38 protein-coding genes, 2 tRNA genes and 1 pseudogene (1 of these 41 only partly in view) are annotated in these 57671 nt (G+C 61.0%); 18 read left to right on the top strand and 23 right to left on the bottom strand.

The annotated features are described in order from the left end of the window. Positions 1-336, bottom strand: the 5' portion of a protein-coding gene (locus tag JN279_RS05015; protein ID WP_202352180.1) for a response regulator transcription factor. It extends 357 nt beyond the left edge of the window; only the first 336 of its 693 coding nucleotides appear in the window; it begins with the start codon at positions 334-336; its stop codon lies off the left edge, out of view. Positions 337-339: 3 nt separating this feature from the next. After that, a complete protein-coding gene (locus tag JN279_RS05010) occupies positions 340-1887 on the bottom strand; it encodes a DUF4153 domain-containing protein (protein ID WP_202352179.1) in 1548 nt (515 codons plus the stop codon). Between the two features lie 615 nt (positions 1888-2502). Between JN279_RS05010 and JN279_RS05005 the strand changes: the two genes are divergently transcribed. Further along, positions 2503-3396, top strand: a complete 894-nt coding sequence (locus JN279_RS05005) for an HpcH/HpaI aldolase/citrate lyase family protein (protein WP_202352178.1) — start codon at positions 2503-2505, stop codon at positions 3394-3396. A gap of 91 nt (positions 3397-3487) precedes the next feature. Continuing rightward, positions 3488-3694 (top strand): DUF1737 domain-containing protein, encoded by a 207-nt coding sequence (locus JN279_RS05000; protein WP_096451837.1) that lies wholly within the window; start codon positions 3488-3490, stop codon positions 3692-3694. A gap of 165 nt (positions 3695-3859) precedes the next feature. Here JN279_RS05000 and JN279_RS04995 read toward each other — a convergent pair whose 3' ends face one another. Beyond that, complete coding sequence (locus tag JN279_RS04995; RefSeq protein WP_096451839.1) at positions 3860-4129, bottom strand: DUF6916 family protein; 270 nt, start codon at positions 4127-4129, stop codon at positions 3860-3862. Between the two features lie 377 nt (positions 4130-4506). Here JN279_RS04995 and JN279_RS04990 point away from each other — a divergent pair, with 377 nt between their 5' ends. Then, entirely contained in the window at positions 4507-5295 is a 789-nt protein-coding gene (locus tag JN279_RS04990) for a SapC family protein (protein ID WP_202352177.1), read from the top strand. Positions 5296-5334: 39 nt separating this feature from the next. Here JN279_RS04990 and JN279_RS04985 read toward each other — a convergent pair whose 3' ends face one another. Continuing rightward, entirely contained in the window at positions 5335-5865 is a 531-nt protein-coding gene (locus JN279_RS04985; protein ID WP_202352176.1) for a hypothetical protein, read from the bottom strand. Positions 5866-6135: 270 nt separating this feature from the next. Next, a tRNA-Gly gene (locus JN279_RS04980) sits at positions 6136-6211 on the bottom strand. A gap of 166 nt (positions 6212-6377) precedes the next feature. On the opposite strand from JN279_RS04980, the gene JN279_RS04975 reads away from it, so the two are divergent. Continuing rightward, positions 6378-7793 carry a tyrosine-type recombinase/integrase gene (locus JN279_RS04975; RefSeq protein WP_202352175.1) on the top strand — a complete coding sequence of 472 codons (1416 nt, stop codon included), beginning with the start codon at positions 6378-6380 and terminating at the stop codon, positions 7791-7793. 88 nt (positions 7794-7881) lie between these two features. Here the strand turns inward: JN279_RS04975 and JN279_RS04970 are convergent, their stop codons facing one another. The 3 genes from JN279_RS04970 to JN279_RS04960 all read right to left on the bottom strand — a co-directional run bounded on the left by JN279_RS04970 (position 7882) and on the right by JN279_RS04960 (position 13129). After that, positions 7882-8316, bottom strand: a complete 435-nt coding sequence (locus JN279_RS04970; RefSeq protein WP_202353647.1) for a MucR family transcriptional regulator — start codon at positions 8314-8316, stop codon at positions 7882-7884. A gap of 204 nt (positions 8317-8520) precedes the next feature. Continuing rightward, positions 8521-11283 (bottom strand): UvrD-helicase domain-containing protein, encoded by a 2763-nt coding sequence (locus JN279_RS04965; RefSeq protein ID WP_244734414.1) that lies wholly within the window; start codon positions 11281-11283, stop codon positions 8521-8523. 196 nt (positions 11284-11479) lie between these two features. Next, positions 11480-13129: a hypothetical protein gene (locus JN279_RS04960; protein ID WP_202352174.1), complete on the bottom strand. Its 1650-nt coding sequence runs from the start codon at positions 13127-13129 to the stop codon at positions 11480-11482. 456 nt (positions 13130-13585) lie between these two features. On the opposite strand from JN279_RS04960, the gene JN279_RS04955 reads away from it, so the two are divergent. The 3 genes from JN279_RS04955 to JN279_RS04945 all read left to right on the top strand — a co-directional run bounded on the left by JN279_RS04955 (position 13586) and on the right by JN279_RS04945 (position 18157). Continuing rightward, entirely contained in the window at positions 13586-14629 is a 1044-nt protein-coding gene (locus JN279_RS04955; RefSeq protein ID WP_202352173.1) for an SIR2 family protein, read from the top strand. Next, entirely contained in the window at positions 14619-16457 is a 1839-nt protein-coding gene (locus JN279_RS04950; protein ID WP_202352172.1) for an ATP-binding protein, read from the top strand. The genes JN279_RS04955 and JN279_RS04950 overlap by 11 nt, the downstream gene beginning before the upstream one ends. 398 nt (positions 16458-16855) lie before the next feature. Next, a complete protein-coding gene (locus JN279_RS04945; protein WP_202352171.1) occupies positions 16856-18157 on the top strand; it encodes a DNA cytosine methyltransferase in 1302 nt (433 codons plus the stop codon). Here the strand turns inward: JN279_RS04945 and JN279_RS04940 are convergent. Next, entirely contained in the window at positions 18149-19186 is a 1038-nt protein-coding gene (locus JN279_RS04940) for a hypothetical protein (RefSeq protein ID WP_202352170.1), read from the bottom strand. The two genes, JN279_RS04945 and JN279_RS04940, sit on opposite strands and share 9 nt — an antisense overlap. Further along, positions 19149-19589, bottom strand: coding sequence for a very short patch repair endonuclease (locus tag JN279_RS04935; protein WP_202352169.1), 441 nt, complete (start codon positions 19587-19589; stop codon positions 19149-19151). The genes JN279_RS04940 and JN279_RS04935 overlap by 38 nt, the downstream gene beginning before the upstream one ends. Before the next feature lie 107 nt (positions 19590-19696). Here JN279_RS04935 and JN279_RS04930 point away from each other — a divergent pair. The 3 genes and pseudogenes from JN279_RS04930 to JN279_RS04920 form a co-directional block, all read left to right on the top strand. Next, positions 19697-20563, top strand: a pseudogene (locus tag JN279_RS04930) (IS110 family transposase); the annotation flags it as partial. A 525-nt stretch (positions 20564-21088) separates the two neighbouring features. Further along, a complete protein-coding gene (locus JN279_RS04925) occupies positions 21089-22177 on the top strand; it encodes an IS110 family transposase (protein ID WP_202352168.1) in 1089 nt (362 codons plus the stop codon). Between the two features lie 886 nt (positions 22178-23063). Then, positions 23064-24377, top strand: a complete 1314-nt coding sequence (locus JN279_RS04920; protein ID WP_202352167.1) for a hypothetical protein — start codon at positions 23064-23066, stop codon at positions 24375-24377. A gap of 169 nt (positions 24378-24546) precedes the next feature. Here the strand turns inward: JN279_RS04920 and JN279_RS04915 are convergent, their stop codons facing one another. Continuing rightward, on the bottom strand, positions 24547-26115 hold the full coding sequence (locus tag JN279_RS04915; protein ID WP_202352166.1) for an ATP-binding protein: 1569 nt from the start codon (positions 26113-26115) through the stop codon (positions 24547-24549). Between the two features lie 89 nt (positions 26116-26204). Here JN279_RS04915 and JN279_RS04910 point away from each other — a divergent pair, with 89 nt between their 5' ends. Both JN279_RS04910 and JN279_RS04905 read left to right on the top strand, forming a co-directional pair. Then, the gene (locus JN279_RS04910; protein ID WP_202352165.1) at positions 26205-28481 is read left to right on the top strand and encodes an AAA family ATPase; all 2277 of its coding nucleotides are present in this window, start codon (positions 26205-26207) and stop codon (positions 28479-28481) included. Further along, the gene (locus tag JN279_RS04905) at positions 28481-29488 is read left to right on the top strand and encodes a hypothetical protein (protein WP_202352164.1); all 1008 of its coding nucleotides are present in this window, start codon (positions 28481-28483) and stop codon (positions 29486-29488) included. Before JN279_RS04910 ends, JN279_RS04905 begins: the two co-directional genes overlap by 1 nt. Positions 29489-29714: 226 nt before the next feature. Here JN279_RS04905 and JN279_RS04900 read toward each other — a convergent pair whose 3' ends face one another. After that, positions 29715-29930 carry a helix-turn-helix domain-containing protein gene (locus JN279_RS04900; RefSeq protein WP_127303222.1) on the bottom strand — a complete coding sequence of 72 codons (216 nt, stop codon included), beginning with the start codon at positions 29928-29930 and terminating at the stop codon, positions 29715-29717. An 88-nt stretch (positions 29931-30018) separates the two neighbouring features. On the opposite strand from JN279_RS04900, the gene JN279_RS04895 reads away from it, so the two are divergent. Continuing rightward, entirely contained in the window at positions 30019-30615 is a 597-nt protein-coding gene (locus tag JN279_RS04895; RefSeq protein ID WP_244734413.1) for a hypothetical protein, read from the top strand. Positions 30616-30815: 200 nt separating this feature from the next. Here the strand turns inward: JN279_RS04895 and JN279_RS04890 are convergent. Then, a tRNA-Gly gene (locus tag JN279_RS04890) sits at positions 30816-30890 on the bottom strand. Positions 30891-31101: 211 nt separating this feature from the next. On the opposite strand from JN279_RS04890, the gene JN279_RS04885 reads away from it, so the two are divergent. From JN279_RS04885 to JN279_RS04870, 4 genes are all read left to right on the top strand, one after another. Further along, entirely contained in the window at positions 31102-31599 is a 498-nt protein-coding gene (locus JN279_RS04885; RefSeq protein WP_202352163.1) for a prolyl-tRNA synthetase associated domain-containing protein, read from the top strand. Between the two features lie 83 nt (positions 31600-31682). Next, positions 31683-32690 (top strand): thioredoxin, encoded by a 1008-nt coding sequence (trxA, locus tag JN279_RS04880; RefSeq protein ID WP_202352162.1) that lies wholly within the window; start codon positions 31683-31685, stop codon positions 32688-32690. A gap of 120 nt (positions 32691-32810) precedes the next feature. Continuing rightward, the gene (locus JN279_RS04875) at positions 32811-33482 is read left to right on the top strand and encodes an LON peptidase substrate-binding domain-containing protein (RefSeq protein WP_096451847.1); all 672 of its coding nucleotides are present in this window, start codon (positions 32811-32813) and stop codon (positions 33480-33482) included. 9 nt (positions 33483-33491) lie between these two features. Further along, positions 33492-33737 carry a Trm112 family protein gene (locus tag JN279_RS04870; RefSeq protein WP_202352161.1) on the top strand — a complete coding sequence of 82 codons (246 nt, stop codon included), beginning with the start codon at positions 33492-33494 and terminating at the stop codon, positions 33735-33737. Between the two features lie 315 nt (positions 33738-34052). Here the strand turns inward: JN279_RS04870 and JN279_RS04865 are convergent, their stop codons facing one another. The 4 genes from JN279_RS04865 to JN279_RS04855 form a co-directional block, all read right to left on the bottom strand. Beyond that, complete coding sequence (locus JN279_RS04865; protein ID WP_202352160.1) at positions 34053-37397, bottom strand: error-prone DNA polymerase; 3345 nt, start codon at positions 37395-37397, stop codon at positions 34053-34055. Then, positions 37394-38869, bottom strand: coding sequence for a DUF6504 family protein (locus JN279_RS04860; protein WP_244734412.1), 1476 nt, complete (start codon positions 38867-38869; stop codon positions 37394-37396). The genes JN279_RS04865 and JN279_RS04860 overlap by 4 nt, the downstream gene beginning before the upstream one ends. Next, positions 38811-39830 carry an ImuA family protein gene (locus JN279_RS38125; protein ID WP_244734411.1) on the bottom strand — a complete coding sequence of 340 codons (1020 nt, stop codon included), beginning with the start codon at positions 39828-39830 and terminating at the stop codon, positions 38811-38813. The genes JN279_RS04860 and JN279_RS38125 overlap by 59 nt, the downstream gene beginning before the upstream one ends. Before the next feature lie 203 nt (positions 39831-40033). Next, positions 40034-40909 carry a DUF3800 domain-containing protein gene (locus JN279_RS04855; RefSeq protein ID WP_202352158.1) on the bottom strand — a complete coding sequence of 292 codons (876 nt, stop codon included), beginning with the start codon at positions 40907-40909 and terminating at the stop codon, positions 40034-40036. A gap of 241 nt (positions 40910-41150) precedes the next feature. Between JN279_RS04855 and JN279_RS04850 the strand changes: the two genes are divergently transcribed. Continuing rightward, a complete protein-coding gene (locus tag JN279_RS04850) occupies positions 41151-41573 on the top strand; it encodes a metallopeptidase family protein (protein WP_095202623.1) in 423 nt (140 codons plus the stop codon). 107 nt (positions 41574-41680) lie between these two features. On the opposite strand, the gene JN279_RS04845 is transcribed toward JN279_RS04850, so the two are convergent. The 6 genes from JN279_RS04845 to JN279_RS04820 form a co-directional block, all read right to left on the bottom strand. Continuing rightward, the gene (locus JN279_RS04845; protein ID WP_202352157.1) at positions 41681-42217 is read right to left on the bottom strand and encodes a GNAT family N-acetyltransferase; all 537 of its coding nucleotides are present in this window, start codon (positions 42215-42217) and stop codon (positions 41681-41683) included. A gap of 12 nt (positions 42218-42229) precedes the next feature. Continuing rightward, the gene (locus JN279_RS04840; protein WP_202352156.1) at positions 42230-43516 is read right to left on the bottom strand and encodes a hypothetical protein; all 1287 of its coding nucleotides are present in this window, start codon (positions 43514-43516) and stop codon (positions 42230-42232) included. 30 nt (positions 43517-43546) lie between these two features. Beyond that, complete coding sequence (locus JN279_RS04835) at positions 43547-44074, bottom strand: phage tail protein (RefSeq protein ID WP_096451861.1); 528 nt, start codon at positions 44072-44074, stop codon at positions 43547-43549. A 12-nt stretch (positions 44075-44086) separates the two neighbouring features. Beyond that, positions 44087-44590: a phage tail protein gene (locus JN279_RS04830; protein ID WP_202352155.1), complete on the bottom strand. Its 504-nt coding sequence runs from the start codon at positions 44588-44590 to the stop codon at positions 44087-44089. 12 nt (positions 44591-44602) lie between these two features. Then, complete coding sequence (locus tag JN279_RS04825) at positions 44603-45115, bottom strand: phage tail protein (RefSeq protein ID WP_096451865.1); 513 nt, start codon at positions 45113-45115, stop codon at positions 44603-44605. A gap of 202 nt (positions 45116-45317) precedes the next feature. Then, positions 45318-57458 (bottom strand): S-layer family protein, encoded by a 12141-nt coding sequence (locus JN279_RS04820; protein ID WP_202352154.1) that lies wholly within the window; start codon positions 57456-57458, stop codon positions 45318-45320. Positions 57459-57671 lie beyond the last annotated feature (213 nt).

The following is a 57671-nucleotide window of genomic DNA, read 5'->3' as shown; positions in this document are numbered from 1 at the left end:
GCGGGCAACCAGCTCGCGCGGGGAAAACGGCTTGGTCACATAGTCGTCGCCGCCCATTTCAAGCCCGAGGATGCGGTCGATCTCTTCGTCGCGCGCGGACAGGAACAGCACCGGCACATCGGATGTGTGGCGCAGCCGCCGGCAGACCTCCAGCCCGTCCATCTCCGGCATGCCGATGTCGAGCACGACCAGATCCGGCGCCCGGCGCCCGATCTCCTGCAAGGCGGCGGCGCCGTCGGCCACTGCATGCGTTTTCATGCCGGCCTTTTCCAGCGCGAAGCAGATCACTTCGCGGATATGCGGGTCATCGTCGGCGACGAGGATGTGATGTGGCATCGGTCAGCGGCCCGGCAAGGAAGGTTGCGAAGGCTGAGGAAGCACGAGCGACCCCTTGCTGTCGAGATATCGAAGCAACCGCCAGTCGCGAAAGCTCCAGGCGCGCCAGTTCTGCTGGACGGTGCGATACCAGTCTTCGTCGCTGGCCCGCAATCCTTCCAGTTCGCGCATAGCGCCCGCAGCAGCCGTCTTGGCCTGATGGTCGAAGAAACGATCGAGCGCCGGAAACGCGCCCGGCCCGAGCGAACGCAGATACCAGGCGTCGAGGGGAATGCCCTGGCCGGTCATTTCGAGGGAATGGTCGACATTGTAGTTGGCGATGGTCGCTGCGAAGTTGATGAAGCAGCAGCCATAAAGCGTCAGCGATAACGTCAGAAGATTGGCGGAGGAGAGCCATTCGTTGGATTTTCCAAGCGCGATGCGGGCGATGATCAGCGCGAGCCCGGCCGCCACCAGCCCCATCCAGACGAAGGCGGCGATGCGCCAATAGGTCAGCGCATAGATGCCGATATAGAGATCGAGCCGCAGGATCGACGAGATGACCAGCACGATGTTCTGCGCCACCCAGGCATAGACCAGCCAGCGGATGACGGGATCCCCCGATGTTTCGCTTCCAGGCCTGAGCGCCGCCAGGACAAAACAGGCGGCAAGCAGCGCGGTGGCAACGAGTGGATAGGCCCCGCGATGCGCATAGGCGGCGTAGCTCAAGCCGTCGGGAAGCGAGACCCCACCCCAGAGATAGGTGGCGTCGAGCCCGGTCTGCAGCGCGAACAACACGTTGAAGACGATCAGCGCGCGCAGGATGGCGGCCTTGCCGAACACGATGTCCTCGACGACGTGCCTTTGCGCATTGATCGCCGGTTGAGCAGCGGCAAGAGGATTGTTCGGCCGGGAGACGCGCTTCGAAAAACGCGGCAGGCGTGGCCGCAAAAAGACCCAGACACCGGCGAGCACGAACAGCCAGAAGGCAATCCGCGCCAGCTGGATGAGATCGAGCAGCTTCATCAGATCGATCAGCGACAGCCAGTATTCGATGACCGGATTGGCGGCGCCGAACAGCGTCAGGAAGACGGCGCCCAGCGTCAGCGGCATCACCCAGACAGCGATCGCCGCCAGCCGCACGCGGCGCCGGCCGAAGCGCCGCGCCGTCTTGCGCCAGCGGATGAAATCTCTGATGAAGCGGAACGGCGCTGCCAGCCAAAACAGCGCGACCTGGCCGGCAATGCGGGCGATGCCGTGCCGCAGGCGTCCGCTCAGCGAAAGCGCGAAGACGACCAGCGCCGCCAGCGCGATTGAGACAGACAGGGTGCTGACATTTTCGGCGAGCGGCAGCAGTGCGACCAGCAGGGCTGCGGGCTTGAGCCAGACCTTGATGTCGCTGAAGGCTGTGGGGTGCACGGCCACGACCGCGGCGGCAATCAGGATGGCGAACAGGAAGACGGTGATGCCGGCAGGCTGGCCGTAGAACAGAAAATCCGCCAGCACGACCAGCAGCACGGCAACGCCGAAGCGGCTGCAATAGCTTGGTGCCGCTGTGAAAAATGATGTCATGACCTGACCTTCCTGATCGCGGCCGGTCGCCATGGCGGCGGGCTCTTGCGGACAAAGGGAATGAGGAGCGCCGAGGGATTCGCGCACGGCGGATCGACCAGCCACCAGCCTTCGCTGCGCAGACGCTGTGGCAGGGACCAACGGGGTTTTGCTCGCTTGTGCATGCCGCCTGTCTCGCAGGCGGGCGGGGAAACGGCAGGGCGGATCCGAGGAGCTTTTCCGCAGGCATGTGCAGTTTTCGTGCAGGGGCTCCTTTCCTCTCCCTCCGGAGGGGGGAGAGGTGGCTCGGCGAAGCCAAGACGGAGTGGGGGAACCACCTGGCAACCGCCGCGAACGGACATAGGCATTAGGCGCAAGCATTGCCTCGCCTTGCACCCAAGAGTCGACCCCCACTCCGTCGAGCTTCGCTCGACACCTCTCCCCCGATCGACGGGAGAGAGGAAAGGCGCCGAGCTTCTACCTCCCCCTTGTGGGGAGGTCGGACCGCAGGTCCGGGTGGGGGTCTGGCGCCGCACCCCCACCCCGCTGCTTCGCAGCGACCCTTCCCACAAGGGGGAGGGTGGGCGCACAGCCCCAACGCTTGCCTCGACCAGCCACACGCGGCATAGATCAGGCATGACCGAACCCTACCGCCCGCGCCGCTCGGTGCTCTATGTCCCGGCTTCCAACGACAAGGCGCTGGCCAAGATCGCGCAGCTGTCCTGCGACGCAATCATCATCGACCTCGAGGACGCCGTCGCGCCGGCCGACAAGATCGCCGCCCGCAAAAAGCTGCCCGCAATCTTCGCCAGCCGCCCGGTTGCCAACCATCTTGGCCATCGCTGCGAGATGGTGGTGCGCGTCAATGCGCTGGCCAGCGAATGGGGCGCCGACGACCTGTTGGCCGTGGCGAAGATCGAGCCCGACGGCATCCTTTTGTCCAAGGTCGCCACGCCGCGCGATATCCTCGAAGTCGGCGACGTGCTCGACGACAATTTTGCCCCCGACAGCGTGAAACTCTGGGCGATGATCGAGACGCCCAAGGCGCTGCTCAACATCGGCGCCATTGCCGAACTGGGCCGCGATCCGGCCTCACGGCTCAATTGTTTCGTAGCCGGAACGAATGACCTAGCCAAAGACACCGGTGTGCTGGTGACGCCGGACCGCCGCTACCTCGTGCCATGGCTGATGCAGATGGTGCTGGCCGCGCGCGCCGGCGGCCTCGACATGCTCGACGGCGTTGCCAACGATTTCCGCGACCTCGACGCCTTTGCCCGCGAATGCGCGGAGGCGGCCGCCATGGGCTTCGACGGCAAGACCCTCATCCATCCGGCCCAGCTCGACGCGGCGAACCGCGCCTTCGCGCCGTCGCCGGCAGCGCTGACCGAGGCGCGGCTGATAAAGGACGCCTTTTCACGTGCCGAGAATGCTGGCAAGGGCGTGATCGCGCTGAACGGCAAGATGGTCGAGCGGTTGCATCTGACGCAGGCCGAAAAACTGCTGGCGAAGGCGGCCGCCATCGGCGCATGATCCCGCCCAAAGCAATTCCAGGAAAAGTGCGTGGCGGTTTTCCGTCCGGAATTGCGTAAAAGAACGAGTTATTTGCGACAGGACTTGAGACATGAAACTCTACCGCTTTCTGACCGGCCCGGACGACGCCAGCTTCTGCCACAAGGTGACGGCGGCCTTGAACAAGGGCTGGCACCTGTTCGGCTCGCCGACCTACGCCTACGACAAGAAAGCCAAGACCATGCGCTGCGGCCAGGCGGTGGTGAAGGATATTGACGGCCAGGAATACGGACCGGACACCAAGCTCAGCGAGTGGTAGGGGAAGCCGCCGAGGCCCTTCTCCCTTCGTCATCCTCGGGTCTGCGCCGCGTCGCTACGCTCCTTGCTCCGCTTGTGGATGATGAAGAAACGGGCGTTTCCGCCAATCGCCAAGGCACGCGTCGGTCGACGCAAGCGTCGCTTCAAAAAGCCCGCTTCACGGGCCTTAATTGAACACCGCCTCGTAAAGCCGGCCGGCCGCGTCGGCGGCAACGGGCACGATGAAGATGTCGTGCACCCCGTTCTTGCCCGCGAAGCGATAGGTCGCCTGCGGCAGCGGCGTTTCGCGCGGCCCCCGGAACATCAGCGAAAACCCGCCGCCCGGACGCGGGCTGGCGGGAATAGGGGTGACCGCGCTCAGTTCCAGCGGGACCGGCCTGCCGCCGGCCTCGACGGTGAACTCTTGACCCTGTTCGAAATCCGTTACCGACGCCATGCCATTCAGCCTCAATCCGCTTGCTGGAGCGGTTCAGTGTTTGACGCCGACCCGCTCCGACCTTTCATTTCCCGCAATTGCAGGAAAACCGTTTCACGCTTTTCCTGCAATTGCCCGTGGCGGCAATCTCGCCGCTTCGCGGCAGGCTGTCCATAGGCCCGGCAGCCAGCCCCGAGCCTCAGGCGAGACAATTCGCCGGGGCAAACCGCAAAATACCGCGGCGGTCGTGCTTTTATGCGTGCCGCGGACACTGTAGTACTTTGTTCCAGCGCCGGAGTCTTGGCCCGACCAAGATCAGCGCAACAAGAGCCGATTCCAGTCTTGGGGTCTGACGCGCAGCAACCGGCCCAATCGGCTGGCGGAGAAAGGGACGGACCATGGCTGATAACGGGGCAAGGACGGAAGCGGCGCCGGCGGCCGAGGCGATGCCGCTGTTCTACTCCAAACCCGAAGCGCTCAATCCGGTGCGGCACGGCTCGCTGGGCCTGACCGCGCGCAGCGACTTTGCCTTCGCGCGCACCGCCCATGCCATCCCGGTGGTGGCGTCGGAAATGCCGGCGGCGATGCGCTCCTACCCGATCGTCTTCATCGGCCCGGCCAAATCACCCGTCATCATCACCGGCGTGCGCCAGGGCGAGAACCTGTTCGTCGATGCCGACGGCCGGTGGACCGCGCCGCACTACGTCCCCGCCTATGTCCGCCGCTATCCCTTCATCCTTGCCGAGGACCCGACCACGGCAGGCCGGCTGACGCTGTGCGTGGACCGGGCAAGCGAGCGCGTCATCGACCAGCTCATGGCACCCTTCCGCGAAGACAAGATCGCGCCGTTCTTCAGCGGCAACGAGCCGACCGAAGCGACCAAGCAGGCGCTCGCCTTCTGCAACCAGTTCCAGATCGACTTCAGGGCCACACGCGAAATGATCGACAAGATCGACGCGCACGGCCTGTTCGCACCGCGCCAGAGCAAGGTGACGCTGGAAGGCGGCGAGGTGCTCAACCTCACCGATTTCCAGGTGATCGACGAGCCGGCCTTCAACAAACTGAGCGACGAGGCCTTCCTCGACCTCAGAAAATCCGGCGCGCTCGGCCTGCTCTACTGCCACCTCGCCTCGACCAACAGCTGGACATCGCTGGTGCACCAGGCATCACTGCGCAAGGCGGGGTGAGGGCGAAATGAGGCCGATCGTCTCCAGGCCGGATGAGACTTAAATTATGGCTGTGACCTTACGAAGCTGGCCAAGAATCGACGCGAGTTTTTGCCCGTCATGTTTTAGGGCTGCCAATCTGGCTTCGGCCTCAGAGTGCTCTAACACCAGTATGGTGCGGTCAGGCTGACGCGAGCGGATCGACAGCGATCGAATGATTAAAGTCCATTGGCCGTTATGCTCAACCGTCACCTTGAACATTCCGTGACATAGCAGGGTGCGGAAGGTCTCATGCTTTTCGCGATACTTTGAAAGTTCGGTAAGGGCGCGCTGACCCGCCTCACCAAATGGACCGTCGGGGCTGATCGCCGCTGCCAAGTCTTCGAACCTTTGCCCGATCAGATGTCGCAGGCGCACTGCAATCCCGCCCTGTGCCGTGGCGCTCAACGCAAGCAGTGTTTCGGTCGCCGCTGCTTCGACCATTGAAAAATGGTGCATACAAGCACCACGCCAGGAATTCACTTCGGAAAAAATTGCATCCCAGTTAATTGGTTGCAGTGACGGTGTTGTTTCGTCGGGGGTAACGGCCATCTATTCCTTATAGCGTCATCACGTTAAGCATCAAATAAATAACGTTCACTGCTTTACCTTGGCTCTTTGATGACAAGACCGGCGCTTGCTCGGCTCTGCATGGAGGGCGCTGCACACCGGCTCGACGCTGCGATTTCAAACTGCGTCGAAGCCACGAACGGACTGCGCGGTAGCCCGTGCATTCAGGCAACCGCGATCTCAATCGCCCCTAACGCGAAAAAGCCGCGGCGGACCGCGGCTTTTCGATGCTTGATTTCCCCTGGAGGAAACTGGAGCGGGTGAAGCGATTCGAACGCTCGACCCCAACCTTGGCAAGGTTAGAGATGGGCTACTCCACGCTATCCGCCAATATCCAGGAGTACGATAACACATTGATAAGCCTTGACATTGTTTCCGACTGTTCGCTAGGGCAACCCAGTCTTTGCCTTCACGGTGTTGACCAGGTGTTGACCAGGTGTTGACCAGGTGTTGACCAGGTGTTGACCAATGAAGGCCTTTGAGGAGATGGATCAGTGGCAAAGCGTGTTGGTGTGGCCCTTACAAAACGGGTGGTTGACGCTGCCGAGAAGAGGGACCGGCGCTACTTCGTCTGGGACAGCGAATTGTCCGGCTTCGGTCTGCGCGTGGAAAAGAGCGGCGCCAAGACCTTCATCGTCCGGTATCGCGCCGAAGGTGGTGGCCGATCGGCCGCGCAGCGATTTGTGACCATCGGCAGGTTAGGCACACTTACTCCAGAGCAGGCGCGCAAGCAGGCGAGAACTGTCCTTGGAGGCGTCGCCAAGGGTGAAGATCCAGCGGATGAACGCCGCGCAAAGCGACGCGAGATGAAGATAACTGGCTTGATCGACCTCTATGAGGAAGAGGGCTGCGTCATCCAGCGCGGGAAGCGGCAAGGTCAGCCGATGAAGCCGTTGACCAAACAGTTGACGCTCGCGCGTCTTCGCAACCATGTCGTGCCACTGCTTGGGCACAAGCGCGTTAGCGAACTAAATGCAGGTGACATCGAACGGTTCGTCCGCGACGTCGCCGCCGGCAAGACTAATCGAGACGAGAAGTTAGGCCCACGCAGACGCGTAATCGTACGCGGTGGAGAGGGCGCGGCTCGCAAGGTCGTGCGAGACTTGTCTGCTGTTTTCAGCTTCGCGATCCGGAGCGAGATCCTTCAGAGGAATCCTTGCGAGACGGCGGCTGTCCGCAAGACCGACAATCAGCGAAAGCGCTTTCTCGCCCTTGACGAGGTCACGCGCCTTGGCTCAGCGCTGGATCAACTGGAGGCCGAAGGGGTTAACTCAAAGGCGGTCAATATTGCGCGGCTTTGGGCGCTGACTGGCTGCCGCCGCGAGGAGATTGCATCGCTCAAATGGTCCGAGGTAAATCTCGACGACGGCCTCTTGGAACTCGAAGATAGCAAGACGGGCAGGTCGATCCGTCCCCTGGGAGCGGCAGCAGTTACGCTGCTCGAAGGTCTCCCACGTGAGGTGGGCAGCGATTTCGTCTTCCCGGCTGAGCGTGGCGATAGCTATTTTCAGGGAACCAAGCGCATTTGGGCAAAGGCGGTCAAGAAGGCAAAACTCCCCGGAGTTACTCCCCATACACTTAGGCATACGATCGGCTCGACAGCGATTTCGACGGGTGAAGCGCTAGCACTCACGGGCGCGATCCTGGGCCATTCAAATCCGCGTTCCACGGCTATTTACGCGCATGTGCAAAACGATCCCTCTCGTCGAGCCGCGAATCGTGTGGCCAAGAAAATCGCTACGGCACTTGCTGGAGGTGTGTCGCCGGCTCGGACTGGGAAGGCGCGACCGATTGACCTCGAAACGTTGGTGGCAAGTCTAACGGATCGCCTCAAAGCTGAGGGCATCGATGGGGCACGCGTGCGGTTGATCGTCGCTGACGCAATGGGCGCCAAGAACGCAACCAGATAATTCCTCAGGCGCTCCCGCCCAATTTCTCAGGCGGGAGGGCGGGTTCATCCTGGTATTTGATAGCGACTAGCCGACCACCAAGCTGTCGCTAACCCCTAGGCTTGCGCTTGGCAGGAGCCTTTTTGGCCGGGGTAGATTGCGCTTTGCGTCCGAGCCCCGCCGCCTTCGCGAGCGTAGATCTTTGGGCCGCGTAATTCGGCGCAACCATCGGATAGTCTGGCTTCAATCCCCACTTCTCGCGGTATTCGTTTGGCGTGAGTCCGTAGTGAACCGCAAGATGACGTTTCAGCGATTTGAATTTCTTTCCGTCTTCCAGGCAGATGATGTAGTCCGGCGTTACCGACCTTTTCGGATTGACGGCGGGTTCCTGCTGAGACGCCTCGGGAACATTCGGCTGACCAAGGCCTGTAAGCGACGAATGGATCGACGCGATAAGGTCTGGCAACCCAGCGACGGGCAGCGGGTTTTGGCTGACATAGGCAGAGACAATGTCCGCCGTGAGCCCGACCAGATCAGCCGTCATGGCTTCGTTTTGATCACTCAAGTATCCGCTCCTGGTATGGGGTCAAATCCTCATCGCCCATTTTCCGTATATCGCAATTTTGGGCGATGCCGGGATAAATCTACCAGCCGCTTCTTTCCCCGTTAGGCCAAAGCTCAATTCAATGCTCGTTAGAGCGCGAGTTAGCAAAGGGTCCCAGTTCACCGTCACAATGAGTGCAGGCGGTTACCGTGTTCGCACTGCCCTTGCCGGTCCAGTGTGTTTGCAATCTGGAAACTGATTGCACCCACGAAACATTGAGCCGTCTTTGTTGCGACGCTCTACCAATTGGCCAACGAGGCACGCGGGGCATTGGTTTAGTTCGGCTCCCTCAATCGTTTCGAAACGGACTTCATCGCCGGCGATCTCGCAAAGCTCTTGGATATAGCGGGATGGCTGACGGCGATTGGTGAGCATGTAGACCCCGCGGCTCGCGCGCGTCAGCGCCACGTAGAACAGGCGCCGTTCTTCCGCGTAGGCGAAGGTCTCGGGTCGGGGAATGACCAAGTTCAGCAGCTCATCGTCTTCGATGCGGCTTGGTACGCCGTAGTTACCCTCGCTGACATCGAGCAGGACCGTATAGTCGGCCTCAAGGCCCTTTGCCCGGTGGAACGACAGCCCGGCCACCTCGATGTTGGCAAAGGACGGCGGCCGTCCTTCAAAAGGATCGAGGACGTTGTAGCGCCACAAAACCAGAACCTTGAGCTTGACGCGCTTTTCGTCGCGCCACCGGTTGGCTATGCCCCCTAGAGCGGCATCCAGCCGTTCGAGCAGGCGCTGACAGGCCTCCGTGAAGTCCGGCTTGTCGCGTTTGTCGTCGATGGGAATGACACGGATCGATCGCGAGATGGCCGGGCGCGTCGAGCGGACGGACTTCTTGATCTGTTCGGGATTGCGCTGGACGAACTTGGCTGCCGTTTCGGCAATGAGCTGGTTACAGCGGTACGTCTGCTCCAGGCGCCCCTGCCAACTGGTCCCGAAATTCGCTTCGAACCGTGTAAAGATCGTGATATCCGATCCCGCAAAGCGATAGATCGACTGCCAGTCGTCTCCGACCGCGAACACCTTGCTGAAGGCTTTCTGCTGCTTGAGCGCCTTGATGAGGTTGGCGCGCGGCTCGGAAATGTCCTGAAACTCATCCACGAGTATCAGAGAATAGGGGCTTCGATATCGGCCGGTCTCAACCAGCCGCACCGCATCCGCGATCATCGAATCAAAGTCGATCCGTTTCGTTTCCTCGAGCTTTCGGGAATATCCCTGGGTGATCGCCCAGACCACGCGAGCGAATAGCTTCGCACGCTCTTTGTCATGCAAGGTCTTGGCACGTTCGAGCAGCATGTCGAGCGTGAGGTGGCTGGCACGTATGTGCTTCAAGCAGGTGGATATCAGCTGATGATAGTGCTTGATAACGACCGGATCGAGCGCCTTGGTGATTTCGGCATAGCTCTTGCGCTCGAAGGGTATTGAGCGACGCGCCAGTTCGGATTCTAGCGTGCTAAGCAGCGTCTCGTCGCTGGCCTGAGCGGAAGTGGTCTCGAAGAAATCGATCTCATTGCGGCGATATGCCTTTCGCTTGTTCTCGGCGTGCTCGGCGTAGTCCGCAAAGGGTGAGCTTCCGTCCGCATCGAGCGCGAAATGCTCATGCACAGTTTCGGTCTGCGGATAGTAGAAATCTGGATGCAGATGGCGGATGTTGCCACCGTCTTCCTCCACCGCAATTTGTCGCTCATATTCGAAGGCGACTGAATGCAGCCAAAGCCAGTTGGCGATCTTCTTTTCCTGCAACGACTTTACGATCACGGCGGACAAGGAACCGATCGTGGCGCTACCCTTTCTAAGGGTGTCCGATACGTAGCGCCGGTAGTCGGCCTCCCCGTCAAATACCTCTATCGGGATGTCGGCCTTGGGATGCACGACGAGAAGCTCGGCCCACATCCGAGCAAATTCCGGATCGCTCTCCACAAGGTTCTGGATTATCGCCTCGATGACCCTGGTTTCGCCAGCGGGATGATCCACCCAGTTGGCGAGCTGCGGTGGCCGACCCTCGACCTCCTCAATGATACCGCGCCCGAGCGCATGAAATGTAGTGACCCGACACCCCAGGGCGTCCTCCGCGACCTGTAACTGGGCGGCAATCCTTGTCCTGAGTTCATCGGCTGCGCTTCTGTTGAAGGCCAGGAGCAGAATCTCGTCGGGCCGATAGAGTTGCTTCTCCAGGACGTATGCGACCTTGCCAACCATCGTCGCGGATTTGCCCGACCCTGCCGAGGCCACCAGCAGGTTGTTATCCTCTAGGCGGATACAGGCCTCGCGCTGCTGGTTGGAAAACGAGCGCCGGTCGAGATCGTCGAAGAACGACTGGAACTTGATAAATTCCGAGCGGACGAAAGCCTCGTTGTATGCATGACGGACGCCTTGGTCGGTTATCATCGCGAACGAGGCCGGAAGGGAGGACTTGAGTCCTGCCGGCATCATGCCTGGGTTTAGAAGTGGGTGAGATAGCGCCGCCGCGGCGGCGCCAGGGACTCCGGCAACAGCCCTGCCCAAATCGGCCTGTGCAAGATACTGTCTGTTGCCTTCGGTGAGCTCGCGAAGCCTTTCGTCGACATCGAGCAGGCGATCCTTCTCGGCGGCGATCAGCTCAAAGAGATGAGTGTTGATGAAGGCATGAAGGTCTGCAGCCAGTTGTGTGGCCGCGTCACCCGACAATGCCGAAAGGGTGTCCGTTCTGCCGCGAGCTCGTATCTCGACGGTGTGCCATAGAAGCGCCTTGCTGGTCGAAATCGATACGATATCAAGGCAGTTAAGCTGCACTTCGCCTTCTTGAGCGAGCCGAAGGTATCCTGAGCTTTTCGGGTCTAGGGTCAGCTTCCATTTCCCCGCTAGAAACAACCGGGCAAAGAAGCCGGGGCGGTAGGTCCGGGAGCGGCCAGATAGCAATTTGGTCAAGGCCACATTCAATACGCCCGCTAAACAAGAGGTCTTGGAGGGCGAATATCAGCAACAGATTGAAATGTTCCAAATCATAGGCCGTCATCCTAAAGTCTGTCCGGTCGGCCGTCGAATGGGACGCGACAAGGCCGGCATAGCCACCTTAAGATCGAAGCGGACACTGACCCTGACTGGCCGGACGCTCCTCCATGGGCTACAGCGCTTCGTCGTAGTCTTCCATGTCACCGAGCGCTTCTAAATCCAGGTCTTCCAAAGCCGTATAGGCGATGTCGTCAAAGCCCAGATTTGTGCTGGCCAAGATTGCATCGACGCTCGCAGTCGCATCGTATTTTCGATTGAAACGGCTTATTGGATGGTTGAAGTAATGCTCGTCGAGCATTTTCGTCAGACCGGAAACTTGCAACTTGGCAACGTATGATCTTACGCCCGGGCCTGCCAAATAGCCAATTGTGTAACGACGAGTCCGCTTAGAGGCTTCGTCGAGCAACGCAACGGCCTCGGCCGTAAAACTGCCCGTTGTCCAGAATTCAAAATGGATCGCTTTGCTGGCATGCCCATCATGGCTACGTAACGCGGCATAGACACCGGGCACCTTCTTTTCTAGCCATTCCTTCACTTCGCCTGCGCCTATCATATGATCGGGCTGGTATCCCTTGCACTCGTAGACCCAGCTTTCATGGGATTTTACCCTTAGCACGTCGATCTCGGCCTTGAACCCATCAGAACTGGCGAAGCGCCGACCAATATCGATTGAACCTCCGTCGGTTGCATGGGTCGAATGTCCGACGAGCATTTCAAAGAGCGCACCTCTCAGATTGCCTGCGGCGCCTTCGATCTGCCCCAATCGATCAAAGAGCTCGATCATGACCTCCGGTTTTGCGACCGCTATTGCAGCTGCCTTGCTCAGCGTCTGAAGGAGTGTTGCAAGGCCAATGGCTACGTCTTTGCCAAACAATGTGTAGGGCGTAGCCATGATAATTCCGCGTGACTTTCCGAGGCGGAACGCTTCGCGCGTGAATCTGTCGGCGATTAAAAGTGGCATCAACGGCGGAAGGTTTCGCATTACGGCAGACAGCCTGCACTTGCGAATAAACGCCGCGATCGCAGCCTCATCAACAATCTCGCCAACTACGGCATCACAGACAAGAAAGCCCGGCTGAAGTTTGCGCGCTTTGTCATAGCGGACCATTGGCGACAAATAAGTCGGGCCACAAAGATCCCAGTTGAAGGTGCCAAAACGCGGCAGCGCTCCATCATTCCGCAGCGTGATCTTATCGTAACTGGCCATGCCGAGGCGGCGTGCCCAGTCTCGCACTGCCAGGAGCAGAATCTTCTCGGTCAGAAGTCGTGCCGGCAATCCTGCGATGTCAGCGCCCCCGAGAAATCCCTTCGCCCCGAGCGCAACGCATTCGCCGACCCCTTCCACATCGAGGATGCGCACGAGTTTAACTGCTTCAAGACGCTCAAGCACCGTGTTGCTGGCCACCTGCCCGCGCTGCAGTATCGGCGATCCGCTGACAATCGAGAAATGTTGGCGCGGAATGATTCCGCCTCGTGCTCGCAGCGCGGCCAGGACCGGACCATACGCCGGACTGGCGGCGCTGACGGCGTGTGCCAACGCAGTCCAATACCGTTCGCCGTTGTAGTCGGATTCGTGGTAGAAAAATCGCACGCCCTTTGGAAACACGAGCCCAGCAAGCCGGTGTACGCCGCCAGTGCCACGAGAAATCCTTTTACGTGCGGCCTCGGGTGTCAAACCCTGGGCTTCGAGCTTGCGCGCAAGCTCGGTCGACAGGCAGGGTCCGTCCCGCTTTACAATGCTCTCGACTAGGTTTCCAGACATGGCGCTCGCGGATGTCACACAGCGCTATTTATAACAATACTTCTACCAGTCGGGATGCAATTTTTTCGTCTTCGATAAAATCGAGTAATTTCAAATGGTTACGGTGCATTTTTTTGGGTGGCGCAAGCCATTTTGTCACGATAGGGATATAGGCAAGCTCAAAATTGCGGTCGGCGCGTCTAATTTTGCTCCGATCGTCAGTGCATATCAAAGAGCGCGATCTGGTGTGATTGCCACCAGGTTCCCTCAATAGCGAATGAACAGGGTTCCGGGCCTCGGGGACAAATAGGCCCCGGTGTGAAAAGCGGTAGGGCTCCCTCATCCGCGCTCCCGTGCCAGCTCGACCCGGTGCCTCCGGCCGATTCTGCCACTATGAAAAAAACATAGCTTCGCCGACGACGGACAAATCAGATACATTGCCTTTCCGAAAAAAGATGAAATATCCTTGGGGCGTAAATGGCCGACATCGTAGAAGTTACGGCGGATGGTGAGACTACGGCAAAATTTCTGCAGTCCTATATCCAATCGGGAAGTATGAACTTTCTGATTGGTTCGGGCGCATCGTTCCCGGCCATCCCAACAGCAGGCAATATCGAGCAAGAAATTAACGCGTTGCTCACCGGAGGGGACGAGGAAGGGGCAAGCCGCAGATGCCTCGCATTTATCGAACAGATCGACAGCATTCACGCCCAGATAGCTGTTGCCGACGAAGCCAACCCAATTCATGGCGTGGCTCAAAACTACAAATCGTTTCTCGCGACAATCGATCGCATTTTGTTCGCGCGTAAGAACATTCTGCTGCCCCGGCAGGCGACGGTGTTTACAACAAACTACGACATGTTCCTGGAACACGCGTCGAGCCTCGTACCGTCAGTTATCCTGAACGACGGGTTCGAGCGATCATCCAGCTTGAGCCCTGAATTTAGCTTCACGCCTGAGCGCTATTTCGACCGAACGTACCGGTCGGGACCGGTTTACGGACATCAGATCGAGATTCCGACGATCAATCTCGTAAAGCTCCATGGTTCATTGTCATGGCGCCGCAAGGCGGATTCTATTGTCTTCGATCCAAGTCCCGTTCCCAAACTGACGGAGGACCAAAGGGCCGTCATCGGTAAGGTGAACGGCTACCTGCAGAAGCACTTTCTCATTCTGCCCAACTTCCGGAAATTTCATGAGACCCTGATGGAGAGGGTGTACTACGATCTCCTTCGTTTGTTCTCAAAGGCGATGGACAAAGAGAACGCTGTGCTCATCGCCTTCGGCTTCTCTTTCGCGGACGAGCACATTCTCGACCTAACGCGGCGGGCGCTACGCAATCCCACAACCCAGCTCATCATCATTTCCTTCGATCACGCCTCAGCTTCGGGCTACGCGACGAAATTTTCGAAACAGCGCAACGTGAGTGTTCTTTCGCCAACAGCGGGCGTCCTTATCGACTTCAAACGCTTCAACGATCTGCTGGCGTCGATCCTGCCGGGTATGACCGATGGTATCTGAGCCCGACCGTCTTGCACGAGAAGCCGCGCTGAGGGTTGGCGAGGTATCGGCCGTAACCGGCCGCAAGGTCTTTATTTCCGTCGATACCGACAAGAATCTATCCGAGCTCTTTTTCGATGGCGACGTATTGCGCAACATAGCAGTCGGCAGCTACGTCGAAGTCCGCAAGGGCTTCCTATCCCTCATCGGAAAGGTAGAGGGGGAGAACGCGCAGGCGGAAGATCGCAAACCCAGTGCGCTCGCTTATCTGAATGGCAAGCGCATTCTCACAGTCACACTCGTAGGGTTCCTAGACCACAAAGGCATGTTTTTTGGCGGCACTAAAGAGCTGCCGCTGGTTGGGAACGAGGCGTTCCTGCTGACAAAGGCGAAAGTACATCAGGTTCATAACCTGGTTGTAAAGAACGGCGTCGCCCTCGACGTTGCGCAGTCGGAATACGAGGGGTACGACATCGCACTTCCGGTCGACGGGCTGATGAACAGCCATATAGCTATTTTCGGCAACACGGGCAGCGGCAAGTCGAACACGCTGGCAATGATCTACCAGGAGTTCATCGCCAAGATGCGCTCCCGCAATGTGGCGGCGTTCGAAGCGAACTCCCGCATCCTTTTGTTCGATTTCAACAATGAGTATGTCGGCGCGAATTGTCTGACGCCGCACAAGACGGTTTTGGAGCTGTCTACGCGCAACGACACTGGCGACAAAATACCACTAGGTGCTGCCGGTTTCGCTGACATCGAGATCGTTAGCATCCTCGCCGATGCGACAGAGAAAACGCAAAAGCCGTTTCTGAAGCGAGCGCTGGCGCTTCAGCAGAAGGTTACGGATAGCGAAGACCCGCTGGCATATATGCGCAACATTTTGCGCATGCAGGTCATGCAGATACTCCAGATGTCGGACAAAATACGGGTGGACCAGTTGATGGACTACCTGCGGCAGATTCTGCCTGAGGTCGATGCGGAAGGGGAGCGTGTCGAGCTCGCCGCCGATCTTGATTGGTACAACACCCAAAACGAATTCAAACTGAGGGGCACGAATTTTTTCTTGAAATCCACCCCCGACCAGATCCCTCACACGGTCGTTTATGGTCACGTCGAAAACTTCGAATTCGCAAACGACACCGTGACCGACCTGGTCACATTCACCTATGTGCAACTCATTTGGGATGTGCTTTCCAACCGGGCTCAGAACGAGCATATCGCTCCGGCTATCAACAAGCTCAGAAGCAAGCAGGCTGATATCCGCAAAATCTTTAGCGCCGATCCGGCAGCCAATCTGTTTGAGTCGAACGTCATCGTCATCGCGCTTGGCGACGTGAACCTGGAGATGAAAAAGACAGTACCTCTACTTGTCGCGAAAAAGGTCTACGAAGACCACAAGCGGCTTGGCCCGAACCGATCGCTCAATATGGTGATCGATGAGGCACACAACATCCTCTCGCGCGAGTCGTTTCGAGAGTCGGAAAGTTGGAAGGACTACCGCCTCGAGACGTTTGAAGAGATTATCAAGGAGGGAAGGAAGTTTGGCGTTTTCGTAACGATCTCCAGCCAGCGTCCAAACGACATCTCGTCAACGATCACTTCGCAGGCACATAACTATTTCATCCATCGGCTCATCAATCAGAAGGATCTGCAATCGATAGCGAGTGCGGTGTCCTATATCGACAAGCTGACCGAGGAATCGATCCCGACATTGCCCACCGGAACATGCATTTTCAGTGGGATTGCGGGGCAGATGCCGTTGAAGCTAGCCATCCGCCCGCTTGAGGAACAACTCCAGCCAAGAAGCGCGACCGTTCGATTCCAGGACATCGTTCCGACTGCTTGAACTGCCTTGTTGCTCCCGCCACCTGGGCAAAAGCAGGGAAAATAATGCTCTCACGTCGGCGGACCGGGCGTTTGGAGCCTTTCGGCGACATGCATGCGAACATCTATGCAGGCCAGCCAGGCAGGAATCGGTTTGAAAGATTTCGGCGGGAGTATCTTGACCGGTGACTCACATTGCAGCATGGTGCTGCAAAACCGGAACATTCAAAGAACGTGATTGCCGATTCTGACCAAGTTGTGCGGATCACTGCGACCGTCTCGCGAGAGCAAGAACGGGTGCTTAAGGCGCTAGCTCACGAGCACAAGGTCTCTTTGGCATGGATGGTGAGACACGCGATAGACAAGCTGGTGGCCGAACAGTCCACAGCGCCCGATTCCCGAAACGGAGCGCGATGAAAAATGCCCTCTACCGCCCGGCCCGTTGTGCTCGATCTATTTTCGGGGGCAGGGGGTTTTTCTGAAGGCTTTCGGCAGGCGGGATTTCACTCGCTTGCGGCAACGGACATCGATCCTTCCGCCGGTGCAACGTACGCTCTGAACCATTCAAAGCATGGAACCGAGTTCATACTCGGTGATATTGCCGATCCGGCAATCAAAGAACGGATATATGCGGCCGTCGGCAAGCGGGAGCTCGACGCTGTGATCGGCGGGCCTCCTTGCCAAGGATTTTCACAAGTCCGCAACCATGCGCGTCTGATCGACGATCCGCGGAATGTCCTTTACCGGCACTACGTTTCGATTATCCGGGAATTGCAGCCGCGCACGTTTGTCATGGAAAACGTGCCCGGCCTTGAAAACATTGGCGGCGGCTCTGTCCGGAAGCAAATCCTGGAGGACCTGCAGCAGGACGGGGCCTACCGTGTTGAGAGCCGTGTTGTGGACGCCGCTGCGTTTGGTGTTCCGCAGAGCCGGCTGCGCATCTTGTTTATAGGTGTCCGGAGCGATCTCAACGTTGAGCCAGAATTTCCGGAAAGCCCAGTTTCCGGCGGACTTCCCGTGCTGGAACGACGGCCGCTCAAAAAAGGGTGGTCCTATCGTCATCGAGAGTCACCCGAGACCGTGCGGCCACTCGCGACACTACTCGACCCGGAAGCGGACAAGCTAGTGACGGTCGAACAGGCAATCGGTGACCTCGAATGGCTGCGCCCAAGCCAACGATTGGTCAGGAAGCCCTCAAATGAGGCGGTCGAATACCAAGATGGCCCATCGAGCGCATACCAGAGCGCGCGGCGGATGGGATCGACTGCGCTATACAACGCCGATGTCCCTTCGATCCGCGAGGACACGGTCGTGCGCTTGGCCGGCATACCCCAGGGAGGCAACTTTCGGGATTTGAGCGCGGCCTTGTCTGCTCGTTATCTAACTGGAAAAAAGTGGGGTCCCGAGCTCGGTCGAGCTAGCCTGAGCCGGAAATACTTCTTTGCGTATAGGCGGCTGCATCCGCAAATGGTGAGCTGGACCCTTAATACGAAGGCGGATTGCGTTTTTCACTACGACGGCACGCGGGCTCTGACAGTTCGCGAATTCGCAAGACTGCATTCGTTCGACGACAGCTATCACTTTCTGGCTGGCGATAGACACAGCCGGTACAGACAGGTCGGAAACGCTGTGCCGCCGTTGCTTGCGCGGGCGATCGGGCGGACAATTGCGAAGATACTCGCGGCAGCAAAGCAACCGGTAGGGTCTGCCGTCTCAGGGTGAAGTTGCGCCAAACCGGTGCTGCATTTCCCTCAGCCAATCGCCAAGCGACTGTATCTTGCCCGTCCCAATCCAGTGTGCGACTGAGCCTATGCGGTCACCCTGAGCTACCTTCAGTAGATCCGGATTTATGTGATAGATGGTGTGGAAGATGTATCCACCCATCCCTGTCGGCGACGCCCTTGCCACATTGTCAAGGCGCGCGACGTCGAACTCATTCGTAACGAGTGCAAACCCAAGTTCGGTCGATTGAACCTTGTTTCGCTGATACGAGGAGAATTCTGACTGGAACTGCGTTTCACGGTCCTGCCGCATGCTCCATTTGGCGGTCACAATCAGGTGTGTGATCGAACTCTCTATCAACGCAATATCGGGACGAGGCTCGCGCTCCTGACGTGTACCGGGGCGGCGAGGCATTGCGCGGCGAAATCCGGGAAGTTGCGAGACTGGCATGCGCAGGGCCATGCTTTCCGACGGCACGTTCGCTACCCGCTGCAGCAGCAACCAGAGCAAATCTTCAAATCCCTCGCCGAGGGCATTTTTGCGCTTATTTCCGACCGTGAAGAAGTCTCTGCTCAACGTTTCGATGCGCCGGGCCACAAGGGCGCCCCGGTCAGCGGGCACTCCTTCCTCGCGCAATATCTTAGCAATTGAGGACGTCAACTCGCTTTCAAGCTCTGCGTCAGGCCGCGCCGGGCTTGTGGCGCGCCAAGCCAAGACGCAGCCTTTGAACAGCCGGTCGATAAGATGCGGAAGAGCACTCCGGTCGATTTGCCAGGCCGCACACAGCGCATCAGTAAAACGAACGGCCCGGCCATGGAAATTCCCGCCTGGCTGCATGTGATTGGAATCGTAGATGTGAGCGAGACCGGCGGCCTCGTTCATCCACAGGAGACATTTATAGACGTGCTCCCAGGCGTTGTTGGCCGTGACTGCCCCGGCGTCTGCAAAATATTCACCAAGAACCCGCAGCCGGGTTTCTTTCCCGAAAGGGTTAGCTTGTTTGGTCTGAGTCGTATCCTGATCTGCCACGCCGAATCAGTGCCTCAAGGTTTTCTAATCGCGATATATCCCGAACCTCGCATTCCCAAATCGTCAAGACCCGCCAGCCTTCGGCTTCGAGCTTTGCAGCATTGAGGATGTCGCGCTGGCGATTACTTTTGACCTTTTCGCTCCAATACCCTTCGTTGGATTTGACCCGACGTGTCCCGTCGATGCAGTTGGGGCAGCCGTGCCAAAAGCAACCATGCACAAATAGGCAGATGCGGTAGCGCGGAAATACGAGGTCTGGCTTTCCAGGCAAATCACGGCGGTAGAGCCGGTATCGCAGGCCGGCATGAAAAAGGTGACGTCGCACGGCCAGTTCGGGCGCCGTATTCGAGGCCCGTATTCGGGACATGTTGGCCGATCTTTCGGCGCGGCTTAGTTTGTCCATGTCGTGCTGGACCTTGCACCGTCCACGTGTTCAAGCGGAACCATCTCTCAAGGAGCATTCTCCCAAGTGCAACACAAAATGTTAAACGAGCAGCCCGCGAAGTGTGGCCCCAGCTGAAGAAGTGTAGCCTTCGTGCCGGCTGCCTGGAGACGCAGCACGTGCGCGCCGCGATGTCGGCGCATCGCAACAAGACCGACAAGGCCGATGCGCTCGGCATCGCCCACACCATGCGCACCGGCTGGTTCCGGCAGGTTCATATCAAGTCGGAAAGCTGCTACCGGACGAAGCTTCTGCTCACGCTCCGGCGCAACCTGAAGGTCAAATTCCTCGATCCGGAGAACGCCATCCGCCACTCGCTGAAGGCATTTGGCATCCGACTGGGCAAGGTCGGGCGAGGGGCTTTCGAGAGAGCGGTGCGCACCGCGGTGGCGGAGGATCCGCTGTCGTGAGAGTTGATGGACGCCATGCTGTCAGCGCGCGCAGCGCTGTGGACGCAGTACTGCCGGCTCCACGATCTGGTCGTCAGAAATGGTGGCGCGTGGCGAGCTGTGCCGGCGGTTCATGGCCATCCCCGGCGTCGGCCCCATCACAGCACTTTCGTTCATGACTGCGATCGACGATCCGTCGCGCTTTCGCCGCTCACGCGACGTTGCGGCCTACTTCGACCTGACCTCGCGGCGCTGGCAGTTGGGCACCTCGATCGACGTCCAGGGTCGCATATCGAAAGCTGGCGATGCTGATCTGCGACGCGCTTTACGAGGCCGTGTCGGGGCTTATGACGCGCTTCAAGGGCACGGACAAAACGATCATGCCACCGCAAGGCCTGTGTCGCCGTGGCGCGCAAGCTGGCGGTGATCATGCACACGATCTGGACCGAGGGAACGTTCTATGTCGGCGATTCCGCAGCGAGCCGAAACGATGCCGCCCGGCGCGTTCATACCAAGGTTCGCAGGCCTCTGGGAGCGCATCGATGAACGGTGCGACGGAAGTTGAAGCGCATGGCGCCGGCACCCTGACGGGCGCCACCCTTACGCAAGAGATCCGCTCCGGCGGATGAGGACTGATGCAGACCAGGAACGACGGAACGCACGTTATCTTGCCTGCGGCCGCGCCGAGCGCGAGACGGCCGGGCCGCACTCGATTGCTTGTGACGCTGCTCCATCGGCCCGTTGGAAAGTGCGCCACGACGGTTCCAGTGCTGCAGATCAGCAGCGCGACTACCCAGTCGCAGAACGCGGAAGACTGCACGGCGCATCGGAACTCGACGCCAGAATGCCGAACCGTGTTATAGCGTACAGAATGGTGTATTATCGTAGCTTGGACGAAGAATGACGATCTTACGGACGTTCTGCAAAGCACAACCGATTGAGATTGCCACCCGTAATCGGTGCGAGCGCCTGGCCAAGCAGCAAAACTGTGCGTCGACCGCGGGTCAACTGGCGATCGCCGGCGACTCGGCGGCAAAATCTGCGCCTGTGAAACAACGCAGGAGGCGAACGATGGAATTCTTTTGCGGACTAGACGTAGCGATGGATGAGACAGCGGTGTGCGTCGTCGACGATCATGGCGTGGTGCATCTTGAGACGACGGCGCTGACAGATCCCGACGCGCTGTTTGCAGTGCTGAAGCCGTTTCTACCGCGCCTGCGCCGCGTCGGTCACGAGGCGGGATCACTGTCGCCTTGGCTTCATCCAGAGCTCAAGAAACTCGGCCTGCCGACCGTCTGCCTGGAGACGCAGCATGTGCGCGCCGCACTCTCAGCGCAGCGCAATAAGACCGACAAGGCCGATGCGCTCGGCATCGCCCACATCATGCGCACCGGCTGGTTCCGGCAGGCCCATATCAAGTCGGAAAGCTGCTACCGGACGAAGCTTCTGCTGACGCATCGGCGCAATCTGAAGGCCAAGTTCCTCGATCTGGAAAACGCCATCCGCCATTCGCTGAAGGCATTCGGCATCCGACTGGGCAAGGTCGGGCGAGGGGCTTTCGACCAGGCTGTGCGCACCGCGGTGGCGGAGGATCCGCTGTCGTCCGAGCTGATGGACGCCATGCTGTCGGCGCGCGCAGCGCTATGGAGGCAGTATTGCCGGCTGCACGATCTCGTCGTCAAAATGGTGGCCCGCAGCGAGCTGTGCCGGCGCTTCATGGCCATCCCCGGCGTCGGCCCCGTCACGGCACTTTCGTTCATGACGGCGATTGACGATCCATCACGCTTCCGCCGCTCACGCGACGTCGCGGCCTACTTCGGGCTGACGTCGCGGCGCTGGCAGTCGGGCGCCTCGATCGACGTTCAGGGTCGTATATCGAAGGCCGGCGATGCCGATGTTCGACGCTCGCTCTACGAGGCGGCGTCGGGGCTGATGACGCGCTTCAAGGGCAGGGACAAGGTCAAGAGCTGGGGCCAGGCGATCGCCAAACGCTCTTGCCACCGTAAGGCCTGTGTCGCCGTTGCGCGCAAGCTGGCGGTGATCATGCACGCGATCTGGACCGACGGAACGTTCTATGTCGGCGATCCGGCGGCAAGCCAAGCGGATGCCGCGCGGCGTGCCCATGACAAGGATCGCCGGCTGCTGGGAGCGCATCGATGAGCAGCGCAGTGGAAGTTGAAACGCATGGCGTCGGCAGACTGACGGGCGCCATCTGAACACAAGGAATCCGCTCCGGCGGATGAGGACCGATGCAGACCAGGAACGACGGAACGCACGTTATCTTGCCTGCGGCCGCGCCGATCGCGAGACGGCCGGACCGCGCCGGATTGCCTGTGACGCTGCTCCGTCAGCCCGATGGAAAAGTGCGCCACGACGGTTCCCGTGCTGCAAATAAGCAGCGCAACTACCCCGTCGCAGAGCGCGGAAGACTGCACGGCGCATCGGCACTCAACGCAAGAGTACGGGATCGTGGTGTAGAGCATAGAATAGTGTATTATCGTAGTTTGGAAGAGGAACGACGATGGACAGAAAGTCTCTCAAAATACGACCGATTAAGACGGCAGGATAAAAGGGTGCACATTGCGCAGTCGGATGGCCTTTTGTTTCTCAATTAGTTAGCTGGCAATTCTGCAATGTGCGTTCAGAGACCGCACATTGCAGGAGTGATGATGTATCAATGTTTTCCGTCATTCCGGGCAATGTGCGCTCTTGCGGATAGGAATGTTTGGGCCGGAAGCGAGATACGGGCGCCTAGCGTGACCACTGCATGTGGGCGTTGGGTTAGGTCGCGAACTCTTCGACGCAGGCTGCGCGGGCAGCGTGCGAAAGAACATGCCGCACCCACAGCTTCTCGGCACCTATCAGCGGGCCGTAAACCAAAGCTGGCCGACGTCCCAGAATGCGCTGGCAAGAGAGCTCTCATTTCCGAACACCTACAGCAATGATTTTAGGTGCAGCCCGACGGGTGCGCCTAGTGATTATCAGTGTGTGCTGGCGCACGGCCGGCTGCCATGCCACTTAGTTGGGCTTCGCAGGACGTACACACATGGCTTGGACCTTCAGAAGCAAAAGGATCGAAACCAAATTAGTGCGGCCGCACATAGAGCTTCCGCATTCGTCGATCAGAGGGCGGTCGCCCCAAATTAGTACTATCAGCTTCTCGCCGCAGGAACTGTTTGGAGCGATGGCGAGAACGTCGCACCTTCATACTGTAGATCCAGGCGCCGTCACACCCGAAAGCGAGTGTTTTCGCCATCTCATCGCCCATCACGTTGATGAGGCACCTGAGGACTTCTCAATCTTGCCCTCGGCAAAGAGACTAAAGGACAATTCACGCAGTCATATGATCGGCGTGACGGGCTCTGGAATTGCCTATCTTCAGATGGTGCGGGATGGCTACGTCTGGTGCGACCACTTTGAAAACCTGTCCCTGACACGTAAACCGAAGACGAAGAAATCTCCGGACTTCGTTTTTTCCAAGCCCGGTGAGCGCGACGTTGCGATCGCAGAGTCGAAAGCCACCCAGGGAAGTTCGCGGACGCAGTTTCTGCGCACCGTCGAAACAGGATACGTTGAACAAATCCACCCTTATCTGGGCTTTGAGGTCGGAGGAGCTGTCGCGTCGCATGGTTATTCCATCGGATCGTGGATGACATCCCCGTCAAAAGCTGAACTCTTGATAGACCACACGGCCGTTGCCGAGCCCGCGAATGTGAACTCAAGCGGCGCACCAAGTGATCCCAGTTCGGTCAAGCGCGGCAACTATCTTACGGTGCTGTCGCTCTTGTTTGGCCCCGATCTTCCAGCTGCGCTTCGGGCCCGGCGACCAATCTCGCTTGAAGCGAGTTTTCCAATTGTGCGTTGGATCGGCCGTGAATGGCTGGCAGGCTATACGACGGTTCCTGGCACAGCTGGATATGACAAGGCGACACAAGCCATCGCTCACTCCCCATCTGTATATCTTCTCAATCGGTTCGCGCTTGAGCTTGATGTAGCAAGGGCTTTCTTCACGTCTATCTTCCGTCCAGCCGATGCAGCCGACCCATTGGAGACGGTAGGCAGGATGGATGACGAGCTAATCGCCCAGGCAAGGGCAGCAGGTGGTGCCGTATATCCGGACGGGTTTAGCATATTGGGCTCTGAAGGCGAGGTGATCGATACTTTGAATTGGGATCGGTTGCGCGGTGGGTTGGCCGACCGCACGGGTATCAACGCCCTGGATCAGGCGGCGGGACCCGCTCTCGCAGATTTGACGACGTTAGCGCTTTCGACGAACTTGGATTCGTTGATGAAGGGACGCCAGCCGCTATCAACGTTCGTACCCAGGCCTAACCTTCTGACCTACCGAGGGCCAAAATAGTGCGTAGAGGGCATCGTCGATGCTCAGCGAACTCGACCTCACAGAGCATGTTGGGGCCGTCCTCCTTTCTTCCATGTGGAAGGGATAGAGTGATTCGTGGGGGGCAGCGACAATTGTCTGGGGTCCGCCAATGGTGGGTTGGCCACGAGAAGGCTGACCTCAATATCGGTTAGGCAGAAGTCTCCACGGCAAATAGCTTCCTCAAAACACTGTCTACTAGCGAGTCGACCTGCTTTAGCTCTCGGTCGCCGATGCTCGGGGTTGCCCTCCCATAAAACAGATCCGCGCGACGCTTCCGGAACTGGGCGATTCGGATCCATATCTCCTCATCGAGAGGCACATGTGCGCGAAGTGAGGAGGCTCCAGTTTCCGACAATATGTTCTGAAGGTCGCCTTCACCGCCGTCGAATGCCGTTTCGTGAACCAGGTAGTCCTTCAGCGCTGTCACCAGCGTAAGCTCAAGGAGATTGAAGGCAAGCCAATTTGCCTGAACAAAGGGCTGCTTAGCGATCGTCTGCGCGGCTATCACACCCTCGTAGAGGCCTGCCGTCCATGGTTTGGCATCCACAAGGCGCTGATTGCGCTTGGCAACCCGTTCAGCCAATCGCGGTTTGGATTTGGGCGGGTCAGGCAGAAATGAGCGCCTGGCGGTCAGGAAGTCGGAGATGGGAGTGTCAACGATCTCACCCTTATCATGACGAAAGACCTTATCCGGCCAAAGTCCCTCCCAGGCCCGTGACACTGCGGCGTAGTCCTTGACGACTGTTACAAGCCAGTCGTGCAACGCCACAAATATGTGGTGCTTCGTGCTGATATCGGATTTGGAACTGTTCCAAGGCATCTGGCCCGCCTCACCATGGAGGCTTACGATTACCTTGGTCAGCGAGATCTTCGGATGCGGTTGCCCTGCCTGCCCCTTTGTGAAGCCGACTTCAAAGCTCTTCATTGCTGGAGCAACAAGCCGGTCATTGCAATAGAAATAGACACCGTATTCGCCAGTCGTAGGGCTTGATTCATTGCTTAACCCAGCCAGCACATCGACTTGTACCACACTCCCATTTGGGGCCCTGAGCGAACCGTGATAGTGGCGCGGGAGATACTCCGGAGGGAAGGACCAACTGTCGAAATAGCGTGGCACGATAGCTGTGCCATTCAAACGGAGTGTCACATGATCATTTTCAAGGAAGCGTGCATACGTAGCGCTTAGGTGGTTCCGCAGCATCCTCTCCTGTTCTTCGCCGATCGTTGGGACCCGAAGATTGCGGAGCTCGACGCGGGTCGTACCTGGTGCGAGCGCACCCACTTCGAACAGTGGTAGCATCCAATCCTCGTCGTTTAGCCAATCGTCGTCGAATTCAACCTGATAGGTAGGTCCGTCGCCATAGCGCGTAGCGATCCTCACCTCCTTGGCTAGTGCCACCACCGCACGCTTGGTGCCGACGCCGAAGATACCGATCGTCTGGTCAGCCTCCTCAGAACCCGACAAGCCTGGACCTACTACGTAGGCGATCTCATCTCGCGGCAATCCACCGGCATTGTCTTGGACGCAAATCATTCGCTCGGCTTCATCGAGGCGAATATCAACGGCAATTGGAGCAGTGCGCCCTAGACGCGTCCACGCGTCGAACGCGTTATCGACCAGTTCGCAGATAGACCTATTGAGGTCATAGTCGGCGATAATCGAAAGGAAAATCCGCTTGGAAGGAATCACTCCCAGCGTATCGACTTGTACCTTCATCCCTCGCCTCCCCGGTGAATACTATCAGTTGATGCTTGCGAGCCAAGAAAAAATCGGAAAAGTCTTTGACCCGACGGGGGAATCGCGCCTTGCAATATGTTGATCGAGATAAAGTACCTGCGCCTTCGGTTTTTCGAGCCAGTGCAGCGCGCTCTGACCGCCAAGCTGTACTCGATTTTTTGAAGCAGAGTACCGAGCGTCAAGCTCAAAGCGCACCGCCTACGCCACAGTTCGAGCCGGATCGCGACGTGCTTTCGGCGCTTGAGAACCTGTTTGAGTCCAAATGTGCTTTTTGTGAATCGCGCGTTCCTTTGAACATTCATCGCTTTCGCCCCAGGGAGGAAGCGAGCCCGCTTGCCCAATCGCAATTCGCCCACCTTTATTATGTGTGGCTCGGCACCGATTGGAATAACCACTATCCAGTATGCGAACGGTGTAGTCGGCACGCTTATCGTCAGTTTCCGGTAGTGGATGGACGACGCGGCCGCATCGCCACCGAAGGCGAGGTCCGAGCGTTTCTTGAAGAGGATCTCGGCGTCTGGCGCTTCCCCCACCGTGACCGCCCGTTGATCATCGATCCATGCAGGGTCAAGGACTATACGCAGCACTTTAGCGTCGACCTAGCCGGACGGCTGGATGCGCGGTCTAAGGCAGGTGCTACCACAATAGAAACTTTTGATCTTGATCGCGATCCCCTCGTTACGGCTCGGAATCAAGCTTACGAACAGTATCTCTCTGTGCTTTTTTCCGAGTTGGACCGGCGCACTGCGCCTTCAGTGCTCGACTTCTCGCGCTTGGAGTTCGGTGGAACATGGTATCTGCTGCTGCGCAGATTGCTTGACGAGGCGTCTAAGCCGCTTGGTCGTCCGATCGCTTCAACGCGGCGCACGATGGGCAAGCAGTTCATAGATGTTTGGCGTACCGATATCGGACGATCCGCGCTTACCGAGGCTGTGGATCTCATTCGTGAGCCCGCCAAGCGCAAAAGTATCAAAGCTCGAATTGCAAAGCGCGGTGCCGACCGGCTGATCGACATCTCGCTTGACTGCTTTAAATCACTTGAGCGCATCGAAGTCACAGTGCCGGAGCCGATCGCTGAGAACCGACAGAGCGGACGACCGGCTGAAGCCGCAGCGCTGCTCATACTGGGCGAGAATGCGGCGGGTAAGAGCTCTCTCTTGGAGGCGGTGGCACTTGCGTTATGTGGCGAAGATGTCCGTGAGAATTTGCGAAAGCCGGCTAAGGACTTCCTCCTTGACCCAACCATGATGGGGGCACCGAATGCGCCTCCGCCCAGGCAAGGTTGGGTAAGGCTCCGTTTTAGTGAGGGTAGGGAGCTGACGCTCGGTATTGGGCAAGAGTTCACCGAGCAAAACGACCATAACATGCTGCCGCCGGTGTTCGCCTACGGTGCATTCCGGCATTATGGTTTAGGCCGCAAGCGTACACCGCGCCTTGGCCATGTCGGCTCGCTATTCCGGTCCGATGTAATCCTTCCCAATCCAGAGGCTTGGCTGCTTGGTCTCAATGACGTGCGCTTCGCAATGGTCGTTCGCGCGATCCGCGAGATATTCTCGATTGAGGGCGAGTTTGACATCCTCGAGCGCGATACGCGCAATGACCGCTGTCTGCTCGTAACCCGGGTTGGCGACGATGCGGCTTCCGAGCCTATCCGTACGCCGCTTGCAGTTGCTTCCTCGGGGTATCGTTCTGTGCTCGCGATGGTGTGTGATATCCTCGAAGGTTCGATGGGCCGAAGTGACCGCAACTTGCAGCCGCTGGATGAGCTCCGTGCGGTGATATTGATCGATGAGATCGAAGCGCATCTGCATCCGCGTTGGAAGATGCAGATTATGGCGTCTCTGCGTCGAGTACTGCCGAGGTCAGTGATCATAGCAACGAGCCACGACCCACTTTGCTTGCGTGGCATGCATAGCGGCGAGGTCATTGTATTTCGCAGGACGCTCAACGAAGGAGACAGCCTTGGAATGCCAATGGTAACCGAAGCTTGGGACGATCTCCCCGACGTTGAGAATTTAACGGTCGAACAGCTTCTTACCTCGGACTTATTTGCAATGTTCAGCACTGATTCGCCTGCCGCAGAGCGACGTTTTGCTGAACTTGCTGCACTCTTGTCGCGACAAACGGCGCGCGACCAAATGTCGGTCGATGAATTGAGAGCACTTGATGCGCTCGAGGCGGAGGTCGCCGACGCAATTCCCCTCGGTACTTCGCAAGCTCAGCGACTGGTCCTAACGGCAGTGGCGGATTTCTTAAGCGAACGGCGCACAGCGACCGAGGCACAACTGCGGGAACTCGAGGCAGAAGCGCGCCAGCGCATCGTCGCGGCACTCGAGGCATTCTGATGCGCGCAGCCAAACGGGGGACTCAGTCATCGCCGGGTGCACTGAGCAAGCGTGGTAAGGACAAACTCACTGAACTCGAGCGGGCGCGTAATCATATGCAAGCTCCCCTTGCCCCAGGGACGGCGCGAAAGGCGTTCGACTTCTCTGTCTACAAGGCTGAGGAGGTCAAAAGCCGGCTTGAGGCTCTATTTCATGGTAAATGCGCCTATTGCGAATCCCTATACGCGTCGCAGGCACCTGTAGATGTCGAACATTACCGTCCAAAGGCCGCCGTGGACGGCGCCCCCAACCACCCCGGCTATTGGTGGTTGGCGATGGAGTGGACGAATCTATTGCCCAGTTGCATCGATTGTAACCGTCGTCGCAAGCAAAAGACGCCAGAAGCACTAAACGACGTTGCCTTGTTGTATCGTACAATGCTCACAGGAAAGATGGACTGTTTTCCGGTTCGGGGCGCTCGCGTGTCGGCCGAAGCGGGAAATATCGACTTTGAGGAGCCGCTGCTTCTTGATCCTACTCGCGACGATCCAGAGCAGCACCTTCAGTTCGTTATCGCGGAGGGGAACGCGAGCGGGCTTGTCGTGCCAAGAAGCTTAGCCAACCAACCCGCCGCGCTACCCGATGCAGTTCCCAATGCCGCCGCCGTAGCAGCACATGCAGACGGTGCCGGTTTAAGCGTGCGCGGTGCTGTCTCGATCCAAGTATATGGTCTCAATCGGCTTCGCCTCGTCCAGGAAAGGGCGAAACTGCTTCAGCGCATGCGGTTCTACGAGTACCTCATCGTTAAACTGGGCGCCGTCCTCCAATCCTTGTCGCGCCCTCATCTGGACGGTCATGCGGAAATCGCAGAGGCGATCCGAAATCTTGTTCAGCTTCAAGATCGTGTTATTCGGGAGCTGGTCGCGTTAGCCGCGCCGGAAGCGCCATTTTCAGCCTTGGCCGCAAGCTTCATCAAGGATCTAAAAAATCGTATGGGGTCTGCCAGCACTCTGACCTCCAGTCCTTAGGTCGGGCGCCGTCTGCATTTACCGCCTCGGCCGATCTCGCTTTCTGTCGACTGAAAACACCGCGCGGTTGCCATATGGAACGCCTTCACCCGGCTAGCGCGCGTCCGCGTTTCGGGGTCACGCAGAACGGCGCGAAAGCATTAGGCCAAGCAGCCGCTCGCTCGCTACGGCGCTGCCAAATGGCGCGCTCGCGAGCGGCTCAAAGCAAAGCCAATCACATGACGGACTAGGAATCGTTTGGTTTGACCAACTCCAAGTGACTTACTCCTAAAGCTTGGGCAAGCTCGTAAAGAGTGATCACTGTGGGGTTGCGCCGACCGCGTTCGAGGCTGCTCAAATACTGCTGACTGAATCCTGAGCGTGCTTCGACATCCTCCTGCGTCAGGCCTTTCTCTCGCCGAATCCGCGCGAAGTTTGTTCCAACCAGCTGACGCATGTCCATGCGTCTGACAATCGAGGTTTACACACTTTAAGTTTATCAACTATAATATGTATTCACTAAGCGTGAAACTCGCCTGGGAGCCGGTGCCATGTCGACGACAAATTTGAATGTCCTTGCCGCAAGCCGGAACGATGTGGAAACGCAGCTAGCAGGCGCACGCGATCCCGCAGTGCAGTTAGTGAACGATTGGCAGATAGCTCGGTACGTCTCCCTGCTGTTATGCCGCGTGCAGCAGCGGTTAGAGAGCCGAATGATGGTCAATACCGGAAATTGGGGATTGACCGCAGATTTACGGAACCGGGCTGAAAGCCAAGCGGGACACGCTATCGGTGATTCCGGGGCGTACGCGATTGCGCGAGAGGCCGAGGTATTTGCGATGACCGAAGCGCTAAGGCTTCAAGATTCCATCCCCGAAGTCGCGGCTAAGTCGATCATGGGCATCATCGCTAAGTTGGAAATGATCGTCGGCGCTGATCGAGATATCGGTGATCCTACCGACTTTCCCTGGCCGCATATTGCTTCGGTAATGCGCGACTTGAAGGCGATCGCGGGAGATTTGCCACGTGGTCGCCGGAGCCGGGCAAGGACGCGTGGCAATGTTGCCAAGCATTGGGATTCCGCAGCCAAGGTGGTCGCCGCCCTGGAAGAGGAAAGTGCACTAGAGCACCGCGGCCAGCGCGGCTGAAATTTGTAATTCGATTGGGACGCTCGACCTGAACGCGACTTTCGTTACGAGAGATCGTCCTGCCCGGCATTCGCAATGGTGCGACATGGCATGCAGAAATACGTGATCGACCGTGTTGACCAGGTGTTGACCTGAACGAAAATAGAAAGGGCCACACTATGGTGGCCCTGATCTAAGTGCTTGATTCCCCTGGAGGAAACTGGAGCGGGTGAAGCGATTCGAACGCTCGACCCCAACCTTGGCAAGGTTGTGCTCTACCCCTGAGCTACACCCGCTCACACGGCGTCTTGGCCGCAAGCCGGGCCTATATGGCTGAAGAGCGCGGCGATTGCAACAGGGAAATCACCGCTTTTTGCAACACGCCAAACGATGCCGGCAAACCGCCTGTTTGGCGCGGATTTCACTGTCCCTTTGCGCGATGGTCTTGTGTCGGCCACCGCATTGGCCGTAAACGGCGAGGCGGAAAAACGACAAAGAAGACGATCGATGCCGAAGACCGAAGCCGAACTTTTTGCCTTTCTCGCCGAACTCGGCATCACCGTTTCGACGAAACGCCATCCGCCGCTCTATACGGTTGCCGATTCGCAGGCGCTGCGCGGCGAAATTGCCGGCGGGCACACGAAAAACCTGTTCCTGAAGGACAAGAAGGACAATTTCTTCCTGGTCACCGTCGGCGAGGACGCGGTCGTCGATCTCAAGCAGATCCACCAGCTGATCGGCGCCGCCAGCCGTGTGTCCTTCGGCAAGCCGGAGATGCTGATGGAGCTTCTGGGCGTTTCGCCGGGCGCGGTCACCGTCTTCGGCGTCATCAACGACACGGAGAAGCGGGTGAAGCTGGTGCTCGACGAGGATTTGATGGCGCATGCCGTCATCAATGGCCATCCGCTGACCAATGAGGCGACGACATCGATCGCCGCTAGCGATCTCATCAGATTCGTCGAGGCAACCGGGCACGATGCTGCTATCTTGAAAGTCTCGGCATGATCGCCACATGCATGGCGAAAACCGACTTCCAATGACATGGGCGCCGACCCGCGGGCCGGCGGCGCGACCGAAAGGGTGACGAGATGAGCGACAACAAGCCGTTTGGCGGGTCATTCGGCAGCAGTGGCGGCCAATATGCCACCACCGTTCAGTATGGCGGAACCGCCCCCGCGCCGGCAAAGGTCTCGCTTGGCGATGCGCCGGCCGCGCCTCCCGCCGGCGATGTCATCAAGGACACCACGACCGCGGCCTTCGCCGCCGACGTCATCCAGGAATCGCGCCGCCAGCCGGTGCTGGTCGATTTCTGGGCGCCGTGGTGCGGGCCTTGCAAGCAGCTGACGCCGCAGCTGGAAAAGGCGGTCCGGGCCGCCGGCGGCAAGGTCAAGCTGGTCAAGATGAACATCGACGATCATCCTTCGATCGCCGGCCAGCTCGGCATCCAGTCCATTCCCGCGGTCATCGCCTTCAAGGACGGCCAGCCGGTCGACGGCTTCATGGGTGCCATCCCGGAGAGCCAGATCGCCGAATTCATCACCAAGGTCGGCGGCAAGGGCAATGGCGCTCCGGCCGTGGCCGAGGCTTTGGCGGCAGCAGCCGAAGCGCGCGAGGCCGGCGACATGCAGACCGCCGCCGACATTTTTGACGCCATCCTGGCGCAGGCGCCGGAGACGATCGAGGCAATTGCCGGACTGGGCGACCTGCTGTTCGAGGCCGGCGACACTGAAGGCGCCGAAGCGTTGCTGGCAACGGCACCCGAGGCCAAGAAGGACGCACCGCCGCTCGCCGCCGTGCGCGCCAAGATGGCGCTTGCCGCGCAAGCGGCGGAACTGGGCAATCCGGCCGAGTTCGAGCGGCGCCTGGCCGAGAACCCCAAGGACCATCAGGCCCGCTTCGACCTGGCCATGATCCAGAACGCGAGGGGCGAACGCACGGCCGCGGCCGACAATCTGCTGGCCGTCATCAAGGCCGACCGCGGCTGGAACGAGGACGGCGCCAGGACGCAATTGCTGCAGTTTTTCGAGGCCTGGGGCATGACCGACGAGGCGACGCTGGCCGCGCGGCGCAAATTGTCGGCGCTGCTGTTTTCCTGAGCCGGCGGCTGTTTCGTCGCATGGGCTTGTGGTCGGCGGCGGCCGCGCCAGATTAGGAAGCTGACTTCGGCCAAGCCGACGAACCTGGCGGCGGCGGAAGAAGTCGATCGGAGGAATGTGGTGCAAGCGGGAAACGCGCATTACCGGCTGGCCAAGGATCTGCCGTCGACGATCCCGATCTTTCCGCTTGAGGGCGCGCTTTTGCTGCCGGGCGGCCGCATGCCGCTCAACATCTTCGAGCCGCGTTATCTGCAGATGGTGGACGAGGCGGTCGCCGGCTCGCGGCTGATCGGCATCATCCAGCCGAGCCTCGACGGCGCGCTGCGCGAGGATGGCGAGCCGGAGCTCTGCAATGTCGGCTGCGCCGGCCGCATCATCGCCTTTTCCGAAACCGGCGACGGCCGTTACCTGATTTCGCTGCAGGGCGTGTTCCGGTTCCGCATCGCCCATGAACTGACGGTCAAGACGCCGTTTCGCCAGGTGAAGCCGGCGCCTTTCCTCGCCGATCTCGATGACGATCCGGCGGCGAACGAGATCGACCGGCCGGCATTGCTGAAGGCGTTTCGCGCCTATCTGCAGGCCAACGATCTCGAAGCCGACTGGGAAAGCGTCAGCCGCGCCGAAAATGCCATGCTGGTCAACGCGCTGTCGATGATGGCGCCCTATGGGCCGGCCGAGAAACAGGCGCTGCTCGAAGCCGCCGACCTGAAGACGCGGGCCGAAACGCTGATCGCCATCACAGAAATGGCGCTGGCGCGCGAGAATGAGGATTTTGGTTCGAGTCTACAATAAGAGGGCGCGATGGCAGCGGATGGGCGTGACGGAAAGAAGATCAATGTCGACCCGAAGCTGCTGGAGCTCCTGGCCTGTCCTTTGACCAAGGGGCCGCTGGCCTGGGATCCGGAGCGGGGTGAACTGGTCTCGCGGGTCGCCAAGCTCGCCTATCCAGTGCGCGACGGCATCCCGATCATGCTGCCTTCGGAGGCGCGGACGCTTTCGGCGGAGGATGTGCTGGCGCCGCCGCCGAGGCTGAGCGGGCCTTCCTGAATTCGAGCATTGCTGCGGCGAGGCTGGCGGGACAGCGCCCCCCTCTGTCCTGCCGGACATCTCCCCCACAAGGAGGGAGATTGGCTGTTGTCTTCGCTTTCGCCAATCTCCAACGTTGAAAGACAGGCCGGACGGCGAAGCTGCCGATCTCCCCCCAAGTGGGGAGATGCCCGGCAGGGCAGAGGAGGGCGTTGACCCGCCAGCGTCAAGGTTTTGCACCGCCGCGACGCGTCGATGTCGCGGCATGGATACTCTCTGCGACGGAGTTTCGCTCCTGCTGCGTCCGTGGATGATGAATGCATGTGTGAGCCGCGCCTACTGAAAATTGCGCCCCTTGGGCATGACCCTTTCCGCCTCCTCCGACAGCACTGCGAAATCCTGCCTGACCGGCGCCTTACTTGTCATGGATTGGCTGGAGGGATCAGGACCGTTCCTGGAGGCATGTCCCTGGGGAGGGGCCGCCCCGCTGACCTTCTCCAGGAGTACGGTCAGCCAGGGCGTCAGATCCTCGATCTTCTCCGCAACGATATGGATCACATCCGATTCCGACTGCAATTTCCCGGTCACCTTGACGAACCGCGCGCCCATGACGATGGGGCGGAAGCGGGTAAAGGTCCGCTCCCAGAAGATGACATTGGCGACGGCCTTGTCGTCTTCCAGCGTCAGAAAGATCGCATTGCCCTTGCCGGGGCGCTGCCGCACCAGCACGAGGCCGGAGACGGAGACCCGCCTGCCGTCGCGCACCAAAGGCAGGTTGGCATTGGGCGTGACGCCGGCGCGGTCGAGCCGCTCGCGCAGGAAGGCGACCGGATGCGCCTTCAGCGACAGGCCGAGCGAGCGGTAGTCGTGGATGACATGCTCGCCGAGCGGCATTGTCGGCAGCTTTGTCTCGGGCTCCAGCTCGCGCAGGCGCAGCGCCGGCTGGTCGAACAGCGGCAGCTTTTCGGCGGCACTCCTGGCGCCCAGCGCACGCACGTCCCAAAGTGCGGCACGGCGGTCGAGGCCGATCGAGCGGAAAGCATCGGCCTGGGCCAGCCGCTCGATCTCGTCGACATCGAGGCCGGAGCGCAGCCAGACGTCACGGACGGTCGAGTAGCCGGAGCCGCGTCGTTTTGCGAAATCCTCCATCCGTTCCTTCGACAGGCCCTTGATCTGCCGGAAGCCGAGCCGCAGCGCATGGTTCGTCTCGATGACGCCGCGCATCTCGGCATGGCGCGGCAGGATGCGGGCCGGATCAAACGGCGCTTTTTCCAGTGTGCAGTCCCAGACGGAATAGTTGACGTCGACCTCGCGGATGTCGACGCCATGGTCGCGTGCATCGCGCACCAGCTGCGCCGGCTGGTAGAATCCCATCGGCTGCGAGTTCAGGATCGCGGCGCAGAACACGTCGGGATAGAAGGTCTTGAACCAGCACGAGGCATAGACAAGCAAGGCGAAGGAGGCGGCATGGCTTTCGGGAAAGCCATATTCGCCAAACCCCTCGATCTGCTTGAAGCAGCGCTCGGCGAAGTCCCTGGTGTAGCCCTTCTTGACCATGCCATTGATCATTCGGTCGCGGTAATTGCCGATGGTGCCGGTGCGCTTAAAGGTGGCCATGGCCCGGCGCAGTTCGTCAGCCTCGCCCGGCTTGAAGCCGCCGGCGACGATGGCGATCTTCATCGCCTGTTCCTGGAACAGCGGCACGCCCAGCGTCTTCTTGAGGATCGCTTCCAGCTCCGGCTTTTGATACTCGGCCTGTTCCTTACCTTGCCGGCGGCGCAGATAGGGGTGCACCATGTCGCCCTGGATCGGGCCAGGCCGGACGATCGCCACTTCGATGACTAGGTCGTAGAAATCCTTTGGCTTGAGCCTTGGCAGCATCGACATCTGGGCGCGCGATTCGATCTGGAAGACACCGAGCGTGTCGGCGCGGCCGATCATGTCGTAGACCCGCCTGTCTTCCGGCGGCAAGGTGGCGAGCACATAGGGTTGGCCATAGGGATCCCGGGCTTTTGGATAATGGTCCGTGAGCAGAGTGAAGGCGCGCTGCAGGCAGGTCAGCATGCCGAGCGCCAGCACATCGACCTTGAGGATCTTCACCGCGTCGAGATCGTCCTTGTCCCATTCGACCATCTTGCGCGCGTCCATCGCCGTCTTGACGATGGGCACGATCTCGTCGAGCCGGTCCCTGGTGATGACGAAGCCGCCGACATGCTGGGAGAGGTGGCGGGGAAAGCCCATGATCTCATTGGCCCGTTCCATCACATGCCGCGATGTGGGGTCGCTCCGGTCGAGGCCGCCGGCGCGGGCTTCCTTCTCGCCGAGTTCCGAGGTCGACCAGCCCCAGATCGAGCCGGACAGGGACGCCCGGACATCCTCGGACAGGCCCATCGCCTTGGAGACCTCGCGTAGCGCCGAGCGGCCGCGATAGCTGATGACGGCGGCGGCGAGCGCGGTGCGTTTGGAACTGTACTTCGTATAGATGTACTGCATCACCTCTTCGCGCCGCTCATGTTCGAAGTCGACGTCGATATCCGGAGGCTCATTGCGCTCCTCGGAAATGAAGCGCTCGAACAGCGTGTCGATCTTGTCCGGGCCAACTTCGGTGATGCCGATGCAGAAACAGATGATCGAATTGGCGGCCGAGCCGCGGCCCTGGCAGAGAATGTTCTCGCCGCGGGCGAATTTGATGATGTCGTAGACGGTCAGGAAGTAGCGGGCGTAATTCAGCCGCTCGATCAGGGCGAGCTCTTCCTCGATGCGTTTTATGACGCTGGCCGGGACACCGCCCGGGAAGCGCCTCACCGCACCTTCCCGCGCCAGCCTCTCCAGCTCGGCCTGCGGGCCGAGGCCGGATTCCGTCGGCTCGTCGGGGTAATTGTACTGAAGATCGCTGAGCGAGAAGGTCAGCTCTTCCGCGAACCGCAACGTCTCGGCCAGCGCCTGCGGATGCCTGCGGAACAGGCGGGCCATTTCCAGCGGCGGCTTCAAATGGCGTTCGGCATTGGCTGCGAGCTCCAGCCCGACCTCGGCGACGGGTGTGTTGAGGCGGATCGCGGTCAGCACGTCCTGCAGCGGGCGGCGTTCGGCCGTGTGGTAGAGCACATCATTGGTCGCCATCAGCGGAATGCCGGTGCTCTGGGCAAACGCCGCTGCCTGCTCGATGCGGAAACGGTCATTGCCCGCGTAACAGGGTGAGACGCCGAGCCGCAGAGCCTTGCCGAAGCGGTCCTTGAGCTGGCGAAGCATAGCAAGACCGTCCTCAGCGCCCGCCGCCAGATCGGGCAGGACCGCCAGCGACATCAGATCCCCCCATTCGAGCAGATCGCTGCGCTCGAGCAGGGTGGCGCCCTTTTCGTTTTCGTCGCGCAGATTGGCTTGGGTGAGCATGCGGCACAGATGCCCCCAGCCCTTGCGATCCCTGGGATAGGCGAGAATGTCAGGCGTGCCGTCGCCAAAAACCAGCCGGCAGCCGGGGTGATAGGCAAGCTTTTCGACCTTGGCCTGCTGCCAGGCGCGCACCACGCCGGCCACCGTGTTGCGGTCGGCAAGCCCGATCGCCGAGAAGCCGAGCAGCTTGGCCGCGACCACCAGCTCCTCCGGTTTGGACGCACCGCGCAGGAAGGAGAAATTCGACTGGATGCCGAACTCGGCATAGGGAATGACGGTCAGCGCGTTCATGCGAAGACCCCGTGCATGAACCAGCGCGGCGCGGCTTGAGAGCCGCCGTAAAGCCCTTGCCGGTAGAGCCAGTAACGGCGGCCGTCGGCATCCTCGATGCGGAAATAGTCGCGTGTCGATGCCGCCGCGTCGCCTGGCACTTCCTGCCACCATTCGGCGGCGATGCGTTCCGGCCCCTCGGCACGGGTGACGCGGTAGAGCGCGCGCCGCCAGCGGAAATTGAGCGGCGGACCCTCCGGCATTTCGGTGGCCGGCACCTCGATCGGCTCGGGCGCGCGGAACAGCCGGATCGGCCGTTCCGGCGGGAAGATGGTCGTGGGCGCCTGCACCCTGTCCGGTCTCTTCGGCGGCGTGGTCCGGCGCGGCGCTTCGCTGAAGGGGATGATGGCGACGGCGCGTTCCGGCAGATGGCTTTCCACCGCGACCGGCTGCAGCACGGCGCCTTCGCCGAGCCGGGCGCGGATGCGGTCGGCGAACAGCGCGATGTCGGCGCCGTCGTCGGTCACCTCGCCGGTCAGATCGGCCTGCGCCATGTCGAAGGCGGCAGCCGCCAGCACCGAAAGCCGCACCAGATCGAAGCCATAGCCGGCATCGATGTCCTGCTCGAGCGCCGCCAGCCTTTCATGGAACAGCTTTTGGATCAGCCGGGGATCGCGCATCGGCCGCGAGGTACCGAGCGCAATGCGGCTGACGGCGCCGTCGACACGGAAAAGCAGCAGCGCCAGCGTCCGGGCGCCCTCGCCGCGACGCTCGAGATCGGTTTTCAACGTCGTCGCCAGCAGGCCGACCAGCCGCTCGATGTCCTCGGTGAGCGTGACGGGCTCGGCGAGATGGCGTTCGACCGAAAGCGGCGCCACGGGAAGGCGTGGCGACACCGCCTCGTCGAGACGGCCAAGCGCCTGGTCGAGGCGCAACAGCAAGGTGGCGCCGAAGCGGCGGGCAAGCGGCGCGCGCGGTGCCGCCATGACGGCGCCCGCCGTGCGCAGGCCCACGCTTTCAAGGCTGGCGCGGGTTTCCGGCGCGATGCGCAGTGCGGCCAGCGGCAAGGGTGCCAACAGGGCTTCTTCCTCGCCGCCATCGACGATGCGGTCGCCGCAAAAGCGGGCCGCCGCCCAGGCCGCGCCCGGCGTCGGGGCAAGGCCGGCGCGGACATCGAAACCCTGATGGAAGAAGCGCGACAGGATGTCGTCCAGCATGGCGCGTTCGCCGCCGAACAGATGGGTGCAGCCGGTGACGTCGAGAAACAGGCCGTCCGCCCCGTCCAGCGCCACCAGCGGGGTGTAGCGGTCGCACCAGTCGGCCAGGCCTTCGAGCAGGCGCCGGTCGGCCTCGGGATCGGCCTCGACGATGTCGATCGACGGATGCATGGCGCGCGCATCGGCGATGCCCATGTCGCGCTTCAGGTGCAGCGCCTCAGCCCGCTCGTCGAGGGCCGAAATGCGCTGCGCGTTGCCCTGGCGGTGGCTGACCACCAGGGGCGGATGAGCTGACGGCCGGGAACGCCAGGACCGCCCCAGACGCTGCCGCAGGATCCTTTCGGCCGCCAGATAGGGAAACCACAGCGACAGGATCCTTTGCCCATTCCCGTTTTTCCTCGCTTCTTCTTTCGTCGAATGCGCGTTCATCGGGGTTCCACTCCAGTGTGAATTGTCCAGGCAGGGCCGTGCGGCTCTTGCCGATGGTGACGGTGAAGGCGGGGCGGCCGATCGAGCCGGCGAGCGGCCCGGCGATGGTGTCGCGTGGCGTTGCCGGCGCCGACGAGACGATGAGGCGGACGGCCGCCGCCGTCGGTTCGGGCGCGGCCGCCTGCCGCAGCAGGAACACCGGGCGGCCGGCGGCCTGCGCCCTTGCATGCAGCCGGCGCGTCGCGGTCAGGTCCAGCCGCTGCGGGTTGCCGCGGATTTCCAGGATGACGGCGGCGAGCGCCGTCATCCGGGCGGCCTCCTCGGCGATCCACAACGCATCGACGAGTTTTGGCGCCTCGGAAAACAGCAATTGTTCTGGTTCAATGCCGAAGCAGGCCTGCAGCCCCCTGGCATAGGGAAAGCCCGCCTCGCGGAAGATTTCCGTGGTGCCGATCCACAAAACCGGCAGCCCTTGCGCCCGTTTGAGGATCAGGCTGGTGAGCGACAGGGCAAAACCGGCGACGGCTCCGGCATCGCGGGTTTCCAGGCCATGGATTTCGCTGAGCGCGGCTTTCGGCAGGCCACCGCTCAGGGCGGCATCGAGCCCTTCGATGCCGATCGGCAGGAAGGCATCCGGCAAGGCCGCGGCAAGACCGCGCCGGACGATCGTGAGATCGGCACCGCTGGCGTCGGCATCAAGCGGCGCGCCAGCCGGCGCCTGCAGGCGCTCGGGCAGCGTTCCCTCGATCTTCGCGATCTGGCGGCGCAGGGCAAAAACAGTCTCCCGCGCCACGGCGGTCATCGCCATGACGGTCAGTGTCCACTCACAATTGTTCCTGTTATGTTCTTATAGATTCCAGAGAGCCCCCCAAGAGTCAAGCAGACTCATGGGGAATTTATTCCTCTCTGCCTGGATGGCGCAGGCGCATCGGCCCGTTCATTTGCCGATTCCGGTGCGAAGCCAAAGCCTAGTCAGAATGAGCCCGAGCGGTTCAAGCAACCTCTCGGGAACTATCTGCGAATGAGGCTGGCGATGAGCTCGCGCGCTCCGTTGACAAAATTCTTCCACCTAGTCCCATGCGGCGGGATGTAACCAAGGGCCGATTGCCTAGCAATTTCTCGCTTAATATCGCGCCATTGCCCCTTGGACTGAAGGTGCTTTACCGCCGGTAGTTGTGAGTGATGGTGCGCCCATCGTTGCAACACTTCGTTTTCAATTTCACTCACCAAATGGGTATCGCTCCGCAGTAGATTGGTGAGGGGCAATTCGGTGTTGAGCTCGTGCTCTCGCCGGACGTGCCAAGCAATCATGTCTGCGGCCTGGAGAGGCAGATAGACCTTTTCATCACGGAACATCGGGTTGCCGCTAATTAGCTTCCTGACCTTCCTCGGAAAATTACGTTTCATGTATCCGAAGAAAAGGTCGATATCATCGCTAACGCCGTCCTGCTCATCAAAAATAAACTCGATGGGTATGTTCCCACCCTTGCTGCTGGCAAATCTAGACAAGATCGAGACGACGTGAAAAACGCTGGTGAAGTGAGGATTGCCAAGGCCGCGCGGTGATACGGGCTTCAATATGTCAAAGAACTCTTTTCGGCTCACCGACACCTCAAAAGATAGAGGCTTAAAGTGCGCAATTACACGCGCCAGCGAGCTTAATTTCTCGTCGCGCTGACCTTCGCTCCAGCTCTTAAACTGGTCACGCCGGTTCTGCGCCTCAGCCATCTTGAAGTAATCAATGGCTGGCGCGGCCTTTAGCTCCTCAGCCCACGCATCCGAGAATAGTGCCCACTTTTCTGCGCTATTGAGGTAGCCGGCTAGAAAAAGCCGCTGGTCGCCGACATCACTAGCCGAATCGTCGGTTACGGCTTGAAGGAGACCCAATAGCGCTTTCCCGCGAACGTCGATGCGTAGTCGCTAACCAGCGCTCAGAATAGTGCGCTCGCAGCAAACCAACTTAAGGGACGGGCTCACGACTCACCGCCTTCCGGCAAGCGTATGCGTCACTTACGTGAGGTACAACATGTCCAATTTATTCCTGCCCGCTCATCTTGAGCGCAGGCGTCATCCCTGTCCATTTGCCTCGACCGGCGCGAAAGCCTATATGCCGGTCAAAGGACAAACCATGGCCCGCATCTACAAGACCCGCACCTGGCATGGCGAACTCGCGCCCTCGATGGAGGAGCTGGAGTTCCTGGCGCTGGAGGCCTACGCCCACTTGCCGGAGGATTTTCGCAAGCTGACCGGCGAGATCGTCATCCAGATCGCCGAATTCCCGACCGACGAGATCATGGACGATCTGTCGCTGGAGACGCCGTTCGACCTGCTCGGCCTGTTCGAGGGGCGCGGCATCGCCGAGCGCTGGAACCCGCAGACCGGCGAAGGCCCGAACCGCATCACGCTCTACCGCCGCGCCATGCTCGACTACTGGGCCGAAAACGAGGAAACGCTGGGCGACATCGTCACCCATGTGCTGATCCACGAGATCGGCCATCATTTCGGCCTGTCGGACGAGGATATGGAGCGGATCGAGGAAGCAGCCGAATAGCCCTCGCGTCTTCGTCATCCTGAGCGAAGCAAGGAGTGAAGCGACGCGCAGACCCTGGGATTGTTTGAGCAGGATTGGCTAGTGTGGCGGCCGGGACTGCGGGCCTATCACACCCCGCCCGCACCAGGCGGTGCACACGCCATCAGATCATAGACGCCCTTGTCCTCGACCACTGCGAAGCCAAGCTCGACATAGAGCCGCCTTGCCGGATTGTTCTTCTCGACATGGATCGACACTGATTTGCCGGCTAACCATGCCTCGTCGATCAGGTCGCGCAGCAGCGCCGAACCGTAGCCCTTGCGGCGATGCTCCGGCAGAAAAGCGATGTCGATGATGCGGTGCTGGCTTGGCCAGCGCTCGATATAGAGGCGGCCGACGTCCTGCCCGGCCCGCTCCACCACCAGCCAGTCAGCCTCGGGATAGTGTTTTCTGTAGTGCGCGTGCTGCGCCTGGAACTGCATGTCGAGGAAGGCGGCCTTCTGCGCCTCGCTCCACAAGGTCACGGCGAGTTCTTCCAGGCGCGTCGAGGCATAGAGACGCGACAGGAACGGCAGGTCCGCCTCCGTCGCCGCACGGAAGGCAAGCCCGGCCTGGCGCGACCGCGACCAGACTGGAGAAACCTGTTCCAGGACGGGGTCAGCCATGCTGCCGGCGCGTCAGACCGGCGGCGTCAGGTCGCGCACCACGACGATCTGCTTGAGGTTGTCGGTGGTCAGGTTGATCCAGGCATATTCCCATTCGGAGCTGTCGATGGCCATCTGGTTGAGCGTCCACAGCCCGTTGGTGCCGTCCGGCATGGCTATCAGGCTGAACAGAGCGAGCCGCCCGTCGGCATTGTAGTTGAGCGTCAGCCGCGTCGCATAGAGGGAGTTGGCGAAGTCGCGCCATCCCGACCAGTTCTGGGTATAGGCATCCCACTGCGCGTTGAACTCGTGGACGCGCTGCTGGTCGGAGGAGACCAGCACGATGTCGCCATCGCCCTGGATGCCGGCGGCGAGCGTGTATTTGGGCACCCTGGAGTAGCCTGTCGTCGCCCATTGCGTCCAGCTGTCCGAGCCGGCGGGCCGCTGGCGCGTGTGCAGCACCTGCCCGCTCTGGGTCAGGGCGAACAGATTGGTGGCGCCCAGCGGCCCGATCACCGGCGCCATCTCGGTGAAACCGCTGGTCTGCGTGGTGTCGATCTGCACCCATCCCGTCCAGTCGGCGACCTTCAGCGCCTGCGGCTTGGCCTGCTGGCAGCGATAGAGATGCAGGCCCGAATTGATGCCGAACAGCGCGATGCGGCCGTCGCCCTGGCGTATGGCGGTGACTGCCACCAGCTGACCGGTCAGCTGCTGCCAATCACTCCACGGCTTGGCGGGCGGCACGAGTTGATCGACGGTGACGACAATCGGCGTCGAGGAGCCGGGCGGTGTGATGGTTTTCTGCACCTGTACGATCTGGTCTGGATTCTGGTAGATCCACCAGATGCGGCCCTGATTGTCGGTGAGGAAGATTTCGATGCGGCCATCGGCATCGTTGGCCATCGTCAATTTCTGGTAGCTGGCGGCGCCGGGCGGCGCGCCGATCCCGACCGGCGGGTTCCATTTGTCGATCGGGCCGACCTGGTTGGCGTCCTCGCTGATGAAGGACAGATTGGTGGTGCCCGATGGCTGCCCGACCACCGCCACACGGCCATCCTTGGTCAGGCCGGCGGTCATGATGATCCAGGCGCCGGGCGCGATGATCGACCAAGCGTCGGGCCACGACCCGTTCGGCGCGCTCTGCGCCTTCTGGATCAGGCGCCCGGCGGCCGAATCGATGCCGACGACCATCAGTCGCGACAGTTCGAAGAAGGGCGCTCCAGCCGGCATCTGCTGGTAGACAGGCGCGGGGCCGACCGGCGCTGCCGCCGGCTTCTTTGCCTTGGAGGCCGATGCGTCGGATACTGCTGACTTGGCCATCGTGTCAGGCGTGCCCTGTTGGCTCGGAATTCAGGTTCTTGGCGGGAAAACGCCCTGCAGCGCGATGCAGAAATAGCAGGTGAGGTAGGGCTGCAAATTGTTGTGCGGCTGGTCGCCGCCGGCAGGGGCGAGTGCGTTGCCGCTCATAGGCGCTAGATTGGCGTTGGTGGTCGTTTGGAACGCAGCCCCGCCGATCGAGGTTGCCAGGGTGATGTTGGGGGTCAGCGTGCCTTGCGTTCCATCTTCAACGGTTCCCCGCATCGCATGGTTGTGCATCGGTATCTCGGACTCCAGCAGGGACACGGTCTCGGAGCCGCCGGTCTCGCCAAGATCGTGGAGGGAGAGTCCCGGCCCTTGCCCCGGATGCATCGGCGAACGACCCTGGAGATCGGGCAAGGCAAAATTCGACTTGCCGTTGCCCCCATAAGTGGTGCCAAGAAGTGAGAACAAAGCCGTGTTCTGCGAAAGCGGCAGCAACTGACCGTCGCACCACGCCCAGCCCGTGGGCGCGAAGTTGAACGGGAAGATACGGATTTCGGCGACGAATGGATCGGCCATGACGGTCCCTCTTCAAGTCGGCGACGGGAAGATGCCGAACAGCGAGATGATGAAATTGACGCAGAGATAGGGCTGGAAATTCGTATGAGGCTGACTGCCGCCGACAGAGGAAATGGCGGACGTCGCCATCACGGCGTCTGCCGTTTCCAGTGCGTAGAGTTTGACCAATGTCGAACTTGCCAGAACATTGCCTTGCGGCGAGGCTTGTGATCCGTTGCCGATATTTCCCAGAAACGGATGGGAATGCGCCGGAATCTGCTGGGTTGTCAGCGTGATTTCCTCGGCCCCGCCGGTCTCGGCGAGGACGAAGCCATTGCCCTGGTGAAGCGGCAGACGCCCCCGCAAGTCAGGCAATGCGAAGGTGCTTTCGCCGTCGCCACCATAGGTGGTACCGATCAGTTGAAACAGCGTCTCGTTCTCGGAGATCGGCAAAAGCTGTCCCTCGCAGAACATCCAGCCGGCCGGGGCGAAATTGCCGGCAAACATGCGGACTTCGCCAACATAGGGTTGTGCCATGGTCGCTAATCCTCAGGTCGGCGAGGGGAAGATGCCCTGCAGGGCGATGCAGAAACTGAGCGTCAGGAAGGGCTGCATGTTGAGATGCGCCTGGCTGCCCCCGATGTTGGACACGCTTCCCGCATTCAGTGCCGCCAGATTGCTGGCAGGCCCGTAAATATTTCCCGGGTCCTTCGCCAGGACGTTGCCGACATTCGAGAAATTCGGGTTGGTCGAGTTGCCCTGCGTGATGGACGCGTTCGCGACATGCGTATGTTGGGGCAGTTCGCTTATCGAAAGCGTATGCGCCTGCTCCCCACCCCGCTCGCCCAGCGTATGGCTGTTGCCGACATGGGTCGGAATACGGCCCCGAAAGTCAGGCAGGCCGAAGTTCACACGGCCATCGCCACCGAAAGTGGTGCCGAGCAGCGAAAAAAGGCCCTGATTCTGATTGATCGGCAGAAGCTGGCCATTGCACAGCGCCCAGCCCTTCGGCGCGAACACGAATGACATGATTCTAATTTCGGAAAGAAATGGTTCCGCCATCGCCGCTCTCTCGCCTGTCGGTAAGCACAGATATACCATCTCGCAAAATACTCTTGCGACGTGGCATGTCAGTACTTAAATTTTTCTGCTATTTTGAACAACTTGCCTCTTACGCCTATAGAACAACCGATTTTACTACTTTGCAAGATGGATTTTTAGCTTGCTCTACTGAGCCCGATTTCGGTGGAGATTCGGCCTCGATTCAAGGCAAAGGATTGGTCGTTGGCAATGGTGCGTTACCGGCCGAGAATGTCACCGTTCCAGAGATGCTGAACTTGGTCGGGTCGGTTGAGCCGTTGGCATTGTCCAATTCCGTGGCGGTGTTGCCGGCAGTCGGCGAATCCTGTGTCACCTTCACCGTGCCGGCAAGCTGCCTAATGCGCATGAACTGGCCATTGCCGGCCTGCCCCGCCACGTTCGCAAAGGAATTACCCTGAACATTGGCCCAGATAGTCGGGAATGGCCCGAAGCCTGGATCTTGATTGTCCTGGATGGTGATCGCCCGGCTGCCGTTGATATGGTCGAACGTATTGTTGATGATGGTAACGTCGGCCTCGCCGCCGCCCGTGGCTAGACCACCAAGGCCGACATTGACGCTGATGCCGGGGGCAGTCGCGATCTGATAGATCTGATTGCCGTCGATCAGATACTTGCCGTTAATGGCGCCTTCGTTCTGGATGCTGATGCCGAGAGCCGAGCCGGAATTGGTGACCGCGTTGTCGCCGATTATGTTGTTCTTGATCGTTCCGTTGACCGTTCTGTTGAAAGGCCCGTTGCCATTGTCAAAATGGTTGATGGCCGTCGACCGCTGTCCAATGAACGTGTTGTTCTCGATGTCGAAGGTAAGCGAGGTCGCAGCCGGGTCGGTCGACACGTCGATGCCGGCATTGTTGTTGGTGAATGTCGCTCCCGACACGTTCACCGTCATGCTGGTGCCGCCCGAATTGGCGAACAGACCTGTGCCGGTGATCGTCGCGGGCGGAGAGGCGGCATTCCAATCGCCGGTGAAGCTGCCGCCCGTGACCGTGATCCCCATCGTGGACGTCCCCGTGCCAAGGAAGTTGACGAGGTTGCCATGAGGTGAGCTGGCATTGCCGTTGATCGGCTGGCCATCGCTGGAGATCGTGTTGTTGATGAACTGCAGGTTGGTCAACGTTCCAGACGAATTCGAAATCTGAATTTCGAACTCGTTGTTGTTGCTGATCACCGAATTGCTGATCGACGTTGCATGCGCGCCGTTGGAGGCGGTGCCGGTCAATTGCGTTATGTTGATGCCGGACTCGTCCGTCGCCGCGTCATTGCCATTGCCGGAGATGTTGAGTCGGTTCAGCACGAACCCATTGATGCCCGAGCCGCCGATGCCGTCGCCCAGATTGTTGGTGATGTTCATGTAGGCGAGGTGGACATCCTGGGTCGACGTCAGGCTTATGCCGTCGCCGGTCGAATTCTGGATCGTTCCACCCGAACCATTGTTCGCGCCGCCGCCATCGCCGGTGACCGTCAGCCCGCCGCTGGTGCCGGTGTTGTTGAGCACGATGCCGTTGGCGGCGCCGTTGGACGAAATACTCCGGAAGATCAGCCCCGTAGCACCGATCGTCGTGTTTGCGACGTTGAGCGCGGTGCCGGTCGTCGACGCAATGGTGTTGCCGGTGCCCTGCACCGTCACGGTGCCGCCGCCGGTGGCGTTGAAGCCCGTGGCGCTGGTGGTGTTGATCACTAGACCGCCGCCGGTGAAGTTGACCGTCGCGCCGGTGTTGCTCGTCAGGTTGACGGCGGTGTTGGCTCCGGTGGTCAGCGTTTTGCTGGTGCCCGAGAAATTGATCACCGCCGTGCCCGAATTGCCGCTGACATCGATGCCGTTGGCGGCAGCGCCAGTGGCGCTCAGATTGCCGCTGAAAGCAACGGTTCCGGCAGTGCGGCCACTGACCTGGACGATGTTTCCGGCCGTGGTCTTGGTCACTGACGCGGCTATGGTGACGGCGCCCGTGCCGCCATTGATGTCGACGCCGACGCCGGTCGGGTCGTTCGTCGCGCCGATCGAGCCGCCATTGACGTTGACCGCATTGGTGTTGTTGTCGATCCTGATCCCGGCCAGCGTCGTGTTGTCGATCGTCACCGTCGAGAATGTCACCGCGCCATTGGCGCCGCTAAGCAGGATGCCGTTGCCGGCGGTCGCAGCGATCGTAGCCGAGGTAAAGTTGAATGTTGCGCTGGAGCCGTTGATCTCGATGCCATCGCCGCCGCCGGACGTGCCGGCAACGGTGACTGCGCCGCCGTTGAATGTGCCGCCGCTGACATTGGTCAGGTTGATCGGGTCGGCGGCGACCGAGGCGGTGGACTGCAGCGTGGCGAAGGTGACGCCGCTGCCGCCGACGGCCACGCCGTTCCAGTTCAGGATCTGACCCGATGACGTCTGGATGGTGTTGCTTGCGCCCGTGACATTGATCGTGCCGCCGCCGGTGGCGTTGAAGCCGGTGGCGGTGGTGGTGTCGATGTTGAGGCCGCCGCCGGTGAAGTTGACCGTCGCTCCCGTGTTGTTGGTCAGGTTGACGGCGGTGGTGGTTCCGGTGTTCAGCGCGCTGTTGGCGCCGGAGAAGGTGATCGTGCCGCCGGTGTTGTTGCTGACGTCGATGCCGTTGGCGGTGCCGACACTCTGGTCCGCGCTCAGGGTTCCGCTGAGCGTGACGGTTCCACCGGTACGGCCGCTGATCTGGACGACGTTGTTGGCAACGGTTCCCTTCGACACCGACGCCGCGATGGTGACGTTGCCGGAGCCGCCATTGATGTCGATGCCGATACCCTGGACAGCGCCAAACCCGCCGATCAGACTCGTGTTGTCGCTGATCGTGACCGCGCCGGTGTTGTTGTCGATCCTGATGCCGCCGCCGGTGGCCGTGCCCGTCTGATCCGCGATCGTCACCTTGGCGAAGTTCACCGTTGCGCTGGTGCCGTTGAGGAAGATGCCGTTGGAGTTGGTGCCGCCGGGGACGCTGAGCGTGCCGCCATTGAAGGTGCCGCCGCCGACATTGGTCAAATTGACCGCATCGCCGCCGGGGACTTTGGTGTCCGCTGTCATCGTGTTGAAGGTTGCGCCGCTGGCGCCGACCGTCATGCCGTTCCAGACCAGGAGCTGGCCGCCCAAGGTCGTGTGGATCGTGTTGGTGCCGGTAACGTTGATCGTGCCGCCGCCCGTGGCGCCAAAGCCGAGGCCCGACGTGGTGGTGATTCCCAGACCGCCGGCGAAATTGACAGTGGCGCCAGTGTTGGTCGCTAGATTGACCGCTGTGTTGACGCCTGTGGAAAGCGTCATGGCGCCGTTGAAATTGAAGGTGCCGCCGGTGTTGCCATGGACATAGATGCCGTTGTCGTTGTTGCCCGTGGCGCTGAGCGCGCCCGACAACGTGACCGTGCCGCCGGTGACGCCGGAGATGTCGACGATCTTGCCGGCGGTGGTCTTGGTGACCGTGCCGCCATAGCTGACGGTCGGGGCGCCGCCGTTGATCAGGAACGCGACGCCCGCTGCACCCGTGAGTGAGCCCGTGCCGAGGCCAACCGTGCCGCTGACGTTCGTCAGGCTGACATTGTTGGTGCCGCCGCCGGACGATGTCGAGTCCAGCGCGATGGTGGCTGCGACGCCGGAGAGGCTGATCGCCTGACCGAGGGTCGAATTCACCGTCTCGGCGCCGCCGGTGGCGGTGATGCCCATCGTACCGCCGGTACCGGCAATGCCGGTGCCGGTCGTGGTGTCGATGGTCAGGCCTCCGGTGAAGCTGGTCGTGCCGCCGCCCTGCGACAGGCCGGTGCCGCTCGTCGTGTCGATGTTGGCGAGGCCGGTGACGTTGAGCGTGCCGGATGCGACATGGATGCCGCCGCCGGTTGTCGAGGCGTTGTTCACCGTCACCGTGTTGAAGTTGAAGGTACCGGTGTTGGTGTTGATGGCATCGATGCCAAAGCCAGTCGTGTTGCTGATGGACGTCGCGCCGGTGACGGTGAAGGTGCCGGCGACGCCGTCGAAGATGATGCCGCTGGCGCTGCTGTTGGCACTCACGCTGGTGAACGTCATGTTCACGGTCAGCGGATCGAGATCGAAGGCAGCGCCGCTGTTGGTGACGACCACGCCGGCGCTGCTGTTCAGCGTGAAGACCGTGCCGGCACCCTTGGTGTTGACCAGGACGCCGGTGCCGCCAGTGTTGGCCAGGTTGAGCTGGCCCAGATCAAAGGTGCCGCTGGTGTTGGTGAAGCTCAGGCCATTGCCCTGGATCCGCGCGCCGGGATTGCCCATGGCGAGGGTGCCGGCGCTGACGGTGCCGCCGGCGCCATCGGAGTCGAAACGGACATTGTTGAAGGCGATGCCGCCGCTGCCGGCACCGCCGGTCACTTTGTTGCCGGCAAACGACCTGATCGCGATCGAATTGTCCGTCGCGCTGATGTTCTGGCCAGAGAAGGACGCAGCCAGCCCGGACGCGGTCGACCTGAGCGTGTTGCCGTCGATGGAAAGCAGAAGCGTATTGGCCGGCGCGCCGGTCGTGGAGAAGTCGAGTGCATTGCCGCCAGCGGCGATGTCGTTGTCCCTGAGGAAGAAACTGGACGCGCCCGTCGCGTTGACGGCAACGCCGGCGCCGCTGCCGAGATTGCGGACGATCAGGTTCTCGATGCCGCCGGTGAAGGTGCCGGTGCCGCTGGTGGCAAAATTGATCACCGAGGTGGCGTTGCTGCTCTGCAGCACCGGCCGCAGGGAATCGATACCCGACGGTGCCGCGATGATCGGCGAATTCTGTACCGTGGTGAAGTGGAAGGCAGCGGAGGCGCCGCTGCTGGCGTCGACACCGAGCTGCGAAACATCGACGGCCGCATCGCCGCTCTTGAAGGCAAGCAGCACCTGCCCGTCATCGAGGTTGAACGTGGTGCCGCTGAGGTCGACGGTTTCCTGGGCGCCGTTGACGTTCTGGTCGATCAGCACCACCACATTGGCGGTGGACGCCTGCGCGCCGATATAGCTGCCTGGATTGGCGAGGCTGCCGTCGCCGGTGCCGCCCGCGGTGACATAGTAGACGCTGATCGACGCCAGGTTCGACGTGTCGCCGGTGAAATTGACGTCGTTGAAATTGTAGTCGCCGTTGGTCGGCAAACTGTCGGTGGCGTGGATGACTTGGCCGCCGGTGGTCGCGATCGACGATTCGGCAGGACCCTGGCCGTCGCCGAACACCAGCTTGGCGTTGGTGGCGCTGGAGAACTGCACGCCATAGCCGACATTGGCGATGGTCGAGGTCTGGCCGGCAGGGCCGGGGTTGTTGTTGACGGTGTCGCCGAGCTGGATCGTGCCGGTGCCGGTGGTGCCGGCCATGTCGATGCCGATCGTGCCGGCGAAGCCGCCGCCGTCGACGTCGAAATCGCCCGCCGTGATGTTGCTCGCACCGAGCGCCGCGCCGTTGAGGTCGAAGCCGACCGCATTGGCGGCATTGAGCCCGACCTTCAAACTGGTGAAGTCCAGCGTCGAGCCAAGCGTGCCGGAAATGTCGACGCCGCGAGAGGTGATGCCTTCCAGGTCGACCGCGCCGAGACTGAGCGTGCCGCCGCTGACATTGTTGAGCGAGATGCCGGTCGCCGCGCCGTTGACCGAGATGGAATCGAAGTTGATGCCGCCGGCGCCGACCGTCGCGCCGTCGAGGTCGAGCGCGGTGCCCGTGCCGGTGGTGATGGTGTTGCCGATGCCGCTGACGCTGACCGTGCCGGCGCCGAAGGTGCTGGCGGTGAAGCCGGCGCCGCTCGAGGTGGTGATGACCAGGCCGCCATTGGTGAAGTTGAGCGTACCCGTGCCCTGGCCCGCGCCGATGCTGGGAGACTTGACGATGGCGTCGTTGGTGCCGCTGCTGGTGTTGAATATCTTTGACGTGCCGGAGAAGGTGACCGTTCCCTCGGACGATCCGTCGAACAGCACACCGACGGCCGTGCCAGTATGATCGATCGTGCTCGAAATATTGTACACGCCCTCAGCGTTGCCGCTGAAGACGAAAGCTGCTGTCCCCAGCCCGGATATTGCCGTGGTCGAAACGACCGAACCGCTCATGGTCAGATCGGTCCAGTCGCCGCCACCGGCAGTCAGTACCACGCCGGTATCGACCTTGATCGAGCCGTTGTAGTTGAGCGTGGCATGGACAAGATTATTGCCGCCGGAGAGGCTGATGGCCGAAACGGTGGTGCTTGTCGTCGCGCCGATGCTGGCGCTGCCGCCATTGCCGCCAACGTTGACGGTCCCGCTCGAGGTCGTCAATGCGATACCGACCTCGGCGCCGTCGATGGTCAAGGTGGATCCGGCGACATTGGCGACGTTTATGGTGCCGACCTGCGGCCCACCGATATCGAACCCTCTGTAGCTGACGTCGAGATCGGTCGTGCCGGTGAAATTGACCACGCCGGCGCCGCTCAGGCCGGCCAGCGAGGCGCCAAGGTAGCCCGTATCCTTCAGGCCGCCAATGTTGACGTCGCCCGCGAGACTTATACCTCCGAGCAGGACACCTGCACCGGCATTGGTGGATATGGCCGAGACGCTGTCGAAGGTAACCCCGCCAACGCCGACATTGGCGCCAAACAGGATGAGGCCGTCGGCGCCGGAATCGATCTTGTTGCCCGTGCCGGTGACGGTAACGGTGCCGGTGGCAAAATCGCCGAAGGCGATGAAGCCGGTGCCGGTCGTCGTCTTGATGTCGAGACCGCCGCCGGTGAAATTGACCGCGGAATTGGTATTGGGGGTCGGCGTGCCCGCCGGGAAATTGCCAACCATACCCAGGCTGACGGCGTCGGTCGCGCCCGAGCTGATCACCTTGCTCAAGCCCGAGAAGGTGATGGTGGCCGAATCGTTGCCGGCAATGACGATGTTGCCGCCGGCCGCAGCATTGCTGTCGGTCAAATTGCCCGACAGCGTCACCGAACCGCCGGTCATGCTCTGGATCGAGACGGCAGCGCCGGTGCCGTTGCTGGCGATCGTGCCGCCGTAGGAAATGGTCGCGTTGCCGCCGCTGGCGGCCGTCGCCGCGCCGACATTGAACGACGTGCCCGAACCGGTGTTGGTCAGCGTGCCGGTGCCGAAGCTCGCCGTGCCGCTCAGATTCTGCAGGTCGATGCCGCTGCCGGAGCTGAAGGACGCACTGGTCGAGGCGAAATTGATGCCGGCCGTGATGCCGTCAAGCGCCACCGCTTGTGCCGACGTGGCGTTGATCGTGCCGGTCGTGACATTGACCGTGCCACCGCCGGAGGCGTTGAACGCCGTCACGCCGTTGGTGGTGATGTCCAGATCGGCGAAGGTGACCGTAGAGCCCGTATTGCCGGTCAGCGACACACCATTGCCGTTGACCGTCACCTTGTCGGTGAAGTTGACCAGGCCGGCGGTGCGGTTGGCGATCGAGATGCCGCCGCCGGTCAGCGTGCCAGGGGTCGCGCTGTTGGGCAAGGTGCCGCGCGTGACCGTGATGTTGCCGGCGCCGCCGTTGACGTCGAGAAGCGTGCCGGCGACGTTGACGTTGTTGTTGATGATCGACAGGTTGGTGTCGAGACCGGCGACCTTGAACGCCGTGCTGCCGGCGGCGACATTGCTGACGGTGACGCCTTCGATGACGATGCCGCCGGCATTGTTGAAGCCGCCCGCGCTCTGGTCGACGGTGAAGACCGAGCCGCTGGCGCCGCTGAAGTTGAAAGCGGTGTTGCGCACCTGGTTGCTGCCGAGCAGATGCAGGAAGTCGCCCGTGCCGGTGACCACGCCTTCATCGCCGGTGACGTTGCCGCCGGTGGCGCCGAGACTGCCCTGGACATTGACCGGCTGAATGGTGCCGGAGGTGAGGATGGAGGTGTTGTTGCCGAAGCCGGTGATCGACTGGCCCGAATCCAGCGTGAACGGCGTGCCGCTGAGATCGACGGTGCCGACAAAGGCGAAGGTCTGCGTGCCGAGCAAGGCATCGGCCTGGGCGACCGAGATGGTCGTCACCGCGGCGCTGAGCCCGTCCGTGCCGGCGGCGATGACGCCGCCATTCTGGGACACCATGATGGTCCCGCCGACGGCGCTGGCCAGATGGGCGCTGCCGGTGAAGAACACGTCGTCGAAATCATAATTGCCGAGCGTCGGATCGAGCCCGATCGTGTTGACGGTGTAGGCGCCAACGGCCGTGGCGCTGATGGAGGACTGCAGCCCGTCGGCCGAAGTGCCGTCGCCGAAGGTGAAGTTGGCGTTGGCCGAGGTCGCGGTGGTGCCGCCCGACGACAGGTCGACGCCGATGCCCAGATTGGTGATGCTGGAGCCGCGCTGGAAGGTGATGGTCTTGTCGCCGTGCGTCGACGACAGGTCGATGCCGCGCGAAGTCAGGTCGCCGGTGCCGGTGATCGTCGTCACGCCGAAATCGGCCGTCGTGGCCGATACGCTGAAGTCGATGCCGGTCTGGTTGGCGCCGGCGCCCATTGTCACGGTCGTCGTGCCGAAGGTGACGTCGGCATTGGTGCCGGCGAAGTTGATGCCGGCGGTGTTCGCGGCCGAGCCCAAGGTGACCGAGGTCGTGCCGAACGTCACCGCTCCGGCATTGCTGCCGCCGCCACCGATATCGATACCGTTGCCGCTGGCTCCCGACACGGTGACCGAGCCGAAGGTGGCGCCAGCGCCGCTGGCGACGTTCGAGACCGACACACCGTTGCTGGTCGGGTTGGTGACCGTCAGGGGCGCGGTGGCGTTGAAGGCCGCGGTGCCGCCAAGGCCGCTGATGACAGCGCCGCCACCGTTGGCCGTAAGCGCCGAACCGGTGAAGCTGATCGTGCCGCCGGTCGGTGCCGTGGTCGAGCCGATCGCAAAGAGATTGCCGGTGCTGGTGGAGGTGACGTTGCCCGAGAATGTGACCGAGCCGCCCGTGATGCCATCGACCTTGACCGCCGTGCCGGGCGCGGTCGCAGAACTGGATATTCCGGCCGACACCGTGATCGCGGCGCTGCCGCCGGAGACGACGACGCCGTTGCGCGTGCCGGAACTGGTGACGGTTCCACCAATGGCAATGGTGCCGGTGTTGTTGGTCAGGTTGACACCGGTGCCGGCCGCGCCGCTGATGGCAACCGCGCCCAAACCAACCGTGGCGGAGCTGTCTCCAATGAAAATGCCGCTAGATGTGGTGTTGGAGGCCGTTGTCGTGCCGGTAACGGAGAAATTGCCGGCGGTGTGGGACAGGCCGATTGCATTCTGTCCGCCGGACTGGGTCACCGTGTCCAGCGTGACATCGAGCTCAGTACTGTTGCCAAGCCCGAGGCTTTGGATTTGTACGGCTGAAAGGCCGTTGCCCGAAATCGTGCCGCCCGTTGTCGTCAGTTTCGCGGCGCCGACCGAGTTGACGAAGACGCCCGTGGCGCCATTGTTCTTCGCATCGAGCGTCTCGAATCCATAGGTCCCGCCGCCGACGATGAACAGGCCCTGGCCGGTGTTGTTCGAAAGTGTCGTCGTGCCGGTGAAATTGTAGGTTCCATCGCCATGGTCGATCAGCAGACCGTTGCCGGTATTGCCGCTCGAGTTCAAATTGTTGGCGGTGATGCTGTTGGTGCCGTCGAACAGCACACCCTCCAGAGCCGCGCCCGAGACGTTCAGGCCGGAGATGGTGATATTGCTGACGCCGCTGCCATGGACGCCGTTGGCGCTGCCGCCGGATATGTTGAAATCGAGCAGCGAGCTGTTGTTGGCCAGCGTGACGACATCGCCGGCGCCGGAATTGGTCAGCGTCGCCGCACCGGCGGCGTCCGAAACGACCTGGTCATGCTGGACATTGTCGCCGGTGACGTTGATCGGCACGCCGCCGAGCGAGAAGGAGCGGCCATTGCCGAACGAGGCCAGCGTCTGGCTGGCGCTCAACGAGAAACCACCCGTAGCATCGATCGGCGTGCCGTCATTGACCAGCACGAAGATGGCGTCGCTGTCGGTGATGGCGTCGGCGGTCGCGACCGTGGCCAGGTTCGTCAGCGAAGAGCCGTCGCCACTGCCTGTGGCCGACGAGCCTATGAAGATCACGTTCTGCACGTCGAACAGCTGCGGGCCGCTGAAGGTGGTCGAGCCGAACGCGTAGAGGCCGAGCGTCTGGTTGAGGCCGCGGGCATCGAGCGAAGCGGTGATGCCGGCAATCGAACCGCCACCGAAGCTGAACTGGGCATTGGCCGAATTGGCGAGCGACCCGGAAATGCCGAGGCGCACGCCGGTGTCGACGCCCGAAATGGAGCCGCCATTGGTGATGATGATCGAGGCGCCGCCGGTGGTGCTGGCGAGGTCGATGCCGATGGTGCCGGCAGCACCCGGGCCGCTGATGTTGAGCGACTGCGCGGTGAAATTCGTCTGGCTGCCGGCGAAGTCGAGACCTGTGCCGACGCCCAGCCCGGAAATGACGATGTTGCCGGCCACCACCGCCGCGTTGACGCCGCTGAACGACATGCCGTCGGCGCCGGGATTGGTGATGTTGATGTCACCGAAGCGGATCGTCGCCGGCGAATCGGTAATGGCGATCGCCGGTCCGGTCGTGTTGGAAATCGTCGTCGCGCCATTGACCGTGAAACTGCCCGAAACATGGTCGAGCACCACGCCCGACGTGCCGCCGGTCTGGGTGATCGAATCCAGCACCACATGCGCGGTGATCGGGTCGATGAAGACGGCCATGCCGCCATTGCCCGACACGGTGCCGCCGGTGGTGGTGAAGCTGCCGGCAATCGACGTGCCCTGCACGGTTATGCCGCGATCGGTGTTATCAAGCGCATTGACGGTGGCGAAGGTGTAGGTGCCCTGGCCTGATATATCCAGACCGTCATCGAGATTGCCCGACAGCAGTGTCGTGCCGGTGAAATTGTAGGTGCCGTTGTCTTCTATATGCAGGCCGTCGAGGCCATTGCCGGTCGCGGTGAAATTGGACGCGCTGACATTGGTCGAATTGCCCTTGAATTCGGCGCCGTTGCCGCCGGCACCCGTCACCGTGACATTGGTCAGCGTCGTGCCGGTGACGTTGTTGCCGAAGATGCCGTCGGCGCCGCCGGTGATGGTGATGCCGTTCAGCGTGTTGCCGTTGCCGAGCGTGATAACGTTGTTGGCAACGTTGGTGCCCTGGATCGTGCCGTCGCTGCCGCCGAGATTGAAGGTCGCGGTACTGCCGTTGAACAGCTTGGCGGTGACGCTTTCGCCGCCACCGATTACGGTCTGGCCGTTGGCAAGTGTCACGCCGGCCGTCGTCAGATTGCCATTGCCGCCGAGCGCCACGACAAAACCGCCGCTGCCGGCCTTGGTGACCGCGTCGTCCAGCGTCGTCGGGTCGGCCTGCGTGCCGGCGCCCGCCAGGCCGCCATCGGCAAAATAGAACTTGCCGAAGGCCGCATTGGTGGCGGCGTTGATGGCGACGCGCGTCGTCGAGCCGCCGGTCTTGTCCTGCGACTGGATCCGGACGCCGATATCGCCGCGCACGCGTTCGTTGACGCGCTTGCGCAGGCCTTCGCTGACCGGATAGACCGGGTCCGTGCCGATGGCCCCGGTCGTGTCCGAGCCATGGCCGGGGTTGAACGGGATGTTCAGCCGCACGCTGCCGGCGAACTGGGTGTGGTCGCGATTGTCATCGCGCACCTCGCCGGCCAGCACCAGTTCGGTGCCGCTGCCGAAGACATCGCCGATCGTGTATTCGAACCCGGCCTTGGCGCCGGTGACGCTGCCGTCGTCGCCATGCGGATCCTCGAAATGATAGCCGCCAATGTCGAGCCGCAGTGAATGCTTGTCGGGCAGGTTGATCGGCACCTGGGCGCCGATCTCGCCTTCAATGCCCCAGGCCGCGTAGTCGCGGTGGTCGAGCACCGATATCTGTTCGATCAGCTGGTTGCTGACCATCGACAGGCTCGAACTGGTCGAATGATCCGTCGAGTCGCCCTTGATCGGCACGAAGACGTTCACATGCGCGTCGAAGTTCGGCGTGATCGCCTCGACGCCCAGCGTGCCGGCAGTGAACTGGGTGCTGTTGTAGTTCTCGACGTTGAGATAGGCGTAGCCGCCGAGCATCAGGTCGGGATTGACGATGCGGCGAATGCCGAGGCCGATGTCCTGGCCGGAAGCATCCTTGAAATCGTGCTTGGCCCGGACATCGAGGAACAGCACCGATTCGGCCGTCTGCTTGATCGGGATGAAGCCTTCGAGCGCGGCGTTGCCGCCATTGTTGTCGGCGCCGACGATGGCGCGGATCTGCGGCTGCCAGAGCCCATCGGGATCGCCATGGGCAACCACGCCGGAAAGGCCAAGCGCCAGCGTTGTCAACGCCGTCGTCTTCCAGAGATGACTTACAATGCGCGAACGCCGATAGCCGGCGCGCACGCGGAAATCCTCCCCACGCGCTGCCACCCCACCAACTTGCCGAGACTTCTCGGTAGTTCCCATCCCTGGCGAGTCCTTCTGGGACTACACGTCCCGCGTGTTAATTCTTACGCGAATTGTATTGTATAGCGAGCCCGGAATCTTGTGACTGTTGTTGTCGACCCTCAAAGTTCTGTCCTGTGGCCATATTGCCACAGTAGATTTGCCGGCTTG

Source organism: Mesorhizobium sp. 113-1-2, assembly GCF_016756475.1.
In the GTDB taxonomy this organism is placed as follows: Bacteria; Pseudomonadota; Alphaproteobacteria; order Rhizobiales; family Rhizobiaceae; genus Mesorhizobium; species Mesorhizobium loti_C.
The sequence above is the reverse complement of the archived record's forward strand: the minus strand, read 5'-3'. Positions and strand labels throughout refer to the sequence as shown.

Excerpts from the sequence above, each read along its gene's own strand:
- JN279_RS05010 (WP_202352179.1), bottom strand. The coding sequence starts at position 1,887 with ATGACATCATTTTTCACAGCGGCACCAAGCTATTGCAGCCGCTTCGGC.
- JN279_RS05005 (WP_202352178.1), top strand. The coding sequence starts at position 2,503 with ATGACCGAACCCTACCGCCCGCGCCGCTCGGTGCTCTATGTCCCGGCT.
- JN279_RS05000 (WP_096451837.1), top strand. The coding sequence starts at position 3,488 with ATGAAACTCTACCGCTTTCTGACCGGCCCGGACGACGCCAGCTTCTGC.
- JN279_RS04995 (WP_096451839.1), bottom strand. The coding sequence starts at position 4,129 with ATGGCGTCGGTAACGGATTTCGAACAGGGTCAAGAGTTCACCGTCGAG.
- JN279_RS04990 (WP_202352177.1), top strand. The coding sequence starts at position 4,507 with ATGGCTGATAACGGGGCAAGGACGGAAGCGGCGCCGGCGGCCGAGGCG.
- JN279_RS04985 (WP_202352176.1), bottom strand. The coding sequence starts at position 5,865 with ATGGCCGTTACCCCCGACGAAACAACACCGTCACTGCAACCAATTAAC.
- JN279_RS04970 (WP_202353647.1), bottom strand. The coding sequence starts at position 8,316 with ATGACGGCTGATCTGGTCGGGCTCACGGCGGACATTGTCTCTGCCTAT.
- JN279_RS04960 (WP_202352174.1), bottom strand. The coding sequence starts at position 13,129 with ATGTCTGGAAACCTAGTCGAGAGCATTGTAAAGCGGGACGGACCCTGC.
- JN279_RS04955 (WP_202352173.1), top strand. The coding sequence starts at position 13,586 with ATGGCCGACATCGTAGAAGTTACGGCGGATGGTGAGACTACGGCAAAA.
- JN279_RS04950 (WP_202352172.1), top strand. The coding sequence starts at position 14,619 with ATGGTATCTGAGCCCGACCGTCTTGCACGAGAAGCCGCGCTGAGGGTT.
- JN279_RS04945 (WP_202352171.1), top strand. The coding sequence starts at position 16,856 with ATGCCCTCTACCGCCCGGCCCGTTGTGCTCGATCTATTTTCGGGGGCA.
- JN279_RS04935 (WP_202352169.1), bottom strand. The coding sequence starts at position 19,589 with ATGGACAAACTAAGCCGCGCCGAAAGATCGGCCAACATGTCCCGAATA.
- JN279_RS04925 (WP_202352168.1), top strand. The coding sequence starts at position 21,089 with ATGGAATTCTTTTGCGGACTAGACGTAGCGATGGATGAGACAGCGGTG.
- JN279_RS04920 (WP_202352167.1), top strand. The coding sequence starts at position 23,064 with ATGGCTTGGACCTTCAGAAGCAAAAGGATCGAAACCAAATTAGTGCGG.
- JN279_RS04915 (WP_202352166.1), bottom strand. The coding sequence starts at position 26,115 with ATGAAGGTACAAGTCGATACGCTGGGAGTGATTCCTTCCAAGCGGATT.
- JN279_RS04905 (WP_202352164.1), top strand. The coding sequence starts at position 28,481 with ATGCGCGCAGCCAAACGGGGGACTCAGTCATCGCCGGGTGCACTGAGC.
- JN279_RS04900 (WP_127303222.1), bottom strand. The coding sequence starts at position 29,930 with ATGGACATGCGTCAGCTGGTTGGAACAAACTTCGCGCGGATTCGGCGA.
- JN279_RS04895 (WP_244734413.1), top strand. The coding sequence starts at position 30,019 with ATGTCGACGACAAATTTGAATGTCCTTGCCGCAAGCCGGAACGATGTG.
- JN279_RS04885 (WP_202352163.1), top strand. The coding sequence starts at position 31,102 with ATGCCGAAGACCGAAGCCGAACTTTTTGCCTTTCTCGCCGAACTCGGC.
- trxA (WP_202352162.1), top strand. The coding sequence starts at position 31,683 with ATGAGCGACAACAAGCCGTTTGGCGGGTCATTCGGCAGCAGTGGCGGC.
- JN279_RS04870 (WP_202352161.1), top strand. The coding sequence starts at position 33,492 with ATGGCAGCGGATGGGCGTGACGGAAAGAAGATCAATGTCGACCCGAAG.
- JN279_RS04865 (WP_202352160.1), bottom strand. The coding sequence starts at position 37,397 with ATGAACGCGCTGACCGTCATTCCCTATGCCGAGTTCGGCATCCAGTCG.
- JN279_RS38125 (WP_244734411.1), bottom strand. The coding sequence starts at position 39,830 with ATGGCGATGACCGCCGTGGCGCGGGAGACTGTTTTTGCCCTGCGCCGC.
- JN279_RS04850 (WP_095202623.1), top strand. The coding sequence starts at position 41,151 with ATGGCCCGCATCTACAAGACCCGCACCTGGCATGGCGAACTCGCGCCC.
- JN279_RS04845 (WP_202352157.1), bottom strand. The coding sequence starts at position 42,217 with ATGGCTGACCCCGTCCTGGAACAGGTTTCTCCAGTCTGGTCGCGGTCG.
- JN279_RS04840 (WP_202352156.1), bottom strand. The coding sequence starts at position 43,516 with ATGGCCAAGTCAGCAGTATCCGACGCATCGGCCTCCAAGGCAAAGAAG.
- JN279_RS04835 (WP_096451861.1), bottom strand. The coding sequence starts at position 44,074 with ATGGCCGATCCATTCGTCGCCGAAATCCGTATCTTCCCGTTCAACTTC.
- JN279_RS04830 (WP_202352155.1), bottom strand. The coding sequence starts at position 44,590 with ATGGCACAACCCTATGTTGGCGAAGTCCGCATGTTTGCCGGCAATTTC.
- JN279_RS04825 (WP_096451865.1), bottom strand. The coding sequence starts at position 45,115 with ATGGCGGAACCATTTCTTTCCGAAATTAGAATCATGTCATTCGTGTTC.